Below are 57,671 nucleotides of genomic sequence, written 5' to 3'. Positions count from 1 at the left end.
GATAGAGACCATCGTGGACTGAGACCACCGGCATGTCAATGACTTCCGGAAAACTATCGGAAGATTTTCGACCCGAAACTCGTTACTGAACAAGCATCAGTAGTGCTGAAAGCCCATACCTGTTCGGAATCCTTCGAAACACACCATCATCGATCGCGCCAGGCACGCTCAAGCATCACTGAAACTTTCGGAAACTATCAGCCCCTCAAAGGCAACAAAAAACCGCCGCGCTTTCGCGCGACGGTTTCTGAACGTGCCCCCGGCAGGATTCGAACCTGCGACACCTGGTCCCGGAAACCAGTGCTCTATCCACTGAGCTACGGAGGCGTTGTCCGACGTGTCGGACCGGGACGATGCTACCAGTTGCCGGACTTGGGGTCGCAGCCGGTTTCGCCGGCGAGGATCACACCCGGGCGAGTGCGGCGGTTTAGCGGGAGGAATGTCGAACGGCGGGTCTAGGCTGACCCCGCGGAAACCCCCGAGCCTAGCTGACACGCTGGGGGTTCGGTGTCCGAAACACCGGAAAACCGCAACATCTTGGGGCGACCCCAAGTGCCGACCACTACATGTATGATTCTGCTCTGTCAGGTCGGTGCTGTCAGCTCCCGTTCCCACTGCGAGGGGAGGGCGGCGCCGCCGCGCCGCCGCAGCAGATCGCCACGTCTTCCAGACGCACAGCACCGAGGGGATGCAGAGATGACCGGGCTCGCCACCACGCCATCCGCCACCACCACCGCACCGCAGCAGCGGGAACCCGAACCGGGCCCCGCCGCCCTCATCGCCGAGCGCCTCCGCGTCCACGCCGCGGGCCTGCCCGATGTGGACGCCGAGAAGGTCATCGCCCAGATCGAAGCCGGCCTCTGGCCCGGCGCGACCGAGCAGGCCCTGCGCGAGCGGGCCATCGAGATCACCTCGGCCACCGTCGCCTCCGAGCCCACCTACTCGAAGCTCGCGGCGCGGCTCCTCGCCGAGCACATCGCGGACGAGACCGCGGGCGAGGGCGTCACCTCGTTCACGACCTCCATCGCGGCCTCCAACGCCAACGGCCTGCTCGCCGACGACCTCGTGGCCTTCGTGAACGCCAATGCCGCAGCGCTCGACGCCGTGATCGACGAGTCCGCCGACGACCGCTTCGAATACTTCGGCCTGCGCACGGTCTACGACCGCTACCTGCTGCGCCACCCCGAGCACCGCACCGTGCTCGAGCGCCCCCAGTACTTCATGCTCCGCGTCGCATGCGGGCTGAGCCAGTCGGTCGAGGAGGCCGCCGAACTCTACCGCCTGCTGTCGACGCTCTCGTACCTGCCGTCGTCGCCGACCCTCTTCAACTCGGGCACCCGCCGCGCGCAGCTCTCCTCGTGCTTCCTCCTGGACTCGCCGAAGGACGAGCTCGACTCGATCTACGAGCGGTACAGCCAGGTCGCGCGCCTCTCGAAGTACGCCGGCGGCATCGGCATCGCCTGGTCGCGGGTCCGCTCGCGCGGTTCCCTGATCCGGGGCACGAACGGCCACTCGAACGGCATCGTGCCGTGGCTGCGGACCCTCGACTCGTCCGTCGCCGCCGTGAACCAGGGCGGTCGCCGCAAGGGCGCCGCGTGCGTCTACCTCGCCTCCTGGCACGCCGACATCGAGGAGTTCCTCGAGCTGCGCGACAACACCGGCGACAACGAGCGCCGCACCCACAACCTGAACCTCGCCAACTGGATCCCCGACGAGTTCATGCGCCGCGTCGAGAACGACGCCCCGTGGTCCCTGTTCGACCCGAAGGAGACCCCCGAGCTGGTCGACCTGTGGGGCGACGACTTCGACCAGGCCTACCGGGCCGCCGAGGCCGCGGGCAAGGCCCGCAAGACCGTCCCGGCGCGCGAGCTCTACGGGCGCATGATGCGCACGCTCGCCCAGACCGGCAACGGCTGGATGACCTTCTCCGACACCGCGAACCGCACCTCGAACCAGACGGCGCGCAAAGAGAACGTCATCCACCTCTCGAACCTGTGCACCGAGATCCTCGAGGTCACGAACGACTCCGAGACGGCCGTGTGCAACCTCGGCTCGGTGAACCTGGCCGAGCACACCACGCCGGCGGGCTTCGACTTCGAGCGCCTCGAGGAGACCGTGCGCACCGCGGTCAAGTTCCTCGACCGCACCATCGACCTCGGCTTCTACCCGACCGCCGAAGCCGAGAAGGCCAACCGCAAGTGGCGCCCGATCGGCCTGGGCTGCATGGGCCTCGCCGACGTGTTCTTCAAGCTGAAGCTGGCCTTCGACTCCGAGGAGGCGCTGGCGCTCTCCACGGCGATCGCCGAGCGCATCGCGATCGTGGCGTACGAGACCTCCGCGAAGCTCGCCGCCGAGCTCGGGGCGCACCCGAACTTCGACGAGACCCGCGCCGCCGAAGGCGTGCTGCACACCGACCACTTCGCGGACGCCCGGATCACCTTGGGCGAGCGCTGGGACGCGGTGCGCGCGCAGATCGGCGAGCACGGCCTGCGCAACTCGCTGATGATCGCGATCGCGCCGACCGCGACCATCGCCTCGATCGCCGGCTGCGCCGAGTGCATCGAGCCGGTCGTCTCGAACGTCTTCAAGCGCGAGACCCTCTCGGGCGAGTTCCTGCAGGTCAACCGCCACCTGATCACCGAGCTCAAGGAGCGCGGGATCTGGAGCGAGCAGGTGCGCCAGGCGATCATCGTCGCCGAAGGCTCCGTGCAGGGCATCGACGCGATCCCCGCGGACCTCCAGGAGCGGTACCGCACCGCTTGGGAGCTGCCGCAGCGGGCGCTCATCGACCTGGCCGCGGCCCGCACGCCGTTCATCGACCAGGCCCAGTCGCTCAACCTGTTCCAGGCCGCGCCGACCATCGGCAAGCTCTCGTCGATGTACCGGTACGCCTGGAAGTCGGGCCTGAAGACCACGTACTACCTGCGCAGCCGCCCGGCCACGCGGATCAACCAGACGACCGTGAGCGCCGCGGGCGCCGCCGAGAAGCCGACCGAGGCCGCGGTCGTCCCGACCGAGCTCGAGGTCATCCCCGCCGACATCGCGTGCTCCCTGGAGAACCCGGAGACCTGCGAGGCCTGCCAGTAAGGATCCGCCGAGCCGATTGGCGGCTCGCACGATTCACCGTCGGTGCGGGGCCTTCCGAGGCCCCGCACGCACGCCACCCCGCCCACCGCAACGAGAGAGGACCCGAGAATGCTGCTCGACCCGGGCATGAACCTGACCCTGCGACCGATGAAGTACCCGGACTTCTACGACCAGTACCGGGCCGCCATCAAGAACACCTGGACCGTCGAAGAGGTCGACCTCGCGTCCGACCTGACCGACCTGGCCGGGTTCACGCCCCAGGAGCAGCACCTCATCCACCGCCTCGTGGCGTTCTTCGCCACCGGCGACACGATCGTCGCGAACAACCTGGTGCTCAACCTGTACCAGCACATCAACTCCCCCGAGGGCCGGCTGTACCTGTCGCGGCAGCTGTTCGAGGAGGCCGTGCACGTCCAGTTCTATCTGACGCTGCTCGACACCTACCTGCCCGACCCGGAGGAGCGCGCGAAGGCCTTCGACGCGGTCAACAACATCCCGTCGATCAAGCGCAAGGCCGACTTCTGCTTCAAGTGGATCGACTCGGCCTTCGACATGACCGAGCTGAAGACCGCCTCGGACCGCCGCACGTTCCTGCTCAACCTCATCTGCTTCGCCGCGTGCATCGAGGGCCTGTTCTTCTACGGCGCCTTCGCGTACGTGTACTGGCTGCGCAGCCGCGGCCTGCTCGACGGGCTCGCCACCGGCACGAACTGGGTGTTCCGCGACGAGTCCTGCCACATGAACTTCGCGTTCAGCGTGGTCGACCAGGTGCGCCAGGAAGAACCGGAGCTGTTCGACGAGCAGATGCACCAGGAGGTCGTCGCGATGATGGAGGAGGCCGTCGAGGCCGAGCTCCAGTTCGCCGAGGACCTCATCGGCGAGGGCATGCCCGGCATGACCGTCAAGGACATGAAGTCGTACCTGGAGTACGCCGCCGACCAGCGCCTCGTGCGCCTCGGCATGCCCAAGAAGTGGGGCTCGGAGAACCCGTTCCCGTTCATGGCGCTCCAGGACGTGCAAGAGCTGACGAACTTCTTCGAACGTCGCCCGACCGCCTACCAAGTGGCCGTGGAAGGCAAGGTCGACCTCGACGAGGAGTTCTGATCTGAAGCCGCGCAACTCTCCCTGCGCGGCGACCGCTTGCGGAGCCGTCAATCGGCTCAGAGCGGTGAAGGGCCCGACGCCATCGGCGTCGGGCCCTTTTTCGCGGCTTCGCTAACCCGCTTCGCGGGCGAAGGTGGCGCCCGTCGCCTGGGAGCCGTCCTGCAGCTGGGCGACGCACTGGAACGTGCCGTCGCCGGAGACGTAGACGTCAGTGGTCCAGTCGAACGAGTCGCCGCCGATGAGCTGCGAGAGCGGGCCGCCTTCGAGCTGGCCGTCGACGCACGCGGCCGCGACCGTGGGGTCGGCGAGGGCACCGTCGGCGTCGGAGACGCCCTCGGGGAGCGGGCCGGTCGCGTAGGCCTCCCACTGGTGGGCGGTGTCGCAGTTGATGGCGGCGAACTTGTCGTCGAAGCAGGCCGGCTTCGTGACGCAGCCGACGCCCTCGATCTCGAGGGTGCACGTGGCCACGTAGTCGCCGGCGTTGGACTGCTCCTCGAGGCCCGGGGCCTCCTCGCCGCCGAAGAGCCAGATGCCGCCGAAGATCAGGAGGCCGAGGACGACGAGGCCGCCCAAGCCCATGCCGATGAGGCGGCCGACGCTGGAGCCGGTGTCGCCCTCCTTGAGGCGGCGCTCCCGGCGGGTCAGGCCGGTCTCGTTGCGGGGCACGGGAACCGGGAGGCGCGAGTCGTTGTCGTCGCGGTTCCCGCCGGAGGCGAAGGACTTCCAGGCGGTGGTCTCGGCGGCCATGTCGCGTTCGGGGGCCGCGGGGCTGATGGGGGGGCTGACCGGCGGGCTCGGGATGCGCGCGTTCGGGTCGGGGACGACCGGTGAAATGAACGGCGCTTCGGGTCCGGCCGAGAATGCCTGCGGCGCTTGCGGTTCGCGGCGGCGCTTGCTCGGGGCGAGCCGGAGCGTGGAGGGCGCGTCGGGGAACGCGCTCGGGTCGAGCTGGGCGTAGCCGGGAGGCGAAGCGGAGCGGACGTCCTCCTGCGGCGGCGAGGAGTACGCACCGAAGACGCCGACGCCTTGGGGCGCAGGGGAACTCGGCGGCGGGTCGTCGGTGACGCGCGGGAGGAGGCCGGTCGAGGCCTCGGGGATGCTCGCCAGGAACTCCCGGAACTCGACCGCGGTCGGGCGACCGCCGGGGTTGTTGATGAGCGCCGTGCGCAGCATCTCCAGCAGGAGCGGCGATATACCGGGGATCGCCGGGATCGGCTGATCGAACAGGGCCGCCACGTCGTTGATGTCGAGCACCCCGTCCACGGGGAAGCGCGGGGGCGTGCCGGAGAGCATCGTGTAGAGCGTCGCCGCGAGCGAGTAGACGTCGGCGCTGGGGCCGACCTCGCGCATCTGGAAGACCTCCAGGGGCGCGTACGCGGGCGTGGCCATGGTCGACACGGGCTCGCCGGGACGCGGCGCGGCGATGAGGCTGGAGAGGCCGAAGTCGCCGAGCACGGCGTGGCCGTGGTGGTCGACGAGGAGGTTCGCGGGCTTGACGTCGCGGTGGACGATGCCGGCCTCGTGGGCGGCGGCGAGGGCGTCGGCGATGCGGATGCCGATCTCGATGGTCCGGTGCGGCGGGATCGTCGTGTGCCGGTCGAGGAGGTCGGCCACGGTGCCGCGGCAGCGCTCCATGACGACGTACGGGTTCGCCTGGTGGGTGAGGCCGGCGGAGAGCATTTTGACCACGCACGGGTGGTCGGAGAGGCGCCCGGCGGTCTGGACCTCGCGGCGGAAGCGCTCGCGGGCGGCGTCGTCGGTGAGCGGCCTGGCCTCGACCTTGACGGCGACTTCGGAGCCGTCGTCGTAGCGGGTGGCGCTGTAGACGATGGAGAAGGCGCCGCGGTCGATCTCGCGGAAGCCGGTGAGGCGCTCGATGCCCTGGAAGAGGGATTCAGGGTCGGCCTCGGCGCGGGGGCCCGGAGGGGTGAGAGGAGTGGATGGGGCGAGGTGGGGATCGGTTGGAGCACCGTAGGACGAGATGGTGTCCACTGTGATACAGCCTCCGTTCTCGGCGACGCGCGCGGCGGGAACCGCGCTGGCGTCTTGCCTGGTGCAGGTCGGTGCGCCGACCGAGTTGATCGGCGCGTGGGGTTGTTCCGGACCTTAGGTCGCGGCGCTCGGGCCTGGGGGAACCGAGTCATGGGACCTTTGACGCATAACGTTACGGCAACGCGCCCACGATTCTGTATACCCCTGGACGAAGAGCCAGCGATAACTGGCCGAACGGTTGATATGTCGCTTCCGCTGGGCGAACTGCCGGTAGCCCATAGTGAATGCATCCCCCGTGTGGCGCGCGGGAGGACGGGCGGTCCGACTGGAACGGGCCCCGTGCCGCAAGGCCTCGGCCCGCAGGGGCCGCCCGTCCACCCGCTGCGTCTCCCCCACCGCGGCAAGCATCGCAGCTTCCTGAGCAGGTTCGGCGTACACGGTGTGCGTCCCTCAGGAGACCTTGGCGGCTTCGAGATAGCCCTCGGCCCAGGCCGTCGCCGCCGGGTCTTCCCCGAAGGACTTCAGCGTCGTCTGCGCCCACTGGCGGGCCGCTTCGACCTGGCCGTCCTCGTCCAGGAGTCGCGCGTAGCGGGCCACGATCTCCCGGCGCGGACGGCCCAGTGCGGGCTCGTCATGGTGCGCCGCAAGGGGTTCGAGCATCCGGAGGGCTTCGGCGCGGTCGCCCTTGGCGGCGCGCACGTCGGCCAGGAGCGCGGTATTGGCCGCGCGGCCCGGCTCGAGCACGTCGTCGGTGACGAGCGCCAGCGCCTCTTCCGCGGCGGCCTCGGCGGTGGCCGTGTCGCCGAGTTCGAGGGCGCATTGGCCTCTCAGATGGTGCGCCAGGGAGATCAGGAGCGGGTGGCCGGTCTTGGTGCCGTACTCCTCCGCGCCTTGGGCGAGGTCGAGGGCGTGGTCGAGCGCGCCGATCGAGCGGGCGGCGAGGGCCCGCACGTATTTCGCGAAGCCGCGGCCCCAGTCGTCGTCGATGCGCTCGAAGTCGCGGAAGGACGCCCGCGCGGCGATGTCGGCGCCTTCCGGATGCCCAAGGGCCACTTGGGCGGCGGCGCCGATGGCGCGCAGGAGCCCGACGGCGAACACGTCGCCCGAGCGCTCGCCGATCGGCATGAACACGTCGGACAGTCGCTTCGCCTCGGTGAAGCGCCCGGCCATGAGCAGCGCGAACGCGGAGACGCCGCGCACCCAGGCCCGGCCGACCAGGTCCATTTGGCGCGCGAAGGCTTTCGCCGCTTCGCGGAGCACGTCGTCGGCGCCGTCGAAGTCGCCGCGGGCGACGAGGACCCACGCGCGGTGCTGGAGGGCCCAGGCGAGCCGCTTGTCGTCGCCGACGCCGAACGCGGTGTCGTAGGCGTCGAGGAAGCGGGCCTCCGCTTCGGACAGGTGCCCGGCGAGGAAGTCGAGCAGGCCGATGCGGCACTGCGCGTCGCAGCGCGGCCCGGCGAGCCCTTCGCGCCTCGAGAGCGCGAGGGCCGCGGTCCAGGCGGTGCGCGCGTCCTGGAGCTCGCCCTTGTACCGGTGGAGGCGCCCGCGCAGGAGCAGCAGCTGGGCGACGAGTTCGGCCTCGTCCTCGGCGAAGTCGTCGCCGAAGAGCCGGCCGGACGGGTGCTCCTCGTGGTCGTCGCTGGGGACGATGAGGCCGATGTCGATGGCGAGGCCCTCGATCTCGGACTCGGCTTCCATGGTGCGGCCCAGACGGGTCAGGGCCCGGCCTCGCAGGAGGCGGTCGTCGAACGACAGGGGCGCAAGGCGTTCCACGTCGTTGAGAAGCGCGACGGCGCGCTCGGGCTCGGAGGCGTCCATGGCGCGGGCGGCCTGCTTGCGGACGGCCTCGACCGCGAGCGGGAGGACGTTCCAGACCTCGTCGATCGCCTCGATCTCGACTTCCTTGGCGAGGGTGACGGCCTGCTCGGCGTGGAAGACCACGAGGTCGTCGGCGCTCTGGCCTTCGAGTTCGGTGTCGGCGGCCCAGCGGGCGATCTCGGCGTGCGCGTGCGCGGCGTCGGCTTTGCCGATGGGCGCGTAGGCGGCCTGCCGCAGCAGCGGGGTGACGAAGCGGTAGCCGCCGTAGGAGCGTCGGCGCAGCATGCGGCGGTCGAGGAGTTCCTGGAGGGCGGTGTCGAACTCGCCGGGGACCTCTTTTTCGAGCAGCTGCGCGGCCTCGGGGGGCACGGCGTCGCCGAAGATCGAGGCGGCGCGCAGGAGCGCGCGGGCCGCGGGGGTGAGCGCGTCGATGCGGGCGCCGAGGACCTGCGCGAGGTCGCGGGAGAGCACGCGCCCGGTCAGCGATCCGGCGGCGAGGCGCCAGTGCTCGCCGTCGCCGGAGAGCAGTCGCTGCTCGGTGAGCAGGGTGACCAGTTCGGCGAGGTAGTACGGGTTGCCTTGCGCGAAGCCGAGCAGGCGGTCCTCGTCGGGCTTGGGCATGCGCCCGCCGCCGAGGAACTCGCGGAGCAGACGCGCGGCGTCGGCGCCGGCGAGCGGCGGGAGCGGGTGGACTTCGGCCTCGGAGATGCGGGTGAGGACACCGGAGGACCGGGTCAGTTCGGGCCGCCCGTACAGCAGCACGAGCACGGGCCCGTGGATCTTGGAGAGAGCGACGCCGAGCGCATCGATACCGGCCGCTGAAGCAGTGTGCAGGTCGTCGATGTTCAGGACCAGCGGGCCCTGGGTGGCCATGTGCGTGATGAGCTCCGCGACCGCCTCGGGGATCGTGTAGGCGTCGGACTGCTGGCCGGTGAAACCGCCGACGCGGTCGGCGGCCCCGGGTCGTCCATGTCCGAGCAGCCCGAGGAGCAGCGTGATGTTGAGACGGCATTCGCCGTGATCGGCGTGCCCGTCGGCGATCCGCCGAAGCTTCGCTTCAGCGGTGGCGCGGTCGTCATCGAATCGAAGACCGGCGGCCTTGCGGACCAGATCAGCCAGCGGCCCGAACCGACGGCCCTCGCCGTAAGGAGCGACGCGAACGGTCAGGACACGCGCGCCGCGCTCGGTGGCGACGGTCCGCACTTCCCGTGCGAACCGGGTCTTCCCCATGCCCGCTTCAGCGGTGTGGATGAGTACCAGGGGTTCGCCGCGGTCGATGACGGCCTCGAGGCGCCCGTTGACACGGCCGATCTCGGCATCGCGTCCGATGAACGGGGCGGTGTCCCCGAGGCTGGCCCGCGTCCCGGGCTCGTCCTCGAGACCCAGGAGCTGGAACACCTCGACCGGCTCACGCTTTCCCTTGAGGCGCACGGGAGTGAGGCGGCGCCAGGCGGCGGCGTGCTTGGTGGAGCGCATGGTCTCCTCGCCGGCCCAGATGGTGCCGACGGAGGCGATCGCGCAGATGCGAGAAGCGGTGTTCACGGTGTCGCCGATGACCGTGTACTCGAGGTTCGCCTGCATGCCCGCGACGACGAGGCCGGAGCGCAGCCCAATGCGAAGTCCGATGGGAAGGCCACCACCGGACTCGGCTTTGAGGAGACGACGCACCCGTTTCTGCATGGCCTGAGCGGCGCGGACGGCGCGTTCGGCGTCGTCTTCGTGCGACAGCGGAGCGCCGAACACGGCCATGAGGCCGTCGCCCATGAGCTTGTCCACGTGCCCGCCGAACTCGTTGACGGCAGTAACGCATTCCGCCAGCAAACGGTCGGTAACGGATGAAACCCGCTCAGGGTCGAGACTTTCAGACCAGGTGGTGAAGTCGGAGAGGTCGGCGAAGAGCACCGTGACATAGCGGCGCTCCGTCTGCGGGGAGGTCGCCTCCGGGGAGAGGGGTGCTCCGCAGTTATGGCAGTAGCGCGCGCCGGGCACGGTGGGCACGGAGCAGAATGGGCAGGTCACAGCAGCACCAACGCCGGGGGCAGGGTGTGTTGTTCCCCACTCCTTGTGGGAATGGGGTGGTTCTTGCGCTTCACGCTCGCAAGGATACGTGGCCTAGCTGACAGATCCCTGTGTGCAGGGGCACAAATGCCCTAGAGACCGACCACCCGATCAGCCAAAAGGCCCACCCCGCCAAGCCCGAACCGGACGCCCCAGCAGAACCCACCAATGCGCCCACCCCGATAAAATCCGCTGGCACGAGCCGAACCCTCAAGGCTCCGAACCCGAAAGCCCCGCATATGGCGTCGCCCCTCGAACCCCAGAACCCTGAGCCGCCGCCCGAACCGTCCGGCATCGCATCACCCACTGCGGCGACGTTCACGATCCGGTACCACCGGGCGCGGCTGCTGGCCGTCGCCGTCGGCTGCTTCCTACTGTGGTGCGCGCTGACGTTTGCGGTGAAGGCGCTGCCGTTCCATTGGGCGAACCTGCTCACCATGTTCTCGGCAGTGTTCCTGCTCTTCTCGATGCTGTGCGCATTCGCGCCCTACCAGCAGCCCTACCTCACCTTCGACTCGACCAGACTGGCGCTTCGCGGCCCGGGCGGCTGGTGGTGGGCCCGGTCCTATCCGAGACTCGGACATTCGGACGTCACGTTCTCGATGAGGGACGGCCGGATTCACGCGAACGCTGATGGCCGCTCCCCCCGCCTGCCGTTCCCCAGCTGGTGGGCTCACCCCGGCGACTGGGCCGAACTGGCAGGCCTGTTCGCCGACGGCGAGCACCTGGCGTCCCCGGACTGGATCCGGATGAGCAGCACCGGACACACGAGCCTTCGGGTCGCTCCTGCCGCGATTCGCATCGGGTTCAAGCGGAAGCCGTTCTTCGGGATGTTCCTCGCCGGCCTTGCCTTGTACCTCGCGGAATGCGCGGGAGTGGCGCTGCTGCCCGTCGTGCGAGAGCACTCCAGCATGCTGACCCTGCTGCCGACCATGCTGATCGTTGGCGGTGGGCTTCCCCTGCTGTTCAACCCGGTGACGGTCTACTATCCGCAAACCGCGACGGTCATCGCCACCAGCCGCATGAGCAGAGGCCGGATGTACCCGCGCCGCGGATACGACCACCTCGAATACTCGGTGCGCCTCGACGCGATCCACGAAGTCCGCCCCGACGGCAAACGCCGACTCGTAGCCGCCGCGTGGCACAGGGACCGCAAATCCTGGAAGCTCCTCACCGACCTCCTGCAGGAGTCTCGGCTTTGACGGCCGAAGCCGCCGCGGTGCTGACCCACTCGGATATCCCGCGTTTCGATCACTTCAAGTTCCGCGTTTGATCACTTAGAGCACCTCACGTGGCTGCGGGACAAGCTCGGGGACCGCTCCAAGCTGGGCTTGGTCGTCCGCACCGGCGACAACACGCTGCCGCTCGACGAGCGCATCTGGGCGGTGCATGTGTCAGCGATTTGGCGGAGCGATTGACCGCTGAGACGAGCCGAGGCCCGGTCCCGCTGTTGCGGGACCGGGCCTCGATTGGTTTGTCGTCTACGCGGTTACCAGGCTGGCCTTCTGGAATTCCTTGACCGTGGTGTAGCCGGTCTTGGCCATGGCCCGGCGAAGGCCTCCGAAGAGGTTCTGGCTGCCGTCGGAGGAGTTGGAGGGCCCGTAGAGAATGGCCTCCAGGTCGGGAACCTCGACGTCGCCGGAGTCGCCCGGGCGGAAGCGGCCGCGCGGGAGCTTCGGGTGCGAGGCGGCGGAGTGCCACCAGGCGCCGGCGGCCGGGGACTCGGCCGCGTCCGCGAGGATCGAGCCGAGCATGACCGAGTCGGCGCCGCAGGCGATGGCCTTGGCGATGGCGCCGGAGTTGGTCATCTCGCCGTCGGCGATGAGGTGCACGTAGCGCCCGCCGGTCTCGTCGAGGTAGTCGCGGCGCGCGGCCGCGGCTTCGACAACAGCGGAGGCCATCGGGACGTCGATGCCGAGGACCGTGTCCGTGGTGGACCAGTCGTCGGAGCCGACGCCGACGATGACGCCGGCCGCGCCGGTGCGCATCAGGTGCATCGCGGTCTTGTAGTTGGTGGCCCCGCCCACGACGACCGGGACGTCCAGGTCGGCGATGAACTGCTTCAGGTTCAGGACGTCGCCGTTGGAGGAGACGTGCTCCGCCGAGACGATGGTGCCCTGGATGACCAGCAGGTCGACCCCGGCCTCGACCGCGAGCGGCGCGAGTTCGGCGGTGTGCTGCGGGCTGAAGCGGATGGCGGTGGTGATGCCGCCGGCGCGCAGTTCGGCGATCCGCTCCGCGATGAGCTCAGGCTTCACCGGTTCCGCGTAGATCTCCTGGAGCCGCTCGATGGCGTTCTCGGCGGGCGTGTCCGCGAGTTCCTTCAGCAGCGAGCTCGGGTCGACGTAGCGGCACCAGAGCCCTTCGCCGTTGAGGACGCCGAGGCCGCCGAGGCGGCCCATCTCGATCACGGAGGCCGGGCTCATCGTCGCGTCGGACGGGTGCGCCATGGCCGGGATCTCGAACCGGTAGGCGTCGAGCTGCCATTCGGTGGAGACGTCGTCGATGTCCCGGGTACGCCGGGTCGGCACGAGCGCCACTTCGGACAGCCGCCAGCCCCGCGCCACGATCTTGCCGGGGCCGATCTCGACCAATTCCCGCACAGTCACTCCTCCTACAGGGCCCGACTACCGTGTGTGGTAGTTGGGCGCTTCAACAGTCATCTGGATGTCGTGCGGGTGGCTCTCTTTGAGGCCCGCAGCGGTGATCCGGACCAAACGGCCGCGCTCATGCATCGCTTCGATGGTACCGGCCCCGGTGTAGCCCATCGCGATGCGCAGACCACCGACCAGCTGGTAGACCACCTGTGCGAGTGTGCCGCGATACGGAACCTGGCCTTCGACGCCCTCAGGGACGAGTTTGTCGTTGGTGTCGACGGTGTCCTGGAAGTAGCGGTCCTTGGAGTAGGACTTCGCCTGGCCACGGGTTTGCATGGCCCCGAGGGAACCCATGCCGCGGTAGGACTTGAACTGCTTGCCGTTCATGTAGATCAGGTCGCCGGGGCTCTCGGCGCAGCCCGCGAACAGCTGTCCCATCATGACGGTGGAGGCACCGGCGACGATGGCCTTTGCGATGTCGCCGGAGTACTGGATGCCGCCGTCGGCGATGACCGGGACGCCGCGGGTGCGGGCGACCTTGACGGTGTCCATGATCGCCGAGACCTGCGGGGCTCCGACGCCCGCGACGACGCGGGTGGTGCAGATGGCGCCGGGGCCGACGCCGACCTTGATGCCGTCGACACCGGCGTCGATCAGCGCGGCGGCCGCTTCGGCGGTGACGATGTTGCCGCCGATGATGTCGACGCGGTCGCCGAAGTCCTTGGAGATCGAGGAGATCATGTCGAGCACGCCGCGGGAGTGGCCGTGGGAGGAGTCGACCACGAGGAGGTCGACGCCCGCCTCGACGAGCTGCCCGGCGCGCGCGTACTGGTCTTCGCCGACGCCGATCGCGCCACCGACGCGGAGGCGACCGGAGTCGTCCTTCGACGCGTTCGGGAACTCCTCGCGCTTGGCGAAGTCCTTGACGGTGATGAGGCCGCGGAGGAAGCCGTCGCCGTCGACGATCGGAAGCTTCTCGATCTTGTGCTGCTTGAGCAGCTGGAGGGCCTCGTCCTGGGAGACGCCCTCAGCGGCGGTAACGAGGTTGCGCGAGGTCATGACGTTCGCGACCTTGACGGACTGGTCGTTCTCGAAGCGCATGTCGCGGTTGGTGATGATGCCGACGAGCTTGCCGTCCTCATCAGTGACGGGGAGGCCGGAGATGCGGTACTTGCCGCAGAGCTTGTCGACCTGCTCAAGGGTGTCCTCGGGCGAACACGTGACCGGATCGGCGACCATGCCGGACTCGGAGCGCTTGACGAGGTCGACCTGCTGGGCCTGCTCCTCCGCGGGGAGGTTGCGGTGGAGGATGCCGAGGCCGCCGAGGCGGGCCATGGCGATCGCCATGCGGGCCTCGGTGACGGTGTCCATCGGCGCGGTCAAGAGCGGCACCGAGATGCGAATGTTGCGGGTGAGCTGGGACGAGGTGTCGACCTCGGCCGGGACCACCTCGGATTCACCGGGCAGTAGCAGCACGTCGTCGTAGGTCAGGCCGAGCGGGATGGCACCGATCGCGCCCACCGGCACCGTGGTGCCCCCGACACGCTCACCGGTGGCACCCTCGTGCCCCTGAATTCCGAAATCCCCTGAGAACGCCATGCTCCAATCCTAGAGCCGTAACCTGCGTCGCTCCGAAGCGCACACGTCCTCTGAGGGTGTGATTCGCAGCGGAGACACCGCGCATTGAGGGGATGACCGGACGGGCCTGTCGGCTTCGCCTCCAGGCCCGTTACGGCTATGACCGGTATGTCCTAGAGAATGTCTTCGACTTCCTCGGAGACGGTCTCGAACGTGTCGGACTCCGACACGGACTCCCAGGCGTCGGAAGCGCCGTCGCTGACGTCCTCCCAGACCTCGGTGGCGTCGATGTCGGTCACCGCGTCCGCGATGCCGTCCACCACGTCGTCGAAGATCTCTTCTACGTTCTCGCCCAAGCCGTCCATGGCCGTCTCCTCAGTGTTAGCGGGTTGACTTGCGGCCCATGCTAACGAGCCCGCCGCGCGGTGTCAGCACGCGGAGCCGAGGCTGGCACGCATCCGGGAGTCACCGCCCGCGCACTGCGCTCACTCGGCAAGTCGTTGCCAAGGGTTAGGCTGGTAATTGTGTATGAGGAGCCACGCGACCCGTTCGCCGACGATCCCGACCACGCGGAGGCGCTCGCCCCGTTCGACCCAGAACTGGACGACGACGACCGCGCGGACCTCCTCGAAGACCTCCACGAACTGGAGCTGTTCGAGAAGGTCCTGCATCCGCAGGGCTACCGCGGCGTCGTCGTCGACTGCGAGGACTGCGACGAACCCCACTACTTCACCTGGGGCCTGCTCATGGCGAACCTGCGCGGCCTCCTGGAGGCCAACTGCGCGCAGGTCCACGAGCCCGCCTTCGACCCCGATCCGGCCCACTACGTGACCTGGGACTACGCCCGGGGCTTCTCGGACTGCTGGATCAAGACGAACGGCCAGGAACCGGACTAGGCGACCGGCTGCGCCTCCTTCACCGGCTCATCAGCGCGGGGCTTCGGGGCTTTTCCGGCCGCCTTCGCCTTCGCCTCCCGCTCCTCCAGGACGTCGAGCCGCTCGGCCGCGAGGATCGCCCGCGCGAGCCCGGCCCGCACGTACGGCGCGTCGGAGCCGGTGTTCTTGAACGTCTGGATGCCGATGTTGATCAGTGCGATCGCGATCGCGTACATGAGCTCGTCCTGCAGTCGGTCGTTGTAGAGGAAGATCCCGATGACGACCACCGTGAGGGCGTAGAGCCACGCGGTGGGCTGCCAGGACACCAGGCGCTGCAACGTCATGATCTCTCCCTTGGGGACGGTCGAGAGGCCCTTGCCGCCGTCCCAGGCGCGGGCGCGGGCGTTCGAGTCGAGCGCGAACCACAGGCACGCCGTGATCAGCGTCGCCACCGTGATGACTCCCAAGGGGGAGAACAGGAACCACCACTTCCGCTGCACCAGCGTAGGCAGCAGGATGTACACGCTCGGGTAGACCGCCGAGCCCCGCATCATGAACGAGGCCGCGGCCGTGCGAACACCCTTCCAGCCGCGCCTGCGGATCGCCGAACGCGGGGTCATGTCGGCGAAGATGTTCATGTACAGCCGCAGACCCGGAATCGCATAGGAGAGGGCCACGATCCGCACCGGCAGGTTGCCCCATGCGTCCGGGATCGGGTAGTCCGAGGCCCGGAAGTCGTCGAGGAACGGGACGCTCTGGTCCCCCGAGCGGTTGAGGAGGCCGTTGGCGTACTCCACCCACTTCGCCTGCCAGAAGAAGTCGAGGTCCCGTGACCACCAGGTCAGGATGAGCGCCAGAGTCGCCCACGATATCAACGCGCAGGCGACGGCCCAGCGTTTGAGTCCCCGAGCCTGCCGCAGGTGGTGCGCCCGCATCGGATGCTTCCGCTTGTCGATCCGCTTGGCCTGTCTGCGGCGGACCTTCCAGATCTCGCGCTGGCGATTGACCGCGTTCACTCCCGGCAGCAGGTTCTTCAACCGCTGGTAGGGGGTCTTCGGCTTGTTCTTCTCGGCCGCTTCCAGCACTTCGATCTCGCACTCGAAGAGGTCGCGGATCTCGGCGAAGCGGCCGCGGCCGGGGTCGATGCCGGAGACGGCCAGGCGCTGCTTCGGGTCGGCGTCGACCAGGTCCTCGAGGAGTCGCGCGAGACCGACTGAGGCGACGTAGAACTGGTCGGGAACCGTGCCCGGCGCACTATGGGGGATCCCGCCGATCGCGATGAGCACCATGCCGACCGAGTACAGGTCCGCCAGATCGCCGCCCTTGCCAGTGGCCTTGACTTCCGGTGCGATGTATACGGATTCGCGGGATTCGGCTCCGACGAGCGTCCTTGTGTGGAGGAAGTTCACGCCGAGGTCGATGAGTTTGATTCTGACCGGGGCGCCGTTCTCCTTCTGAACGATGATGTTCGACGGCGTGAGGTCGTTGTGGTGCCCGACCTCCTCCGCGAGCGCGGTCATCGCGTTGAGCAGCAGGGTGCCGAGGGCGCGCAGCTGCTCGATGTCGACGGGCCGCAGGAGCTCGGACCTCGGGTCCTTGCGGCCGTTCGCGATCTCCCGGAGCTTGTCGGCGAGCGTGTCCCCTTCGAGGAACTCCATCATGATCCAGCTGTCGTGGCTGGCCCAGACTGCGACGAGGGGCGAGTCGCCGCCGCGCTCGCCGCCGAATACTTTGTCGTAGTCGTTGGTGGCCTTGACGATCGCCGGATTGCGCAGATAGGGGTAGATGAGGCACTTGAGGGCGTACTTCGACGTGCGGACACCGGGCTGGGGGACGGTGTCCACGGTGAGGATGAACGAGGTCGTGCCGCCCCGGTGAAAGGCCACGGTGTTGAAGTCGACCCGACCCCAGACCGTCGCCGCCTTCCTGCCCTTCTGCGGTGAAGGCGCATAGAGCCGCTTGATGGCGCCCTGCACACGGGGATCGGCGACGAGCACCGTGCACAGCGCGTCCGTCGACTGGCCTGAGATCGCAACGGCCTCATAGGCCTCGCCGTGGTACCGCATCCGGTCCGAGCGGTGCATCGAGATCAGGGTAAGCAGGAACAGCCCAAGGAAGCCGGCGGTTTCGGGGGTGACGCGGTCGTCGGGCTCAGGAGCGGACCACCAGGTCCACAGCCGGTTGATCTCGACGACCCGATCGACCAGGAAGCGGTCGGCGTAGGCGCGCTCGTCGAGCGGCACGTCGAGGAGCGCGCTCCGCCAGTCCCTGATGCTCCAGCCGTTGAGTTTCCGTTCGGCGTCCCGCTCATCGGTGCGTCCGGTGAGGCGCGCGCATGCGGCGGCGAGGAGGTCAACCGATCCGTTCGCCATTGGCGGTCCTCACGGTGACGATGCGGGGCACGGACCGGAACGAACCGTCGCGGATCTCCGAGACCGGGATGCCCTGGATGGCAGCGGCCATGACGGCGTGCGCGTGGCGTGCCGCGTTAATGAGGACGTCGCGGTCCCTGGTCTGGTTCCCGACCTCCTTCATCCACGGCAGCGGCGCGAGGTCGAGCACCTTCGCGCCGGGGTCGGGCTCGGTCATCCAGCGCTGCAACTGCTTCCGCTGCGTGCAGTACTGGAGCTGCGAGGCCACATAGGCCTGGCCGAGTCCCTTCTGGATCCGTTCGAGGTAGGCGACGGAGAAGCGGCGGCCCTTCGAGAGCCGCGTGGGCGGGGGCTTGATCGGCTTGGTGCTGAGGGAGAGCACGTGGGTGCAGCCGTCTTCGATCGCCAGGAGGGAGGGGTGGGCGGTGAGCACGCCGCCGTCGAGGGCGCGCTGGCCGCGGAACATGCCGGTGCCGGGGACGGCGACGGGCATCCAGCAGCTCGCCTTCAACGCGGACTTCAAGTCCTCCCGGGACTCGAACTCATGCGGCCCAATGGGAGTCAGGCTGTCCACCAGGCTAATCGTGATATGGAACTCTGCCGGGTTCTTCAAGATCTTCTCGAAATCGAGGGGCTTGATCGTCTCCAGGACCTCGTCGAAGGCGTAGTCGAGGTTGAGCATGGGTCGCTTGTTGAACATGTTCCGCATGTCAACGAACTTGCGGGTGCAGAGGTCGTCGAAGTAGATGGTCAGCGGATACCAGCAATCACCGCCCGCCATGAAATAGGCGGCGTTGATCGAACCCGACGACGTGCTGTACACGGCGTCGAACACGCCGCGCAGGCCCAGGTCGTCGAGGGCGACGAGCATTGCGGCGGAAGTGACTCCGCGCATCCCGCCGCCCTCGACGGCCAGGCCGAGCTTGAACCCGTCGACCCGCGATCCGGGCTTGGAGTCAGCGGATTGACGGGATCGGATCAGTTCGAGGACAGGATGATCGTCGGCCCAGTACCGGTCGGCGTCGAAGGCATATGCATCGGACAATTCGGCCTCGCTCAGGGGTGCGGTGGAGCGGCGGAATCGGATTGTCCCCAGGATAACCCGAATGGCCACAATGCGCAGTCCCCATGAGCGCCTGCTGACCCGAGGCGATTCTGCCCACCGCGCACCGCTGAGGCGTTTCGCGCCGTCTCCGTCAAGCTTCAGTCGCGCAACGACAACGAGGCAGGCGGCTCCTCAGCCTGTCCTTCGGTTTCCCGCTCGATTCGTCTCGGCGTTCAACCTGGCAGCGACAAAGAGGGCTGAGCTACCTCGGTCGGATTGCAACCTTCGCCTCTATCTGCCCCGGGGCGCTGGCCGACACGCCCGACCGCGGGTGACGGTGCCACTGACCTGCGAAAAGATCGAATATTCACCCGTTTGGGCGATGACATCCACCCCCTGACTAACCTATGCTTGATATAGCACAAGCAAGCGAAATCAACCGGATTGTTCGAGGAGGTGTCAGATGGCTGCCACTACCCCCGCACAGGACCGCCACACCCAAGCCCAAGCCATCCGCTCCACCCTCGACCAAGCCGCCGATCTCATCAACACCCAGCACGCGGCCGTCCTGTCCGCGGTCATCGAGATGAAGGCCTCCGGATTGCACCGCTCGGAGTTCGGGTTCTCCGCTCTCCGGGACCTGCTGCTCTCCCAGTTCGACTTCACGTTCAACACGGCAGGCTCCATCGCGGCCATCGCCCGCCTCTCAGGCAAGTTCCGTCTCCTGGCAGAGGCGGCAACGACAGGGAAGGCCCGGATCGACCAGGTCGCCTACGCCGTCCGGCAGCTGGATCAGACCACTGCGATGCGCCTGTTCGCCCGCACCCCCTTCAGGACCCCCGTCCCCTCCCCCTTCGACGCCACGGTCGAATGCACGACGCCTGAAGCGATGGTGGCCGAGTACTGCGCGCATGCCTCCTTCAATGACCTCCGCCGCCACCTCGACGAGCTCTGGGCCTCGATCGCTGAAGAGGTCGAGTTGTTCGATGATCTTGGCGCGCAGTCGTTGCAGCGTCTGGAACTGGTCCCGCAGGACAACGGCATGTGGAGCCTCTCAGCCGAACTCAGCGATGCGACCGGGCGACTCCTGGACAAGTACCTTCAGACGGCGTGCCCGCCCCCGCGCCAAGAAGAGCAGGACGCAGACGGGCTCCTGCCACCGGCTGAGAACCGGCACGCAGAAGCCCTCCACCAGCTCCTCGCCGGGTACGGTTCCTCTCCCCAGGCAGCGACCCGGCACGGCCACACCGCCACCCTCGACCTCACCGTCGACATCGAGACCCTGCAGGGCAAAGACACCGGCCGCCTGCCCCTCCTGGAGGGCCAGCCGATCTCAGTAGCCCGAGCCCGGCTCCTCGCCTGCGAAGGCGTCATCATCCCCTCAGTCTTCAACTTCCAGAGCGGTGAAGCGGTCGAACTCGGTCGGGCCCTGCGCCTCCCCAACGCCGCGCTGCGCCGGAAGCTGGAGCTCGAGCAGCCAGGGGGTTGCACCTGGCAGGGCTGTGACCGGCCGGTCGCCTGGACTGAGGCGCACCACATCGAGCATTGGGCCGATGGCGGGGCGACGGTCGCGGAGAACCTGATCCTGCTGTGCCGGTTCCACCACGGCCGCATCCACACTGCGGGCTGGTCGGTGGAGAAGACCGGTCCGGGCCACGCGATCATCACCCACCACGACGGCCACGACATCGAGAGCGCCACCACCGACACGTCGGCTGGGTGTGGCTGCTCCGACTGGCGCACCGATGCGGACATGGACACCGAACACCACGGCACCGACTGGGATGTGTTCCCCACCGGCCTCTACCGCTCTGAGTGGTCCGAAGCATTGAAGCCCGACCTCGATGCGCTTGCTGAGGCCATCGACCGCGACCGGGCGCTGAAAGGCATCAAGGCCGCAAGAGCGAAGTGCCGAGAGAGGTTCGGTGAACCGAGCCAGGCGACACCACCGAGCCCGGCGCGGATCATCCAGGCCCCCATGCCTTCCGAACCAATCGAAGCGCCTAGGGCCTCGAAGGTGATGGCTGGTGCGACCAGTGAGGCCGACTACGGGGAACCACCATTCTTACCCTGCCCTCAGCGGGCGACTGCTGAGGGGAAGCGTCGCCGCAACACCAGCAGCGCAGCCCGAACCCACACGGGCTCGGGCCCCTCACCATGCCCAGAGAAGAGCCCGCCCCGAGAGAGCCCGCTTTCGTACCCCGGAATGCCGAAGAGGAAGCCCAGCCCCCACCCACCCCTAGGTCGCTGCCCGCCCTAATCGCAAGCACCCGTGCCATCGAAGCCGAGAACCAGGCCCGGGAGGAAGCGACCAATTTGTCGCTGATTGCTTGAACCGCAACACATCGAGGGCTCGAAGCCAGAGACCGAGCCCGACCATCCACTGCCGCATCGTCGTTGCTCTCCGCCCTGCCTGCCCTGTCCGCCGTGAGCAACCGAAACGGGCGAGCCCTTCGCGGACCCGCCCGTTTTCACGTCCTACGCGATCAAGGTGCCAGGCGGTCGGCGAGTTGCTTGCGGTACAGCGACGCCGGTTCCACGTTCTTGTTGGTGTGCTCCACGAACCCGATCGGCTCCGTCACAATCCAGCTTTCCCCGGAGACGACCCTGACCACGCCATCGGTGTCTTTGACACCGGTGCCTTTGGTGCCGATGGCGAAGTTCTGCGAGGTCGGCGGCTGCTGGACGCACGCCTGCCTGCCAAATCCATCCTTGCCGTCGCCGACCGTGCAGTTCCACAGGACGCTGTAGACCGACGACCAACCATGGGCGTCGGCCGACTCGTCGGCACCCCCATCCTCGCGGTTGTGCAGGTTCAACACCTCGTCGCGATCGCTTTCACTCGTCTCCTCCCGGACGTTGTCGAACAGGAGGCCCTGGCTCCAATGCGCGTGCCCGCCCGACTCCTTGAGTCCGTTGTTGGAGCGGCTGTCGAGCCACACGACGCCTGAGGTCGAAGCGCCGCCGCCCGCGACGAAGGCATGCCTGGCCTGCGAGGCCCATACGTTCGTGAACAGGACCTGCTGGGCCATGTACCCGGCGCAGAAGTTGTAGCGCATCCCGCCCACCGGTCGCGACCGCGGATCCCGGGCCCAGACGTCGTCCACGGTGACCCGGTGGCTGCGGCGGACCATGACGCCGGACCGCTTGAAGTGAAGAGTGGACACGTTGCGCACCCAGGTGTCCCGGCTGCGCGACACGACGATGCAGCTGTCCGCGTGCTTCTCGTTCTCCTGTTCCTCCTTGGTCTCCTCAGCGAGAAGACCCATGTCCACACGCAGGTTCTCGACGCCCGCGTTGACTACCTCGTTCGGATTGGACCACTTGTAGACGTAGCTCTTCGAGAGATCGAAGTTGAGGTCGTTGAAGACGGGGGCGTCGATGAGGATCTCGTTCTCAGTCGGAATCGCCTTGATGAACCGGTTGTACATGATGGGGTGCTTGTCGGGCTCCCACGGCGGCCTCGCTGTCACGCCGCCGCCGTCGATCGCGTCGATCCAGTCCGACGTGCACGGGTGCCAGATGATGATGTTGTCGCCGACCGCCAGACCAGCAGTGGATTCGATCGCGAACCTTCGTGAACCGGCGGTCACCAGCTCGGACGTGATGGGGATGGGGACGGGGGCGGTGCCGTCGGGCATGGTCTCCCACTTGACGCCCATGTCATCGGATCCGATCTTGATCGGGCACTCGACCCCGGTCAGCTCGTTCTCGGTGCCCGCCTTCGCGGTCGACCTGATGATCGTGCTCACGGCGGGATCGCCGGTGCGGCCCGAACCGCGCAGGATCACGCCGCTGTACTTGAGCTCGATGGTCTCGGCGACCGGGTACAGGCCGGGATGGAGCAGCAGCGCGCCCTTGAAGCCGTTCGCGTCCTTGGGCTTCGCGGCGACCTCTGCCAGCGCGGCGTTGATGCGGACGGTGGCGTCGGTCTCGCCCGGGATCGGTTCGAGCTCCACGGCGGCCGGCACGGTCTCCGCCGTTGGAATGGGAGCTTCGCCGTTGCGGTACCCGGCCCAGCTGAAGTTGGGGATCTTCCTGTCGCTCTGTTCTTCGAGAGCGTAGTTGAGTTTGCCGTCCGCGCCGGGGTAGACGAGGCTGGAATGCAAGGCCTGGGCGGGTTCGACGTCCTGCGCGTGCGCGGTAAAGGCGACGGAGGCACCGACTCCCGCGACGGCTACGCCGCCGCCGATCTTGAACAGGTTGCGGCGTGAGACCGATCGGGTCATGGGGGTGTGTTCCCTTCTCATGTCAGAACGACATGAGCGTACCGACGACCGACCACTCATTCAGGTTGAGGATGGCTCAGCGCCCTAACCTCATCAGACCAAAGCGGATTCTCGACTACCGGCACAGACTTTCCGGCGGCATCGATGAGTCCGGCTATCTTGGATGCCTTTGTCGATCCGATATTCACCGACCATTTCCCGACGAGGCCGGCGACATATCGCGGATATGGGCCCGTCGAGCGCCGATCGTTCGGTCTGACAAGTGGATACCTGTCGTAGTTGTCGGGCTCACGCTTCACTCGAGGCAGGATACCGACCATTGTGGACTTGTCGCCATTGGTGCGCTGATACCAGATCACCACCTCCTGGATATCCTCCCATTTGTAAAAAAGATATCCGCCCTGGGAAGCGGGCCGCAGGATGAGGCCGGCCTCAGTGGTCTCCACTACCGGAATGAGCAGGATTCTGCGATGGAACCCCACTGCCAGACCCGCCAACATCAGCGCCCCAACCACCAGGCCGATTGGATTGTCCGGGTTCACTCGGAAGAGTCCCGCGATGAAAATCGCCGATGCGATGCCGGCCAGTAGCCATACATACCAACTCACGCCGGCAAGCATCTTACCGAAATGCGCCTGCTTGACGCTCATTCCGCAGGACCTCTCCTCGATCTATCGCCGCACCCCACCCCGATGTCAGGTGAAGTAGAGGTTCTTCGAAACATAGTATCTTCCATCTGAAGACTGTGAGGTACCCCCACCGGATGACCCAGAGCCGGAGGAGCTGGAGGAGCTGGAGTTTCCGCCTCCACTGCTACCGGATCCGGAATCGTCATCACCCCAACCGAAGTACGTCTCATCGCGCGAGGTGCACTCCTTCGCTGCCTCGCACGCGCCGTACCCTACATTCTCAGTGAACATCGCAGCGTCAAATAGATTCCAGCCCAGTTCCCTCGGATTGAGCGTGAACGCACCCTACGACTTCACTGTCAGATCCCTGGGCCGACGGGTGCGGTAGTCGATTTCGGTGACCCTGACCCCTTTTCGGGCCGCATTCACAAGCGCCGCAACAGGTCGCGCCTTCGTGGGACCCGCGGAGACCGACCACTTGTGAAGCGTCTCGTCGACCCCCCGCGGAGCCTTGATATATCCCCACTCGCCGACCACATTCGGGGTGATGGCGGGATACTCCCCGTAATTGTCATAGGCGAACTCAGGATCGCAGCCTGCCCGCCGGTGTCCCGTACCTGAAGTTCTCCTACTCAGTATCCGATTCCGCACCTGTCACCGTCAGCCCGCGGCAGCGCCGTTGACATAGAGGGTCATGTCGCCGGTGGCCTCGCTCCAGACGCCGGCCAGGTGGACCCACTCGTCCTGGTTACCGGTCGTGACCTGGCCGCCGAGGACCTCCCAGGAAGTGAACGCGCCCATGGCCATGTCCGGCATCGAGAGCACCCATCGGCCGCTCGTGGCCGATGTGGAGCGGTAGCCCAGGATCATGCCGGCTTCGCCGAGACCGCCGTCGATCGACGCGACCGTCCCGTTCTTGGCGAGGTTGTCGACCCTGACCCAGGCGGCGATCGACACGCTCTTGCCGGTCGGCGCCACTGCGTACTTCTTCGTGTCGATGTAGGCGTTCGCGGTGCCGTTGAAGACCGCGGCGGTCGCGGTGCCCGGACCGGCGGACCCGAAGGTCACACCCGTCCCGGGTGTCCCAGGGTTCGTGCCGCTGATATCAACGGCTTTGGTGCTGCCCGCGGCGTCGCCCAGGGTCCATACACCGGCTGGGTCGGCGGTCGAGACCATGAAGGCGTACGTGTACTCCGATGAACTCCCGGCCGCGTTGATCGCGCTGACGGTGAGCGTTTCCGCTCCCGGCAGCATCGGGAGGTAGTTGACCGTGGCGGGCCCGCTGACCTCATCCGGTGTCACGGTCTGCGGGCCGGCGCCGTCCTTGGAGAAGTCGTAGGTGTACTTGACTACGTTGGCGCTGTCGGTGTCGAAGGTCAGCGTCCCGTTCTTGCCGACCATGGGGACGACCGTCTCGGAGGTGTCGGTGAGCTCGGGGAAGCTCGTGCTGGTCACCTGTGGCGGGTTCGGTGCGGTGGTGTCGTAGATGAACCGGCACCGCGAGGGCGAACCCGCGGACGACCACGGCGAATACGAGACGCCGTCGTAGGCGCGGGCTTCCCAGCGGACCTCCGTCCCGGAGGCGATTGCAGGCAGGCCTGCAGCAGTCGCGAGGTTGAGTTGGAACACGCTTCCCGCCTCATTCCAGCCGGACGTGGCCGTGTAGATGACCACATCGCTGGTGTTGGGCAGCTGCCACTGGACCTTGATCTCCTCGGAGAGCGGGTCGGACGGACCCCATTCGTTGCCGACGTTGTTGTCGTCGTCGTAGGCCCGCGTGTAGAGGATCGGCAGTTTGTTCGTGTACGAGACGTTCACGTCGAGCGTCCACTGGCAGGTGCCGCCGGGCTTGGTCCACATGTTTCCCATCAGCGGCTGGTCCGGCGGCGTGTTGCACTTGACGCGCAGCTGCGCGTTGTTGCACACCCGGATCCACCGCTGCTCTTCGGTCTCGGAGTAGTTGCGGACCTGGAAAGACAAGGACGAGGTGCCCGCGTTCGCGGCCGATTGGACGGTGGAGGTGATCCCCCACTCCATCGCCGAGACCTCAGTGGAACACGATTGCGCTTGGGCGGTGCCGGGAACCACCAGGAGCAGTCCCGCGAGCAGGGCAGGGACGGCGAGTCGGCGCAGCCAGCGGCCGCCCGAGAGGGTTTCGGGTATGGAGGGATCTCCAGGGGTCAAGGCTCAGGGGTGAGCAGGGCGTTTGCAACCAGCGGAACCAGGATGGGGAAGACTCCACTGTGCACGGTCCGGAATGGGGCTACGGACCGTGTTGGACCAGAACCTATCCGACCCCAGCACACCCCGTCAATACCTTGCTCACGTTCTGAAACTGGTCATATTGGTCAGTCACGCATCGTGATACAGAAATTGACAAACCGCTATGACCCCAAGCACGGGCGGATCCAGCCCGCTTCCCGAACTCGGATTCCCAGTTCAGCGGTCAGGCGAGGCACACCTGACAGAGAGAGATCCTAAAGAATGAATGTTGCGCACATCCAGGTGCTCCAGTTTGGGCAATGGCGCTGCGAGGCAACGCAGTTCGGCCTTCGCGCCGAGTTAGCGGGCTCGGAGGCGTTTGGAGGCCGCACATGAGCATCAGTCTCGGCCGTCGGTCGTTCAGGATCGGAGGTCCTCATGCCAGCAGAGGCAGAACGGGTGTCCCGCGGGGTCCGCGTAGACCTGGAAGCCCTCTGCCGCATGGAGGTCGTCGGCGGCTTTCAGGAGTTTGGCGCCGTACGAGAGCACTTCCTCGTGGGCAGCGGCGAAGTCGCGCACCCACAAGTCGAGATGGATCTGCTGCGGCGTCCCGTCGGGCCACTCGGGCGGGCGGTGGTCGGGGGCGAGCTGGACTCCGACGCGGGGCGTGCCGTCGACCGACACCATGTGCCAGTCGTCTTCCGGGTCGACGGTCCCGCCGAGAACCGCGGCCCAGAAGGTGCTTTCTTCGGCGAGGTCTGCGGCGTCGAAGACGACGACGTTGAATGCGATCTCCATATCGACATCATCCACCGCGGGTATGACGATCGCGGTGTCAGCGTGGCTGTCAGGTCGGTGTCAGGCGGGTGCAAGGCGGGCGGCCGATAGTTGCTTCATCAACGAGGGACACCTCACCGAAACGAAGCTGGAGCACGACATGAACGTCAACCTCACCGCCCAGGACCAGACCACCATCCGCACCGCCGCCTTCGGGGCCGTCACGCTCCTGTCCTACGCCGGCCTCGCCGGGTCGGCGCACAAGGTCGCGACCGACGGGAGCCTGGCTTACGCTGCCGCGACCGGCGCCGTCGGCCACGTGCTGGCGTCGAAGAAGAACGACTTCAAGCTCGAAGCGAAGTCCGCTGCGGCCCTGGCCGACCAGGTGCTGCCCGCGCTGACCGACTCGGTGCGGCTGCTCGAGGCGCAGGACGCGGGCGAGGCGGAGAACTTCCGGACTACGGTCATGGTCGCCGTCGAGGCGGCGAACCGCGCGCACAAGGGCGAGCCGAGCCCGAGCATGGCCGAGATGACCCGCAAGATCACCGAGGCGCTCAACGCTTAAGAGCCGCAAGTACTCACGCCGCCGTGCCTCCGGGCACGGCGGCGTAACCGTTGGGGCCGTGGACGGCTCAGTACCACTCCCAGCAGACCGTGTAGCCGTGCTCGGGGAAATCGGGGTTCTGCCAAGTCGACCAGCCGTAGCCCTCGCAGAAGCCCGAGGCTTCGTAGTCGCTGGTGCGGCCCACGACACGGACGTTCGCGGTCTCGCAGCTGTCCGCGTACTCGAACGAATCGTCCTCGTAGAGGACCATGCAGGTGTACTGCTCGGCGTAGCCCAGGTCGTCGGGGTAGATGATCCGGAGGCACAGCGTCACATCGAAGTAGGAGTCCGTGGCCGCATAGGTCCGTGCGCGGTCCCCGTACGAGTCATTGGCGCACGCGTCCGCATCCGATTCGCCCTCATAGCGTTCGATCACCTCGAACGCGCCGGTGTCGCAGTCGGAGATGGTCCATGCCGAGCTGTAGTCGTTCGGCCCGTAGACGCATTCGCCGAGTTGGGCGCGGTAGGCGGTGTCGCCGTCGATGGGGATATAGGCCAGGCACAGCACCCGGGCGGTGACCGTGGAGGTGACCGACTGGTCGTTGTCCTCTTCCGCATCGCAGGCGCTGAGGTCGTTCGTGCCCTCGACGATGTCGATCACTTCGAACGCTCCGGCGCCGCAGTACGTCGATTCGATGCCCACCTCGACGTCGGCGATGTCGCCGGAGACGTCGAAGCAGTCGCCGATGGCGGCTTCGGCCACCGGGTCGGATTCGACGTACTCGGCCGTCTCCTCACCGCCCCAGACGTCGGTCGTATCGCCGCCGAAGCCGGTCGTTTCGCTTGTGGGATCGGGGGACGGGCCCGGTCCGGTGTCGTCTTCGGCGTTCGCGACGCTGATCCCGACGGCTCCCGCGATGAGGATGCCGCCGATCGCGGCCCAGCCTTTCAGCGTCAGGCCGAGCACGGCCTTCACCGGGACGACCTGGTCGCCCACCGGGATCTGGAACTGCGCGTCGGCGATCGGGATGTTGCTCGAGACGCCGTGGTCGGGGTCGAGGCCGATACTGGCGGCCTCGCCGGAGGGGACGTTCACGTCGGGACCGGCCCCGGCCGGGTCGGCCGGTTGCGGTGCGCCGACCCCGAAGCTCAGTCCGAGTCCCGCCGCGCCGTTCTCGTCCTCGGCATCGGCGGGCCGCCCGGACGGACGGGGCTTCTTGTCGTCCTTTTCGGGCTTGCGGGAGGTGTCGTCGTCGCGGTTCGGGCCGTTCGCGTCCATGGGTGCTCCTGATCGAAGGGGGGTTCTCGATCAAGAGCTTGCGGCGACCGGTCATGTGTCCGTCCCGGTCCCGTCACGGTCTCGCCCCGACGGGCACCGGCCGACGAGGACTCTTCGCGGATCGCGGCCGCGACCTGGACCGGCTGCGGGTGCCGCCGCAACTCACCGCGCACTCCGACACGCCGACTCGCGGCGGCCCTCGACGGGCCTTTCGCCGAGACTGCGGAACACTGGATCACGACCGGGCTCGACCTCGTGAAGGGCGTCCGCCGCACACTGCCGAAGGAGCTGGACCTTGACCGATCCGTTCATCAGGACCATCGAGGACGCCGGACGCGAAGGGCCCCTTGCGGGTCTGCGGCTGGCGGTGAAGGACCTGTTCGACCTCGCGGGCGTGCCGACGGGCGCGGGGAACCCGCGCTGGCTCGAGACGCACGAGGTGCCGACCGAGGACGCGGCGGCGGTGGCGCTGCTGCGCGAAGCGGGCGCGAAGGTCGTTGGGAAGACGATCACGGACGAGTTGGCGTGGAGCCTCAACGGCACCAACGCGCACTACGGGACCCCCGAGAATCCGGCCGCGCCGGGGCGGGTGCCGGGCGGGTCGTCGTCGGGTTCGGCTTCGGCGGTCGCGTTGGGGCGGGCGGATATCGGGCTCGGGACGGACACGGGCGGTTCGATCCGCGTCCCGGCGTCCTACTGCGGCCTGTACGGGCTGCGGCCGACGCACGGGCGGGTGAGCCTGCAGGGCGCGGTGCCGCTGGCACCGTCGTTCGACACGGCCGGGGTGCTCACCCGGGAGGCGGCGACGCTGCGGCTGGCGATGGGCGTCCTCCTTGAGGGCGCGGCGGAGGCCGGGCCGATCACGAGGCTGCTGGCGCCGCAGGACATCTGGGACGAGATCCCGGAGGCCACGCGGGCGGCCGTGATGCCGAAGGTCGAGGAGCTGGGGCTGGCGATCGACCGCGAGCCGCTGTTCGCGGCGAACGGGGACGCGGCGCCGCTGGAGACCGCCCGGGTCGCGTACGCGACCCTGCAGGCGTGGGAGGCGTGGCGGACGCACGGCGCGTGGATCGAAGCGAACGACCCGGAGTTCGGACCGGGCGTGGCGATGCGGTTCGCGAACGCGGCGAAGCTGGACCAGGCGGAGATCGCCGCGGCGCAACGGGTCCGCAGCGGTGTGGTGGCGCTCGTGCGGGACCGCCTGCCGGAGGGCACCGCACTGGCGACCCCGGCCGCGCCGGGACCGGCGTTCATGATCGGCGGTTCGCCCGACCGCGAGGCGATCGTCCGCTTGACGTGCATCGCTGGGCTCTCGGGCGCACCAGGTCTGGCCGTGCCGGCCGGCACGGTTGAAGGTCTGCCGGTAGGCCTCCAACTCGTGGCCGCGCCGGGCGGCGACGAACGGCTGCTCGAACTGGCCTGAGCCCGGTCCGGCAGCCGGTCCGCGACGATGGGTGCCGCGGACTGCCAGCGGCCCGAGCGGATCGGGCCGCCGACGACGCCGTCGCCGATGCACTCGCGTCCGGCCGGGACGATGGGTGTCCCGACCGCTGCGTCAGTCCGACCGGGCCGTGCCGCGGGGCCCCCTCCCCCCGCGGAACCCTCGGTCCTGACCAGTCACCGCTTGCTGCTTCTCGCTGCTGCTGCAGGCAAAGCGAGCGCTGCACTCGCCCGCTTCGCTGCGCGTATCGGCGAACCGCCGTGCGTAACCCTGCCGGTCACCGCCGTCGCCTAGCGCGCGTGTAGTTCCGGGGGACGGGCGCGCCCGTTCCTGCCAGTCGGGACGCGTACGTCAGTGGATGATCAGCAGACGAGGCCCGAACGGAAGGCCTCGGCCACCGCGTGGGCCCGGTCGCGGGCGCCGAGCTTGCGGAACATGCGCCGCGCGTGGGTCTTGACGGTGTCCTCGGAGACGAACAGGTCGCGCCCGATCTCCGCGTTGGATTTCCCTTCGCTCATGCCCCGCAGGACCTGGAGTTCGCGTTCCGTGAGCTTCATGCCCTGCAGCGTCGAGCGCTGCCGCGGCACGGTCTCGGTGACGCGCTGGAGCGTCGGCGAGGCGAACATGATCGCCTGCGCCAGCGCGACCAGGAGGTCGTCGGAGTTGTTGGACGGGGTGCGGATGACACCCCGGGCGCCGGCCGCGACCACCATGGCCGCCGTGCGAGGATCGGCCGCGCCGGACAGGAGGACTCCTGTCCGGGGCGAGCGGGCGCGGACGGTCTTCACGAACTTGACCGGGTCGGGCGCGGCCAAGGCCACGTCGACCAGCACCACGTCCACCTGGCGGCGTCCGAGTTCGAGGAAGAGCTCGGGCGAGCCCTCAACCGACTTGACCGCCTGCGCCAACCCCATGCGGGTCGCGCAGGCCGAGATCTTCTGTCCGGCTTGAGGAGTCTTAACACAGACCAGTACGGTTCTCACTTTGTTCTACCTTTCGCTGCGGTAGGCCGTGCGTGTCGCTGTTACCAGCACGCAGGCGTTCCGCCGCCGTGACGCGAGTTCGCGCGAATTGTTCGAGTGACTTATCGAGGTTTCCGGGGCGGGGCGCAGACGCATGGTGTTCGGGTTCGCTTGACGCGAGTTCCTCGTCCCGGATGGGAAACTGGGGGCATGACACAGCGAAGAGGCGGACGACCGTATCGAGCCGAGTCCCGCGATATTGGTGATCATCGTTCACATCCACCTCGCCATGACTTGTCTAACGAACTAACGGCCCTGGAAGGTACGAGTTACGGCCGATATAAATCCTTGCGTGGCAAATGGTGGGCAGGCCCGGCGATTCTGGACATATCGCGGGTCCAGTCGGACCCGTACGCGCCGCCGAGCCGCGTGGCGCTCGAATTCGACGCCGAGGCCGCCGACCTGATCGCGGACTGGTACGCGACCGAGGAGCGGCGGCGGGCGCTGGCGGTGCTGCTCGCCAAGCGCTTCAAGCGGGCGTGCCCCACAAGGGACCTGCGGATCGACGCTGGCGGGCAGGAGATCCTGCGGCGGGCCTCGTGCACCGTGGGTTCGGACGGGTCGGTGGTGTTCCGGCTCGGCGCGCAGTTCCCCGGGCACGGGCGGCGGATCGCGGGGCGGCAGGCCGCGCGGCTGCTGTGCGAGGTCCTGCCCGACGCGGCCGACGAGGCGCTCTCGGTGAGCGAGGAGGACGTGCTGGTGTGGACGCGCCACGCCGACGACGTGCGGGCGCTCAGGGAGGCCGTGGGGGCGGCAGGACTGGTCGCGTTCGTGGCGGACGGGGCGATGCTCGCGCGGCGCTCGGGTGTCGACGATCGGCCGATGGAGTCGGGCGTGCCGTTCGCGAGCCCCGAGTCGATGGCGGTCGAGTTCGACCTGCCGCACGCGGGGACGGTGCGGGGCATGGGGATCGGGCCGGGCGTGACCCTGATCGTCGGCGGCGGGTTCCACGGGAAGTCGACCCTGTTGCGGGCCTTGGAGTCCGGGGTGTGGGATCACGTGCCCGGGGACGGACGGGACCTCGTGGTCGCGGACCGGTCGGCGGTGAAGATCCGGGCCGAGGACGGGCGCGCGGTGACGGGCGTCGACGTGCACGCGTTCGTCGACCACCTGCCGAGCGGCGACGACACGAGGCATTTCACGACCGAGAACGCGTCGGGTTCGACCTCGCAGGCGGCAGGCATAGTCGAGGCCCTTGAGGCGGGCGCGAAGGCGCTGCTCATCGACGAGGACACGGCCGCGACGAACTTGATGATCCGCGACGCGCGTATGCAGGAGCTGGTGGCGAAGGAGCGGGAGCCGCTGACGCCGCTGGTGGACCTCGTGCGGTCGATGGCCGACGAGCACGGGGTGGCGACGATCCTCGTGATGGGCGGCTCGGGCGACTACATGGACGTCGCCGATCGGGTGATCCTGATGGACGCGTATCGGCCCGAGGACGTGACGGAGCGAGCGAAGGCCCTGGCGGCCAAGCCGACCGGGCGGCGGGTCGAGGCCGAGGGCTTCCGGCTGCCGCGGGCGCGCGTGATCGACCCGCGGTCGGTGTCGTCGGAGTCGCGCGGGAAGCAGAAGATCAAGGCCGGGGGCACGGACGGGCTGCGCTTCGGCGAGTCCGATGTCGACGTCCGCTCGGTGGAGCAGATCACCGACCCGGCGATGACCACCGGGATCGGCCTGGCGATCGAGGCGGCCGTGCGGCACGGATGGATCGACGGCGAGGCCACTGTCGAGGCGGTCTTGGATCGCCTGGACGAAGCGTTGGACACCGGGGGCGAGGCGGAGCTGCTGCGGATCAGGGATATCGATCTGGCGGTGCCGAGGCGGCACGAGGTGGCGGCGACGCTCAACCGGATGCGGGAGCTGCGAGTGCGCCAGAGCGGCGGATGAGGTTGGGGCCCTGGCGGATCGGTTCGTGGGTGTGAGAGCCGGTGGGCCCTGCGCGCCCGGTGGTCGAACCATCGGTTTCTAGGCAAAAAAGCGCCTTCGCGGCTCCGATCCCCAAAGGCCGCGAAGGCACTTGAACTCTATCGGTTTCCCGACAGTAGTGCGACTAACTGTCGGGATGTTGACACTTGCGGTTCCGACCCCCTGTTCGACCTGGGGTTAAACCAGAGCCCGAGAACGGAGCAAGGCCGCCGACGAGGTCGGCGGCCTTGCTGATCGTTCCCGTCGCCGGTCAGACCGGCCCGGCGCTAGTGCGAGTGGCTGTGCCCGCCGTGGGAGTGCGAGTGGCCGTGACCGGCCTGCTCTTCCTCTTCCTCGGGCTTGTCCACGATCGTCACCTCGGTCGTCAGCAGCATGCCGACGATCGAACCGGCGTTGAGCAGCGCGTTGCGGGTGACCTTCACCGGGTCGAGGATGCCGGCCGAGACCAGGTCCTCGTACTCGCCGGTGGCGGCGTTCCAGCCCTCGCGCCAGCCCTTGCCCTCGACCGTGTTCACGATCACGTCGCCGGACTCGCCGGCGTTGATCGCGATGCGGCGCAGGGGCTCGGAGAGCGACTCAGCGACGATCTTGAGACCCACGCGGGCCTCCGGGTCGTCCAGCTCGACCTTCTCGAGAATCGCGATCGCGTGCACCAGAGCCGCGCCGCCGCCGGCGACGATGCCCTCCTCGACCGCGGCCTTGGTCGCGTTGACCGCGTCCTCGATACGGTGCTTGCGCTCCTTCAGCTCGACCTCGGTGGCCGCGCCGACCTGGATGACGGCCACGCCGCCCGAGAGCTTCGCGAGGCGCTCCTCGAGCTTCTCGCGGTCCCAGGACGACTCGGTCGTGGAGGCCTGCTGCTTGATCTGCGCGATGCGGGCGTCGACGGTCTCCCGCTCCCCGCCGCCGTCCACGATCGTGGTGGCGTCCTTGGAGACGGTGACGCGGCGGGCCCGGCCCAGGTGCGACAGGTCGGCCTGCTTGAGCTCGAGGCCCACCTCCGAAGAGATGACCTCGGCGCCCGTGAGGGCAGCGATGTCGCCCAGGATCGCCTTGCGGCGGTCGCCGAAGGCCGGGGCCTTGACGGCGCACACGCGCAGCGTGCCGCGCAGGGCGTTCACCGTCAGGGTCGCGAGGGCCTGGCCCTCGACGTCCTCGGCGATGATCAGCAGCGGCTTCGAGGTCTCGACGACCCTCTCCAGCACCGGCAGCAGCTCCTCGATGGAGCCGACCTTGGAGTTGGTGATGAGGATGTAGGGGTCCTCGAAGACCGTCTGGCGCGAATCCTGGTCGGTGATGAAGTTCGGCGAGATGAAGCCCTTGTCGAACTGCATACCCTCGGTGACCTCGAGCACGGTCTCCAGGCTGGAGCCGTCCTCGACCGAGATGACGCCCTCGGCGCCGACCGCGTCCATCGCCTTCGCGATGAGCTCGCCGATCTCCGGGTCCTGCGCCGAGACCGCCGCGACCTGCGAGATGTGCTCGTGGTCGGAGATCTGGATGGCCTGGCGCAGCAGCTCCTCGGACACGGCGTTCGCCGCGGCCTCGATGCCCTTGCGGATCGCGATCGGGTTCGCCCCGGCCGTGACCGCCTTGATGCCCGCGCGGGACATCTTCTGCGCCAGCACGGTCGCGGTGGTGGTGCCGTCGCCCGCGACGTCGTTCGTCTTGGTCGCGACCTCCTTCACCAGCTGCGCGCCGAGGTTGGCGTACGGGTCGGCGAGCTCGATCTCCTTGGCGATGGTCACGCCGTCGTTGGTGATCAGCGGCGCGCCGAACGAGCGCTGGAGGACCACGTTGCGGCCCTTCGGGCCGAGCGTGACCTTGACGGTGTCGGCGAGCTGGTCGATGCCGTGCAGCAGGTTGTGCCGCGCGTCCTCGGCGAAGTTGAGAATCTTCGGCATGGTTTCCCTTCCTAAGACACGAAAGGGCCCTTCAGCTGAAGGGCCCGAAGCGTGCTAGTTCTCGACGACCGCGAGGACGTCGCGCGAGGACAGGACGAGGTATTCCTCGCCGTTGTACTTGACCTCGGTGCCGCCGTACTTGGAGTAGATGACCACGTCGCCGACCTTCACGTCGATCGGGAGGCGGTTGCCCTTGTCGTCGAAGGCGCCCGGGCCCACGGCCAGAACGGTGCCCTCCTGGGGCTTCTCCTTGGCGGTGTCGGGGATGACGATGCCCGAGGCGGTGGTGGTCTCGGCCTCGTTCGCCTGAACAACGATGCGGTCGCCCAGCGGCTTGATGGCAGCCTTGCTCACTTGGTTTCTCCAAACCTGCGTGTTCAAAAACGGATATCGCCACGACGGCTCGGGTCTCGTCGTCGCGGGTGCCGAGGCACCGGCCCGTGGCTGTTGGCACTCTCGAGGCGAGAGTGCCAAGCCGATCATAGCGCTTAGCAATCTCGGTCTGCGAGTGCTAAGACGTAAGATAATTCGCCCAGGTGGGGAGCGTCAACGCGGGGTCTCGAACGTCATACGATGAGGCACGTGGACACCAGCCTGCTCGCCGCCCTGAGGGCCCGCCTCGAGCTCCAGACACAAGCCGCCGACGCCCTACGGCGCGATGGCGAGAGGGCGCCGCTGACGCTCCGGAAGGCAGGGGTCAAACCCGACCTCGCGGCGGCCGCGCTGACCCTGGCCGAGCTGCGGGAGAAGGCCCGGGGAAAGTTCGGCGATCGTGCGGCCAAGCTCTACTTCACGCGGGCGGGCCTGGAGCAGGCCACGCGATGGGTCGTCGCTGAGCGCAGAGCGGCGCGGTTCGCGCGACACGCGGCAGCGGTGACGGACTTGTGCTGCGGGCTGGGCACGGAGGCACTGGCGTTCGCGGAAGCGGGCCTGCGGGTCGAGGCCGTGGACATGAGCGAGGAGACGGCCGCGTACGCGAAGGCGAATGCCGAGGCGATGGGTCTGCCGATCGGAATCGAAGTGGGCGACGCCTTGACGACCCCGCTGCTGGAATCGGCCTTCGCGGACCCGGCGCGCCGGTCGGGAGCGGGCAGGAACTTCAACCCGGCCGAGTACTCACCGCCGCTGAACGACCTCCTGACCCACATGTCGAAGACCAGGTACGCCGCGCTGAAGCTCGGCCCGGGCATCAGCCACGAGTGGATTCCGGAAGGGGCCGAAGCGGAATGGGTCTCGGTTGACCGGGACGTCGTAGAGGCTTGCCTGTGGCTGGGCGAGGCGGCGGAGGTGCCGCGCCGAGCGAGCTTGTGCAAGGCGGGCGAGTGGCACGAGCTGACGGGCAGCGGAGATGCACTCGCTGCGGTGGGCGAGGTAGCCGAGTACCTGTACGAGCCGGACGGAGCGGTCATCCGAGCGGGTCTGGTGGCCGAGCTGGCGGAGCGGTTGGAAGCCCATACGGCGCATGAGGCCATCGCGTATCTCTACAGCGATCGGTTGGTCGAAACCCCGTTCGCGAGGGCCTGGAAGGTGGAGGAGGTCTGGCCCCTCCACCCCAAGAAACTCAAGGCGCTGCTGGCGGAGCGTGGCATCGGCCGCCTGACGATCAAGCAGAGGGGAACGGGTATCGACCCGGCAGCCCTGCGAAGACAATTGAAGCTGAAGGGGAACAACGAGGCGACCCTAGTGCTGACGAGACTAGGAGAAGCCCACGCGGCGATCCTCTGCCAGGAGGCCTGAGCTCCGTGCCGTATGCGGTCGAAGATTCCGGGCGGACGGATTGTCAGCCGCAGGGCGGCGTCCGCGCTGATGCGCCGCTTGCCGAGCACGATCTCGTTGATCCGCCGAGACGGTACCCCGATCGACTTAGCGAGCCGGTACTGCGTGACGCCCAGTGGCTTCAGGAATTCCTCGTCCAGGATCTCTCCCGGGCGAATTGAGTTCAAAGCCTTCCGGCTTCTGCCCGACGACCTTTAGCGAGTCGTGGTGACCGATGGAAGCTTTGATGCCTGCGCGAGCGGCTTCGCGGCTTCCTTGATGATCGCGAGGTCTTCCTTGTCCGCGCAGACCATGGTGCGCTTCTTTGCCATGTTCAAATGCTGCCACCGGCATACGTTCCCGAAGTGGAACCGAGGACAGCGTCGGGCACCGCCGCGAGCGGGCGCCACACGCGAGGAAGGCCGGGAACCGCTGCGAACGGTGCCCGGACTTCGCCGCGTCTTGGGAAGGTGCGGTCAGGGAAGTCGTGCGGTGAGGTCGACTTCGACGAGTTGGCCCGCGTAGCCGAGGGCCGTGACGCCGACGACGGTGCTCGCTGCCTTGAACGCGGGCCCGAGGTCGGTCTGCTCGGAGAACCGGTGCCAGGCGGCGCCGACGATCGCGCTGTCGGCGCTCACGACGTAGACGACGGAGCGGACCACGTCGTCGGGCGCCGCGCCGACCGAGGCCAGTGCGGCGAGGCAGTTCGCGGCGGTCTTGTCGATCTGGGCGTCGAGGTCGCCGATGCCGACGACCTGCTGGTCGGCGTCGACGGGACATTGCCCGGCGAGCATCGCCAGCCGCCCGGCCTCGACCACGGTCACATGCTCGTATCCCCCGGTGGGGTGCAGCTCAGTGTCAGACACACCGCGAGTCTATGGCCGTTGCCGTTGCGCCGGAACCGGTTTTCGCAGGGTCACTCGGGGTGGGCGATCCGGTAGCGGAGGTTCGCGTCCTTCTCCGTGACCATGCGTTCGAGGTCGACCTGGTAGTTGGCGAGCTTGTCGCGCAGGGGGTCGTCGCTCGCGCCGAGGATGCGGAGGGCGAGGAGGCCCGCGTTCTTGGCTCCGGCGATCGAGACGGTGGCGACGGGGATGCCCGCGGGCATCTGGACGATCGACATGAGCGAGTCCATGCCGTCGAGGTACTTGAGCGGGACGGGCACGCCGATCACCGGCAGCGGGGTCGCGGAGGCGACCATGCCGGGGAGGTGGGCGGCGCCGCCGGCTCCGGCGATGATGACCCGGAGGCCGCGGGAGGCGGCGGAGTCGGCGTAGCTGAGCATGCCGTGGGGGGTGCGGTGGGCGGAGACGACTCGGACCTCATAGGGGACGCCGAACTCCTTGAGGACCTCGGTGGCCGGTTCCATTGTGGGCCAATCCGAGTCGGAGCCCATGATGACGCCGACGCGGGGTTTCTGCTCAGCCATTACTCGCCTTCCTGGAGCCGTTTGGCGGCCCGCAGGGCGCGGCGCCGCAGCACGTCGGGATCGTCGCCGCAGACGGTGACGTGGCCGATCTTGCGGCCGGGGCGCACGGCCTTGCCGTAGAGGTGGACGTGGGCGCCGGGGTCGTCGGCGAGAAGGTGCTGGAGGCGCTCGTCGAGGCGCGGGCCGCCTGGTGCGCCGCCGAGGACGTTGGCCATCACCGTGTAGGGTGCGGCGGTCTCGGTGGAGCCGAGGGGGTAGTCGAGGACGGCGCGGAGGTGCTGCTCGAACTGGCTGGTGCGGGCGCCTTCGATGGTCCAGTGGCCGGAGTTGTGGGCGCGCATGGCGAGCTCGTTGACGAAGAGGCCTTTGCTGGTCTGGAAGAGTTCGACGGCGAGCATGCCGCAGACGCCGAGCTCGGCCGCGATGATCTCGATGATGCGGCGGGCTTCGGCGGCGGTGTCGTCGTTCAGGTGCGGCGCGGGGGCGATGACCTCGGTGCAGATGCCGCCGGTCTGGACGGTCTCGACGACGGGGTAGACGGCGGTCTCGCCGCGCGGGGAGCGGGCGATCTGGATCGCGAGTTCGCGCTGGAGCGCCATGCGCTCTTCGGCGATGAGGCGGATGCCGGAGGCGAGCACGGCCTGCGCGTCGGCGGGCGTGTCGATCATCCACACGCCCTTGCCGTCGTAGCCGCCCGTGGCGGCTTTGAGGACGCAGGGGAGGCCGAACGCTTCGACGTCGGAGATCGAGTCGACGGGCGCCCAGCGGGGCTGGGGCAGGCCGAGTTCGGTGAGTCGGGTGCGCATGGCCTGCTTGTCCTGGGCGTACAGCAGCGCCTCGGGGCGGGGCTGGATTTCGACGCCTTCGTCGACGAGGGCGCGGAGCGCTTCCTGGGGGACGTGCTCGTGGTCGAAGGTGAGCACGGTGCAGCCCTTGGCGAAGGCGCGGAGGTCGTCGACGTTCCGGTAGTCGCCGAGCGTGGTCGCCGGGGTGACGACGGCGGCGCTCTCGGCCGGGTCGCCCGCGAGCACTCGGAGGCTCTGGCCGAGGGCGATGGCGGCCTGGTGGGTCATGCGGGCGAGCTGACCGGCGCCGATCATGCCCACCGTCGGAAGTTGCGTCGCGGCGTCCACGGCCAGAGCCTAACCCGGGCCCCGACCTCGGGCTCGGCGTTCGGGACGTGGCGTGACCTGGGCCCTTACAGGATGATGGGATGTCTCGGCGGTCGCAGTTTGCGGGGGCTCGCGGCGGCGGTGCGCGGGAGCGGTGATGATGGAGGGGACACCGCTTAGCCGAGTTCCGAAGGGCCGCCATGATCGAGTACTACTCCCCCGCCGAGATCGAGGCGATGCGCCCGGCCGGACGCTTCGTGGCCGGCATCCTCTCCGAGCTGGAGCGGACCGCCGAGGTCGGCATGAACCTGCTCGAGCTCGACGACCTGGTCGCGCGGCGCATCAAGGAGGCCGGGGCGGTCTCCTGCTATGTGGACTACCACCCGTCGTTCGGCGGGAGCCCGTTCGGGAAGGTGCTGTGCACCTCGGTGAACGACGCGGTGCTGCACGGGCTGCCGTTCGACTACAAGCTCAAGGACGGCGACCTGGTGAGCTTCGACTTCGCGGCCGAAGTGGACGGCTGGGTCGCCGACTCGGCCCTGTCGATCGTGGTCGGGAACGCGAGCGAGCACGACCTGCACCTCATCGACACGACGGCACGCGCGCTCGAGGCGGGCATCGGGGCGGCGCGGGTCGGGAACAAGCTGGGCGACATCGGGCACGCGATCGCCACGGTGGCGCGCGGCGACGGCCTCAGCGTGAACACGCAGTTCGGCGGGCACGGGGTGGGCCGGACCATGCACGGCGACCCGCACGTGCCGAACGACGGACGGCCGGGCCGGGGCATGAAGTTGAAGCCGGGCCTGGTGATCGCGATCGAGCCGTGGTTCCTGCAGACCACCGACGAGATCGTCTACGACCCGGACGGATGGACCCTGCGCAGCGCCGACGGTTCGCGCGGCGCGCACATGGAGCACACGATCGCGATCACGGAGGACGGGCCGATCATCCTGACCGAAAGAGGCTCGGCATCCTGACGGCGCGGGGCTGGACGAGTGGTTCGGTTCCGGCGCCGAGCGGTATCGGCGGGCACCCCGGACACGCGATCCGCGGCTAGGGAAGGGACCCCGGTTTCAAAGCTGGGCCGGGGAACCTGAAGCGCAGCTGAAGTGTGGAGTTCCGCACCGAGCAGTGGCGTTTCACGCCGCCGGCGCTCCGCTTCAATGCTCGGCTTCGGTCCGGGCGAGGCGGGCCATGCGGTCGATCATGCGCTCGGTGGCGATCTCCTCGGCGGTGACGGCGTAACCGTAGTGGTCGCGCCAGTCGCCGTCGATGTAGAGGTAGCGCTTGTGCAGGCCCTCGCGGCGGAGGCCGAGCTTCTCGGCGACCCGGTTCGACGGGCCGTTCTCGGGCCGGATGTTGACCTCGATGCGGTGGAGGCGGCCGACGGTGAGCGCGTGGTCGATGACGAGCGCCAGCGCGGTCGCGGTGATGCCCTTCCCTGCGTGTCCGCGGTCGATCCAGTAGCCCGCGTACGCGGAGCCGAAGGCGCGCCGCACGATGTTGCCGACGGTGAGGCCGCCCGCGAGCTGGCCTTGCCAGCAGACGGCGAGGGGCCAGCTCGTGCCGTCCTTGATGGAGCGTTTGAGGCCGCGGAGCATGGCGCGGAACGCGGCGGGCGAGTGGGCTTCGTACCAGGTGGTGCCGGTGCCGGGTTCCCAAGGGGCGAGCCAGGCCTCGTTGGCGCGGCGCAGTTCGGACCAGCGCGCGGCGTCGGAGCGGCGGAAAGGGCGGACGCTGACGTCGCCGTGGTTCAGGTGCACGGGCCAACCGGGGTTGGAGAGGGTCATTCGTTGTCCAGCTGCGGATTGTGGGTCATCGGTTCCGGTCCAGGAGCAGCACGTCTACGGTCGATCCGGCGGGCACCCGGGTCGCGTTCTCGCCGATCGTCATGAGGCCTGTCGCCTCGGCGAGTCCGGAGAGCGTGTAGGACGTGGCTCCCAGCGGGGCGACGGTGTAGCCGCCGCCGCGCCTCTCGGCGACGCGGACGGGCCGGAATTCGCGCAGCCCGCTCGGTGAGGATACGGGCTCGGTCAGGTTGGCGCGCACGCTGGGCCGGAAAACGGGTTCGGCTCCGGCGAGGCGCTGGATGAGCGGTCGGGCGATGACCTCGAAGGCGATGGTGGCCGCGACGGGGTCGCCGGGGAGGCAGACGACGGGGACTTCCTCGGGGCCGATGGTGCCGAAGCCCATGGTCTCGCAGAGGTAGACGGCGACGGGGTTGAAGTCGACGGCGCCGTCGCGGGAGAAGGTGCGGCGGACCATGTCGCCGGGGCCGAGGCCGGTGCCGCCGGTGGTGATGACGAGGTCGGCGCGGAGGATCTGGTCGTCGAGGACGGAGCGGAGCGCGTCGGGCTCGTCGTCGCAGATGCCGACGCGGTACGCGTGCGCTCCGGCTTCGGAGGCGGCGGCGGTGACGAGGTGGGAGTTGACGTCGATGAGCTGGCCGGGCTGCGAGGGGCGGCCGGTGTCGACGAGTTCGTCGCCGGTGGCGATCACGACGACGCGGGGCGTGGGGCGGACGACGACGTCGGCGATGCCGGCGGCGGCGAGGAGCCCGATGAGGTTGGGGGTGACGCGGCGGCCCTCGTGGGCGAGGATCTCGCCTGAGGGCCGCTCGGATCCCATGCGGCGCACGCCGTGTCCGCGGCGCGGCACCTGGCGGACGTCGACGGTGGCCATGCCCTCGTCGGTCCAGGCGAGGGGCACGACCATGTCGGCGCCGACCGGGAGGGCCGCGCCGGCGGCCACGGAGAAGCAGGTGCCGGAGACGAGGCGCACCGGGCGCCAGGAGGAGGCGGCGAGGTCGCCGAGGACCTTGAGGCCGACACCGCGTTCGGGGCTGGCTCCGGCGATGTCGTCGCCGTTGCACGCGTAGCCGTCGATCGCGGCGTAGTCGAAGGCGGGGAGCGGGCCGGGGTTGACCGCGTTCTCGGCCAGGACCGACCCGGTCGACTGGGTCATGTCGATGTCGACCGGGGGCAGGGGTCGCACCAAGGCCAGCGCCTTCGCCAGGAAGTCGGCCAATGGTGTCGCCTCGCCGGTCCCCTTCACTCCTCATCCCCCCGTCGGTCAAGTTCCTCTCAGCGCCGCCTCGCGGTCGCCGGGTCAGTCAAGTGTCGCACTGAATTCGCGCAGCCAGGCGTTGAAGCCGGGCAAGTCGTCCCGCTGGCTTGCGAGCTCGACCAGGGTCTGGAGGTACGCGACGGGTTCGCCGGTGTCGTAGCGGCGGCCGCGGAAGACGACGGCGTGGACGGGGGTTCCATTGGCGCGCATGGCCTCCATGGCGTCGGTGAGTTGGATCTCGCCGCCGCTGCCGGGCTCGGTCTGCTCGAGCACGGGGAAGATCGATCCGGGGAGGACGTAGCGTCCGATGAGGATCAGGTTCGATGGCGCGTCTTCGATGGCGGGTTTCTCGACGAGGCCGGTGACTTCGACGATGTCGTCGGCGTCGGTGCCCCGGACGGCGGCGACGCCGTAGCGGCTCACCTGGTCGTCGGGGACCTCGATGAGGGCGAGGACGATGCCGCCGGTTTCGGACTGGAGGTCGATCATGCGCGGGAGGAGCTTGTCGTCGAGGTGGCACCACTCGTCGCCGAGGAGGACCGCGAAGGGCTCGTCGCCGACGTGGGAGGCGGCTCGGCCGACGGCGTGGCCGAGGCCCTTGGCGCCGCCTTGGCGGATGGCGGTCATCTCGGCGATGGTCTCGGGGGCCTTGACCTTGGCGAGCATCTCGTTCTTGCCCTTGGCTTTGAGGGCGTTGTCGAGGTCGGCGCGCGCGTCGAAGTAGTCGATCATGGCGTCTTTGCCGGGGGCGGTCACGAGGGTGACGTCGTCGGCGCCTGCGGCTGCGGCCTCCTCCACGATGTACTGGAGGACGGGCTTGTCGACGATCGGCAGGAGCTCCTTGGGAATGGCCTTGGTGACCGGCAGGAAGCGGGTGGCGAAACCTGCCGCGGGGATGACGGCTTTGGTGGCGCGGGGCGCGGTTGCTGACATATTGCGAGGGTAGCGTGCACACGCTGCGTCGGCGGTCAGCCACCCGGTCGAACAGCGGGTGAACGTTCGTGTCGGGTGGTCCGCGCTCGGGTCGTTCGGCGCAGGGTGCCGCTTGGCTTGGCGCCGACGGCGAGCCGAAGCGTTCGCCGCGGTGGCGGGTCGCCTTCGGATCGCTTGGGCCGCTCGCGGTCAGACCACCGCGACCCTCCAGGTGTCGCGGCCGGCGGCCTTGGCGGCGTAGAGGGCCTCGTCGGCGGCGGCGAGGACGCCGGTGGCCGTCTCGGCGTGCTCGCCGAGGACGGCGATGCCGATGGAGACGGTGATGTTGAGTTCGCGGCCGCCGGAGGCGTCGTTGACCTTGAATTTGCGGGCGTTGACGGCTTTGCCGAGGCGGTCGGCGACGACGGACGCGCCGGCCGCGTCGGTCTCGGGCAGCAGGACCATGAACTCCTCGCCGCCGTGGCGGAACGCGAGGTCGACTTCGCGGATCTGGCCGGTGATGCGGCGGGCGAGCTCGGAGAGGACCTGGTCGCCGACGGGGTGGCCGTAGGTGTCGTTGACGTCCTTGAAGCGGTCGAGGTCGATCGCGAGGAGCGCGGAGGGGCGCTGGTAGCGGCGGGAGCGCTCTGCCTCTCGGCGCAGGGAGGTCTGCATGAACCGGTAGTTCCAGAGTCCGGTGAGCGGGTCGGTGACGCTGAGGCGCTCGGCGTGGCGGTGCAGGAGCACGTTCTCGACCGCGACGGAGGCCTGCCCGGCGAAGGTCTTCAGGGTGTCGACGTCGCCCGGTTCGAAGTCGTCCCCGGCGATCCGGTTGTAGAGGACGAGCACGCCGAGGACCCCCGCGTCGGTGCGGGGCGCGCCGCCGTACTCGCCGTCGGCGGGGCGGGCGCGGTCGTGTTCGGCGGGATGGCTTCCGGTGCTGGGGTCTTGGTCTGCGGGATTGAGGCCGGTGCTGCGGTCTTGGTCTGCGGGCTGACGCCCGCTACTGCGCTCATGGTCAACGGGCTGACGCCCGCTACTGCGCTCATGGTCAACGGGCTGACGCCCGCTACTGCGCTCATGATCAACGGGCTGACGCCCGCTGAAAGGCACCGCGACGATCGTGTGCGCGTCGGGCTCGGTGTCGGCGCGGCGGCGGTCCCCGAAGTGGCCGTCGATGATCCGGCCGTGGGCGGGGACGCCCGCGGCGGCGATCGCGCCGATGATCCCTTCGCCGATGCGGATGGTCGCGGGCTCGGTGATGCCGAGGTCGCCTTCGCCGGCGCGTTCGCGGAGCTGGTCGGCGTCGTCCACGTCGACGAGCATGATGACCCCGGCTTCGGCTCCGGCCGTGACCATCGCCGTGTCGAGGATGACCTCCAGGATGCGGTCGAGGTCGAGGGTCGCGGTGAGGGTCTGGCCCAGGCGGCCGAGCTGGCCGCGCATCTGGTCGCGGGAGGCGGTGAGGGCGTTGACGTACGACTGGGTCTGGGCGGTCATGCGGTTGAACGCGAACGCGAGGTGCGCCACTTCGTCGCGGCCGTGCACCGGAACCCGCACGGTGAGGTCGCCCCGGGCGACGCGTTCGGCGGCGGCCGACAGCTCGGCCAGGGGTCTCGTCGTCGAGCGGGCGAGCCAGGAGGCGAGGCCGACCGCGCACAGGGCCGACGCGAAGACCATCGCGGCGAGCGTCCAGTACATGGGGGTGACGTCGGTGGCGACCGTGCCGATGCTCAAGGGCAGGAACGAATCCGTGAAGTCCCAGCGACCGGCGTCGGCGCTGCCGACCTCGATCGGGGTGGGGCGGGTGTCCTGGAGGATGAGGTCCGCGTCGGCGACGCGGGAGAGTCGCGCCAGGAACTCCTGGTCGACCTCGCGGAAGGCGCTGAACACGGCCGTAGAGCCGTCGGCGTTCTGGACCTCGGCCTGCGCGCCGAGCGCCACGATCGGCTCGGTGCCCGCGTAGGCGACGGTCTCCCCGCAGTCGACCCAGGAGCCGTCGGGGGCCTCGGCGCCGATGTCAATGCCGGGATCGGTGCTGACGGAGGCCAGGCTCGAGAAGACCACGCCGTCGACCACCTCCCGGTCGACCAGGAGTTGCGCCATTTCGACCGCGTTCTCCTGATCGCCGTTACGGTAGTTCAATGCCACCGCAGCGGCCGAAGCCTGAATGCGCTCGCAGATGGTGCCGAGCGTCGAGTCGACCATCGTCACCGCCGAGTCGGCCAGCGCTTCCCCGCGGGAGTCCGCCAGATGGGACATGACGGCAGCGACGAAGACGGCCCCCACCAGGACCGGCCCGAGCACGACGACGAGGAACGCCGTGGTGAGCCGTGAGCGCAGCGACACCGAATCCCCCTCAAGTTCACTACTTAGAAGACTACCTAGAGCTACCGACTCGACACGACATGGCAGGCATGTGTAAACGGGACTAACCGAATGGGTGAGTAGAGGTGTCCGTTCAGTGGAATCCTCCCAGGCACCGGTCATCGAAGGAAGGAAACGGCATGCAAGAGGCGAAGACTGCGGCCCGTCGCCAGCTGCTCGCGGCGCGGAACGCGATGCCCGGGGAGCAGCGCGGATACGCCGATCTGGCTACATGGAAGGCCTTGCGGGACTTCCTTATCGAAGTCGTGGACGAAGGGGCCGTCGTGGCGGCGTACCGGCCGTTCGGATCGGAACCGGGCGCGGCACTCGAACCCGAACTGCCCGAACGGCTTGCGGTGGTCTACAAGGTCCTCGAACCGGTCCTCCTGCCGGACAAGGACCTCGCCTGGCGGGAGGTCGGAGGCCCTGGGGGGCAAGAGGAACCGGACGCGAACTCGCGGGGCGGCGACGGCCCGAACCCGGGCGGGGAGGTGCTCGGACCGGAGGGGATCGAGCAGGCGGCGGCGGTCATCGTCCCCGGCCTCGCCGTCTCGGATGATGGGATCAGACTCGGCAGGGGCGGCGGTTCGTACGACCGGGCGCTGGCCCGGGTGGGCCCGGACGTGCCGGTGGTGGCGCTGCTGCGCGACGGCGAGTTGGGCTACATGGTCCCGGCCGAGCCGCACGATCAGCCGGTGACGGGTGCGATCACCCCGGCCAGGGGGTTCGTCTCGTTGAGATAGGCCACACCCCTCGTCTCGGCGGGCTTGTGAGCTGTCGATCGTCTCGGGATGGGATTAGCACTCTTCAGCGTTGACTGCTAATGTCGATCGGGATCTGTGTTGACTGCTGGAGGTCTGGGACGTGCCTGTCTACGAATACCGCTGCAAGGAGTGCGGTTACGAGTTCGACAAACACCAGTCGTTCTCTGAAGCGCGCCTGTCCGACTGCCCGAGCTGCGAGGCCAAGGGCGCGCTGCGGAAGGTCTTCGGAAACGTCGGGGTCACCTTCAAGGGAAGCGGCTTCTACCGCACCGACTCCAGGTCCACCGACTCCAGCTCCCTCAGCTCGAACGGCTCCAAGAACGGGTCGAAGAAGAGCGAGGGCAAGAGCGAGGCGAAGCCCGCCGCCACCGCCGCGAAGTCCGATTCCGGCAGCGCCGCGAAGGCCGCCTGAGCCTCGGACGCCTGAAGCCCCGCGAGGCTCGCTCGCGGACCATGAACATGCAGTGCCCGGCCGCTCGGCGGCCGGGCACTCGTTCGTTCAGTCGCCGCCGCCCCCGAGCCACCCGAGGTCCGTCTCCTCCTCGCTCGGGGACGCGGACTCCTCGGTGACCGGTGACTCGGTCGCCTGGCCGGGTTCCTCCTCCGACTCGGTGCCGTCCTGACTCTCCTCGGGGGCGACCGGTTCGTCCTCGGGCGGCCACTGCTCCGCTTCTGCTTCCTCTTCCTTGGCCTGCTGCTCCTCCAGGAGGGCCGCTTCCTGTTCGGGGTCCCAGCGGTACTTGTCGGGGCGGCCCTGCATAACCTGCCACCAGATGCGCTCGGCGACGGTGCCCTCGTGGGAGGAGCCGTCGCCCTCCTTCTTCTCGTCCCCGGCCCAGACCGCGAGCGAGAGGCCCGTGGAGAAGCCGGTGTGCCAGGTCGAGGAGGCGTTCACGGCGACGTCGAAGTCGCCGCGGTCGTTGGGATCCGCGAAGATGCCCGCTTCGGCGGTGTTCGAGTACATGGGGGCGGTGGCTTCGGCGGCGGCACCAGGGTCGAACGCGCCCTCCTCGACCTGGGGATCGGCTTTGTAGAGCCTGCCGTCGGCGCCATTGACGTGGTCGACGAAATAGGGCTCGGCCACGGTCCCGACCGCGGCGAGGGTCCCGTGCATGACAGCGGCGTCGAGGGTGGTGATCGGGTAGGCGCCGATGCCGATGTCGGGGTGGAACTCGGCGTTCCCGCCCGGGTCGATCTCGGCGGCCACGCCGTGCTCGTCGACGTCGTGCGGGTCCCACATGCGGTCGATGCCGAGACCGGCGGCGGTCTGCGCGATGGCGTTGCCGCCTAGAGCCTCCGAGATGTCGTAGACGGGCGTGTCGAGTTTCTGGGCCACCGCGTCGGCCAGGCTGACCTCGTGGTCCTGGGCGCCGCCGATGTTGACGAGGTCGATCGGTTCGCCGTGCTCGTCGAGGTAGGTCTCGAACTGCCGGGGCGAGGAGCCGTCGAGGTCGGGCGACCAGGGGTCGATGCCGGATTCCACCGCGGCGGCGAGGACCACGGTGTTGAACGAGGTGCCGGGCCGGTGGCCGACGTCGGCGGCGAGGTCGAGGCCGGCGCCGTTCTCGCCGCCGTAGTAGGCGAGGACGCGGCCGGTGCCGGGTTCGAGGGCGGTGAGCGCGGCGGCCATGTTCTCGTCCTCGGCGGCGACCTCGCGGATGCCGGTCTGCTCGACGGCGAGTTCCTGCAGGTCGGCGTCGAGGGTGGTCACGATCTCGAATCCGCCGCGCAGCACCTCCTCGGTGCCGATCCCGGCGGCGGCGAGCTCCTGGAGCACGAAGCCGTTGGTGATGAAGCCTTCCGGGCCGAGGCCCTCGGGGTCGTTCGTCGGGTCGAGGGTCTCGGGGAGCTCGGTGATCGCGTCGCGCTTGACCTGCTCGAGCCTGCCGGTGGCGACCATCTGGTCGAGCACGTACTCCCAGCGCTCGGTCGCCTCCTCGACGTTGCCGCCCTTGCCGTAGGGGTCGCGCGGGTCGTAGGGGCCGTCCGGGGACTTGATCTGGGCGACGAGCAGCGCGGACTGGGAGGTGGAGAGCTCGGCGGCCGAGCGGCCGAAGAAGGCCTGGGCGGCGGCCTCGGCTCCGTACGCGCCGCGTCCGAAGTAGACGATGTTGAGGTAGTGGTTGAGGATCTCGTCCTTCGTGAACTCCTCCTCCATCTTCATCGCCATGGCCGCCTCGCGGGCCTTGCGGAAGTAGGAGCCGTCGCCGCGGATGTCGGCCACGAGGCCCACGTACTGCTGGGTGAGCGTGGAGGCGCCCTGCTGGTCGCCGCCTTTGACGTTGTTGACGATGGCGCGGAGCACGCCTTTGGCGTCGACCCCGGGATGCTCGTAGAAGTTGGCGTCCTCGGCCGCGACCACCGCGTTCTCGAGGTCGTCGGCGATCTCGTCGAGGTCGACGGAGGTGCGCTGCTCGGCGGCGAGCTCGCCCATGACGGTGGTGCCGTCGCTGTAGTAGACGGTGGAGCCCTGGCTGAGGTCGTCGTCGAGGGACTCGGGGAGGTCGACGGTGGCGTAGAAGACCGACCCGACCACGGAGACCGAGGTGGCGAGGACCAGGACCGCGAGTCCGAGCGCGGCGATCTTGCGCTTCTTGCGGCGGTGCTTCGGCTTCGACCGAGGGGGCCGCTCGCCGGGGGGTTCACCGGGAGCGGCCTTGGGCCGTCTCCTGAAGGGCCGCAAGTTGATCGTGCGGCCGGGATCTTCGGTCTCGGTAACGTCTCGACCTGATTCCATAATGAGGAATACGCCCGAAACTCGCCAATCGGTTGCGCCGCTACTAAGGACGCCTAATGGGACAGATGTGACTCAGATGGCCAATGCGACGGATGTGGTCAGCACGAGTTGCGCGAGCGCGATCGGCACCAGCGCCTTCCAGCAGAGGGCCTGGATCTGGTCGACCCGCAGGCGCGGCCAGGCCACGCGGAGCCAGATGACGACCGCCGCGAGCGCCCCGGTCTTGAGGAGCGTCCACAGCCAGCCGAGCGATTCGGGGCCGGGGCCCTTCCAGCCGCCGAGGAAGAGCACGGTGGTGAGGGCCGAGATGACGACGATGCCCACGTACTCGGCGAGGAGCAGCAGTGCGAAGCGAAGCCCGGCGTACTCGGTGAGGTAGCCGAAGACGAGCTCGGAGTCCGCGACGGGCGCGTCGAACGGCGGGCGGCGGATCTCGGCGAGCCCGGCCGTGAAGAACACGAGCGCGGCCGGGGCCTGCCACAGCAGCCACCAGGGGTTCCAGGCCTCGATGATCTCGGGGAGGCTGAGCGTTCCGGCCGCCACGGCGACGGACGCGGCGGAGAGCACCAGCGGCAGTTCGTAGGCCATGAGCTGCGCGGCCCCGCGCAGAGCGCCCACCAGCGTGTACTTGTTCGCCGAGGACCACCCGGCCATGAGGACCGCGAGCACGCCGACGCCGACGAGCGCGACGACGATGAACAGGCCCATGTCGAGGTTCGATCCGACGAGGTCGCCGGGGCCGAGCGGGATGAAGAGGATGACCAGCAGGTACGGCAGAAGCGCGACGGCGGGCGCGAGCTTGAAGACCGGCTTGTCCGCGGCGTCGGGGACGAGGTCCTCCTTCTGCGCGAACTTGACGCCGTCGGCGATGAGCTGGGCCCAGCCGTGGAAGCGCCCGGCGTGCATCGGGCCGAGGCGGCCCTGCATGTGGGCCATGAGCTTGTGCTCGGTCTGGCCGACCAGCAAGGGCAGCACCAGGAACGCGGCGAGCACGGCGGCGAGCTTGACCGCGGCCTCAAGAAGCATCGGGCCGCCCCTCCGGTGGCGCTTGCGAGCCGTCACTCGGCGCGGTGCGGGGGTCGGGTTCGATCCAGTCCTCGGGGACCCCCGGCGGGCGTTTGGGGGCTCGTTTGCGGACGGTGCCGTGCCCTTCGCCGGGTTCCTTCGCGCCCGGCCAGGGCTTGACGACGCGGGAGGCGAGGATGAAGTCCTTGCGGAGCGGGTGGCCCTCGAACTCGGGGGCGAGGAGGAGCGGTTGCAGGTCGGGGTGGCCGGGGAAGTCGACGCCGAACATCTCGTGGGTCTCGCGCTCGTGCCAGTCCGCGCCGGGATAGAGGTCGACCACCGAGGCGACGGCCCCTTCGGTGAGGAGGGCGCGCAGGAGCACGCCGCGGCGTTCGCTCACCGACCAGAGGTGGGCGATGACGCGGAAGCGGATCGGGCCGGGCGGTCCGTCCTCGGTCTCGGGTTCGGCCGGGCCCTCGTCCACGGCCGAGAGCCAGTCGAAGAAGTCGCAGCCGACCTCGTCGCGGCAGGCGCGCACGGCCTCGTGCCAGTCCTTGGGGTCGACGTCGACGACGGAGCGGGGACCGTCGGCGCCGATTGCGTCGACGTGGAGGGCGGCGCGGACGCGCTCCTCCCAGAAATCAGGCATCGGGCCTCCTCACGGGCGCGCGCAGGCTCGGTCTACGGAGCGGCTCGGCGGCGATCTTCTTCTGGAGTTCGCCGATGCCGTAGAGGAGGGCCTCCGGGCGGGGCGGGCAGCCGGGGATGTAGACGTCGACGGGGATGATCTGGTCGACCCCTTTGGTGACGCAGTACGAGTCCCAATAGGGCCCACCGGAATTGGAGCAGGCGCCGAAGGAGATCACGTACTTCGGCTCGGGCATCTGCTCGTAGAGGCGCTTGATCGCGGGTGCCATCTTGTCCGTCACGGTGCCCGAGACGACCATGAGGTCCGCTTGGCGCGGCGAATGCGCGAAGGGGATGACGCCGAGGCGCATGAAGTCGTGGCGGCTCATCGAGGCGGCGATGAATTCGATGGCGCAGCAGGCGAGTCCGAAGTTGAAGACCCACAGGGAATAGCGGCGGCCCCAGTTCAGGACGAACCGGATCGGGTCGCCGACATTGCTGGCTTCCTTTGGGCGGGAAGGGAACGGGAGATTCACCGCCATCGCAGTACCCCTTTCCTCCAGGCGTAGGCGAGGCCGAGCGCGAGCACGCCCACGAAGACGCCCATCTCGACCGCGGCGGCGGGGCCGAAGGCCCGGAACACCGCCGCCCACGGGAACAGGAACACCGCTTCGACCGCGAAGAGCACGAACAGGAACGCGTAGACGTAGTACCGGATCTGGACCTGCGCCCAGTCCTTCCCGACGGGGTCCACGCCGCATTCGTAGGTCTGGCCCTTCTCCTTTGAAGGCGCGCTCGGGCGCAGGAGGCGGTTGGCGGTCATCGCGGCGGCGACGAACGCGAATCCGGCGAGCAGGAGCACCCCGAATACGGCGTAATCACTCAACCGGGTCGTGTGCATAAGGACACCTTAATGCCGCACAGCGCCCCGCGATACCCGTGCGCGCGGCCGAATCGACGCGTTTCCGGGCCGATTCCGGGGAACTTCGGCGCACCGGGCGCAACCGCCCGGCACGCAGGGGCGTGTTGTTGTACGAAGAGGATTCACTCCGAACGCGGCGAAGTCCCCCAATGCGGGACCGAGCGCGCGTACGCACAGGTAACAGGAAAAGGGATCACCGCACATGACCGCCGCCGGCGCACCGACGCTGACCCGGGGCCGTGCCGAGTCGGGCACGATGCTGCTCGACCGGCCCGTGGACTTCGGCGACGTCTTCGACGTCCCGGCCGGTCCGGTCGTTGAGAGGATTGTCGACATAACGACCCCGCCTCGCATCTCCGCCTTCGCGAACGCGACAATAGTTGCCGCCGGGCACGAAGGCGATGACCCGGAAGATTCCCTTGTCCCACCTACCTGCGCTGGAGCGGATGTGCGAACGGAGGCGGAGTTCACCGACCTCTACGAGAAGCATTTCTCGGAGCTCGCGGCCCAGGTCTGCGCCTACCTCGGCGACGCCACCGAAGCCCAGGACCTCGTGCAGGAGGCGTTCCTGCGGGCGTGGCAGCGATGGGACAAGGTCGGCGCCTACGAGGAGCCGGTCGCGTGGGTGCGCCGCGTCGCGTGGAACCTCGCCACGAGTCGGCACCGCCGCAACCAGGTGGCGCGCAAGTTCCTCCAGAAGTCCTCCGCGCCGGAGCTGTCTCCGGCCGCGAGCCCCGACCACGTCGCGCTCGTCGCCGCACTGAAGCTGGTGCCCGCCAAACGGCGCCAGGCGCTCGTCATGCACTACATGGCCGACATGACGGTGAACGCGATCGCGGCGGCGACCGGCGCGAAAGAGGGCACCGTCAAGTCCTGGCTGCACCGCGGGCGCAAGGAGCTCGCCGCGCTGCTCACCGATGAAGCCGCCGACGCGAAACCGGCCAAGGCCGTGAAGACCGCCGAGGCCGACCCCGACACCATGCCGATCCGCATCAAGCGCGCCATCCCCGGTGCCCGATCCGCGAACCGCCGAGCTTCCGTGAAGGAGGACCGCTCATGACCGTCGACCCTGAGAACGACAAGGTCGCAGCGGCGTTCGCGAGCTTGAAGGCGGACGCCTCCGCGCAGTTCCCGCCGCCGCCGGTCAACGAGCTGCTCGGGCGCGCCCCGGCCGCGCAGCGCCGCCGCCGGCTCGTGTCGCTGGCCGCGATCGCGGGCGCGTGCACCGCTGTGACCGCGGGCGGTTTCGCCGTGGCCCAGACCATCGGCCCGATCGCGTTCGGCCCGGAGCCCTCCGGCACCGAGAACACCTCGGCCGAGGTCTCGACCTCGGACGACTCGCCGAGCTACAGCCTCGGCGACCCGGTGAGCCCGCACTCCTCCGGCGGCGAGGACCCGACCGAAGAGGTCACGATCCCCGCCGAGACGACGCTGGTCATCACCGACCCCGGCGCCATGGGCGAGGCCTGCGGGGCCGGGGCCTTCGGCCTGCAGGAGGACTGGACGTTCGCCGACGAGACGGCCTGGACGATCGCGTTCGACGCCGAAGCGGGCGTCGGGCCGGTGCGCGGCGACGTGAACGGCGACGGCGACGGCGACGTGACGGCCGTGCTCGAATGCCGGCAGGACCCCTCCGACGCCGTGTACTTCGCGGGCGTCGCCTCGTTCGCCTGGAACGAGGACGGCACCGCGCTCGAGCAGCTCGGCTGGGTGTGGGAGCCGTACTCGATCGAGGGCACCGTCTCGCTGGTGTCGGTCGCGGAAGGCGTCGTCACCGTCGACGCGAGCGACGCGAACTCCCCCGAGTACACCGGCGAGTTCAAGTACGTGTGGGACCCCGAGACCGAGGCGTTCGCCCGTGTCGTGGAGGACGAGACCACCGAGCCGACGCCCACCGAGAGCACCAGCAGCCCGGCCCCGGCCGAGACGCCGACGGCGGACCCGTCCGCCGAGACGACGGCCTCCAGCGGGTCCTGATAGGAGACACGAACCGGGGTCGGATTGCCGACTCCGGCGTGTCGTCCGACGCGTTCGGCGTCCACGATCCGGGACGGCGGTCGGCCGTGAAAGCGGTCTGAGGAAAGCCGAAACAAGAGGTCCAGGTCACTGCGGACCCCGGCTCGTCTCAGCATGTGAGTCAGATCGCGCAAAGTGGTGTCGCCTACATCGCGCCCGCGTCGCAGGGTTGGCACCGCGACGTGACGCCCGCGTAGCATCGCAAGTAGCAGACACGGCGGAGCCCCCGCTCCCCGATCCGAAACGCCGCAGTCCTTGCGTGCCCCAGAACTCGCATGAGGAGATCTAGGTGAATACCGTCCGGCAGCTCGACCGGGTCGTCATCCGCTTCGCAGGGGACTCCGGCGACGGGATGCAGCTCACGGGTGACCGCTTCACTGCGGAGACCGCCAAACTCGGCAACGACCTGTCGACCCTCCCCAACTACCCCGCCGAGATCCGGGCCCCCGCCGGCACCCTCCCCGGCGTGTCGAGCTTCCAGATCCACTTCGCGGACACCGACATCCTCACGCCGGGCGACCAGCCCGAGGTGCTCATCGCGATGAACCCCGCGGCGCTCAAGGCGAACCTGCGCGACCTCAAGCCGGGCGGCACCATCGTCGTCAACACCGACGAGTTCACCAAGCGCAACCTCACCAAGGTCGGCTACGACGCGAACCCGCTCGAAGACGACACGCTCGAGGACTACCAGGTGCACGCCGTGGCCCTCGCGTCCCTCACCATCGAGGCGCTCAAGGACTTCGACGTCTCGAAGAAGGACGCCGAGCGCTCGAAGAACATGTTCGCGCTCGGGCTCGTCTCATGGATGTACTCGCGCCCGACCGAGGCCACCGAAGAGTTCCTGCGCGGCAAGTTCAAGGCCAAGCCCACGATCGCGGAGGCGAACATCGCCGCGCTCAAGGCCGGGTGGAACTACGGCGACACCACCGAGGCGTTCGCCGTGCGCTTCGAGATCCCGCCGGCCAAGCTCAACGCCGGCACCTACCGCAACATCACCGGCAACCAGGCCCTGGCCTGGGGCATCACCGCCGCCGGTGTCGCGAGCGGCCTCCCGGTGTTCCTCGGCGCGTACCCGATCACCCCGGCCAGCGACATCCTGCACGAGCTCTCGAAGCACAAGCGCTTCGGCGTGACCACCGTGCAGGCCGAAGACGAGATCGCGGCCGTCGGCGCGGCCCTCGGCGCCTCGTGGGGCGGGGCGCTCGGCGTCACCACCTCCTCGGGCCCGGGCATCGCGCTCAAGTCGGAGACCATCTCGCTCGCCGTCTCCCTGGAGCTGCCGCTCCTGGTCGTCGACGTGCAGCGCGCCGGGCCCTCGACGGGCCTGCCGACCAAGACCGAGCAGGCCGACCTCGTGATGGCCATGTTCGGCCGCCACGGCGAGGCCCCGATCGCGGTCCTCGCACCGCAGTCCCCTTCGGACTGCTACGACATCATGCTCGAAGCCGCGCGCATCGCGCTCCACTACCGGACCCCGGTCATGGTCCTCTCGGACGGCTACATCGCCAACGGCGCCGAGCCGTGGCGCCTCCCCGAGACCGCCGAGCTGCCCGACATCTCCGTCGAGTTCGCGACCGAGCCGAACGGCGTCGACAAGGCCGGCGAGCCGGTCTTCCTGCCGTACCAGCGCGACCCCGAGACGCTCGCGCGCCCGTGGGCCGTCCCCGGCACGCCCGGCCTCCAGCACCGCATCGGCGGCATCGAGAAGGCCGACAAGACCGGTGACATCTCGTACGACCCGGAGAACCACGACTTCATGGTGCGCACCCGCGCGGCGAAGATCGCCGGCGTCGACGTGCCGGACCTGGAACTGGACGACCCGCATTCAGGCGAGGCGACCACGCTCGTGCTCGGCTGGGGCTCCACTTGGGGCCCGATCGGCGCGGCCGTGCGCGGCCTGCGGGACAAGGGCGTCCCGATCGCCCGCGCGCACCTGCGCTACCTCAACCCGATGCCGAAGAACACGGCCGAGGTCCTCGCGCGCTACGACCGCGTCGTCGTGCCCGAGATGAACCTGGGGCAGCTCACGATGCTGCTGCGCCACAACTTCCCCGGCACGGACGTGGTCGGCTACAACAAGGTGCGCGGGCTGCCGTTCACCTCCAACGAACTGCAGGACGCCCTGGAGGAGGTCATCAAGAATGGCTGACGTCAAGCTCGACGCCCCCAAGCTGAAGGCCAAGGACTTCAAGTCGAGCCAGGAGGTGCGCTGGTGCCCCGGCTGCGGCGACTACGCCATCCTGGCCGCCGTCCAGTCCTTCCTGCCCGAGCTGGGCCTCGAACGCGAGAAGATCGCGTTCATCTCCGGCATCGGCTGCTCCTCGCGGTTCCCGTACTACCTCAACACGTACGGGCTGCACTCGATCCACGGCCGCGCCCCGGCCATCGCCACGGGCCTGGCGGTCTCCCGCCCGGACCTGTCGGTGTGGGTCGTCACCGGCGACGGCGACGCCCTGTCGATCGGCGGCAACCACCTCATCCACGCGCTGCGCCGCAACGTGAACCTGAAGATCCTGCTGTTCAACAACCGGATCTACGGCCTCACCAAGGGCCAGTACTCCCCCACCTCCGGGCCGGGCACGCTCACCAAGTCGAGCCCGATGGGCTCGGTCGACTCGCCGTTCAACCCGCTGTCGCTGGCGCTGGGCTCCGAGGCCACGTTCGTGGCCCGCACCCTCGACTCCGACCGGGCGCACCTGCAGGAAGTCCTGCGGGCCGCGGCCGAGCACGAGGGCAGCGCGTTCGTCGAGATCTACCAGAACTGCCCGATCTTCAACGACGGCGCGTTCGAGGTCCTGAAGAACCCGGAGACCCGCGACGAGTCGATCATCCGGCTCCAGGACGGCGAGCCGATCGCCTTCGGCGACAAGGTCGTCGTGCAGTCCGGTTACGGACTCCAGGTCAAGGACGCCTCCGAAGTGGACGAGGCCGACGTGGTCGTGCACAAGGCCGACGTCGACGACCCGGCCTACGCGTTCGCGCTGTCGCGGCTCTCGGGCATCGCGCTCGACCACACCCCGATCGGCGTGTTCCGCAACGTCAAGCGGCCCACGTACGACGCGGGCGTGCGCACCCAGGTCGACGAGGCCGCGACGGGCGTCGACCGCAAGGAGGCCCTCGAGCGGCTCCTGCACTCGGGCGACACCTGGACCGTGCTCTAGAACCGCAACGACGAGCGGGCCGGGCCTTTCGAGGTCCGGCCCGCTGTCGTTGGGGTCGCTTCGGGTTGCGCCGCTTAGCTTTGGAGCGCTTCCTGGGCCTTGGTCAGGATCGCGCGGACCCCCTCCTGCCAGGCGTACGTCGCGGTCTCGATCGACACGTAGAACGCCTCCTGGGAGTCGGCCCACGCCTGCTCGGCGGTCTCCCGGAAGCCGGTCTCGTCCCCGCATTCGGCGAGCTCGACGGCGAACGCGATCTCGAAGGCCTTCTTGCCTTCGAAATCGGTCGGGGCGTCATCGGGCAGGTTCGGGTGGTCGTGGACGTCGGCCGTGCCCTCGTAGAGCTCGTAGAAGTAGTCGCTGATCGGCAGCGAGCCCTCCTCGTCGAACTCCCAGCCGTGGAGTCCGTGCTCGGCGAGGCAGTCGACCAGTTCGACCTGGACCGGGGCGATCGCCTCGTCGTACATGATCTGGGAGTCCTCCGCGTTCGCGAAGTCGTCGACGGGGTTCACGGGGCGGTAGTGCCAGTACGCGCCGCGGACCTTGCTGCCTTCGGGGTCCTCGACCAGTCGCAGGTCGTCGTAGAGCGCGTCGATCATCTCGCGCAGGCATCCGCCCGGTTCGGGCTGCACGTAGGCGAATTCGTCGCCGGTGTAGATCTCGTCGTCGTCGCTCGCCACTTCGCCCTCCTCGCCGATCAGGTAGCCGTGCTCGTCCAGCGCGGCCGCCTCGCCCTGGTAGGCCACGTACCAGTCGTACTGCTCCTGGGGGTCGAGGGCCTCGAATGCGCTGTTGTCGGGCATGCCGGCGCCCTCCGGGCCTTCCCCCGTCAGGCCGGACTCGAGCTCGTAGCCCTTGTAGTCCGCGTATTCGTCGACCTCATCGGGGTCGGCGCCTTCGGCGTGCATCCACGCGCCGAGACCGTACTTGGAGGCCTCCTCGACAGACGGAAGCCAGCTCCCCCAGTCGTCGGCGCCGTACAGTTCGTCCTGCTCTTCGGGTTCGGAGATCCAGAACTGCCACTGGTCGTGGACGGTGAACCCGCCGTCCTCCAAGCAGGCCTGGACGATCCGGCCTTCCGCGGACTCCAGTTCGTACAGCAGCCGGTTGCTCTCGTTGACCATGTCGACCAGCCGCGGCGCTTCGAACTCCGCGCTCTCGCCATCGGAGGCGGCGTCCCCGCCGCCGCCTTTCGCGTCGTCCGAGCAGGCGGCAGCGGCCGCCAGGGCCAGTGCGGCGACGAGGGCGCCTGCGGCCCGGGTCTTGCGTAGCATCGATCCGCGTTCCTCTCAGGTGAAGTCGAAGCGTCTTCGACTCCCTGA

At 68.7% G+C, this 57,671-nt stretch carries 44 protein-coding genes, 1 tRNA gene and 1 pseudogene; 16 read left to right on the top strand and 30 right to left on the bottom strand.

Translation table 11 applies throughout. From position 1 onward, the window contains the following. Positions 1–254: 254 nt before the first annotated feature. A tRNA-Arg gene (locus tag O1R50_RS13300) sits at positions 255–327 on the bottom strand. Positions 328–696: 369 nt separating this feature from the next. Between O1R50_RS13300 and O1R50_RS13295 the strand changes: the two genes are divergently transcribed. Together O1R50_RS13295 and O1R50_RS13290 are read left to right on the top strand one after the other, a co-directional pair. Beyond that, on the top strand, positions 697–3,087 hold the full coding sequence (locus O1R50_RS13295; protein ID WP_270110546.1) for a ribonucleoside-diphosphate reductase subunit alpha: 2,391 nt from the start codon (positions 697–699) through the stop codon (positions 3,085–3,087). 108 nt (positions 3,088–3,195) lie between these two features. Beyond that, positions 3,196–4,191 carry a ribonucleotide-diphosphate reductase subunit beta gene (locus tag O1R50_RS13290; protein WP_270110545.1) on the top strand — a complete coding sequence of 332 codons (996 nt, stop codon included), beginning with the start codon at positions 3,196–3,198 and terminating at the stop codon, positions 4,189–4,191. A 111-nt stretch (positions 4,192–4,302) separates the two neighbouring features. On the opposite strand, the gene O1R50_RS13285 is transcribed toward O1R50_RS13290, so the two are convergent. Together O1R50_RS13285 and O1R50_RS13280 are read right to left on the bottom strand one after the other, a co-directional pair. Then, positions 4,303–6,183: a serine/threonine-protein kinase gene (locus O1R50_RS13285; RefSeq protein WP_270110544.1), complete on the bottom strand. Its 1,881-nt coding sequence runs from the start codon at positions 6,181–6,183 to the stop codon at positions 4,303–4,305. Between the two features lie 450 nt (positions 6,184–6,633). Next, entirely contained in the window at positions 6,634–10,020 is a 3,387-nt protein-coding gene (locus tag O1R50_RS13280) for an adenylate/guanylate cyclase domain-containing protein (protein ID WP_456298965.1), read from the bottom strand. A 278-nt stretch (positions 10,021–10,298) separates the two neighbouring features. On the opposite strand from O1R50_RS13280, the gene O1R50_RS13275 reads away from it, so the two are divergent. After that, positions 10,299–11,261, top strand: a complete 963-nt coding sequence (locus O1R50_RS13275) for a hypothetical protein (protein ID WP_270110542.1) — start codon at positions 10,299–10,301, stop codon at positions 11,259–11,261. Positions 11,262–11,540: 279 nt separating this feature from the next. Here the strand turns inward: O1R50_RS13275 and O1R50_RS13270 are convergent, their stop codons facing one another. From O1R50_RS13270 to O1R50_RS13260, 3 genes are all read right to left on the bottom strand, one after another. Beyond that, positions 11,541–12,662: a GuaB3 family IMP dehydrogenase-related protein gene (locus O1R50_RS13270; RefSeq protein WP_270110541.1), complete on the bottom strand. Its 1,122-nt coding sequence runs from the start codon at positions 12,660–12,662 to the stop codon at positions 11,541–11,543. Positions 12,663–12,686: 24 nt separating this feature from the next. Further along, positions 12,687–14,255: an IMP dehydrogenase gene (guaB, locus tag O1R50_RS13265; protein WP_270110540.1), complete on the bottom strand. Its 1,569-nt coding sequence runs from the start codon at positions 14,253–14,255 to the stop codon at positions 12,687–12,689. Positions 14,256–14,407: 152 nt separating this feature from the next. Next, entirely contained in the window at positions 14,408–14,599 is a 192-nt protein-coding gene (locus tag O1R50_RS13260) for a hypothetical protein (protein WP_270110539.1), read from the bottom strand. Between the two features lie 159 nt (positions 14,600–14,758). Here O1R50_RS13260 and O1R50_RS13255 point away from each other — a divergent pair, with 159 nt between their 5' ends. Then, on the top strand, positions 14,759–15,130 hold the full coding sequence (locus O1R50_RS13255) for a DUF5319 family protein (RefSeq protein WP_270110538.1): 372 nt from the start codon (positions 14,759–14,761) through the stop codon (positions 15,128–15,130). On the opposite strand, the gene O1R50_RS13250 is transcribed toward O1R50_RS13255, so the two are convergent. Continuing rightward, the gene (locus tag O1R50_RS13250) at positions 15,127–17,481 is read right to left on the bottom strand and encodes a protein kinase domain-containing protein (RefSeq protein WP_270110537.1); all 2,355 of its coding nucleotides are present in this window, start codon (positions 17,479–17,481) and stop codon (positions 15,127–15,129) included. The genes O1R50_RS13255 and O1R50_RS13250 overlap by 4 nt on opposite strands. Beyond that, positions 17,462–18,526, bottom strand: coding sequence for a patatin-like phospholipase family protein (locus tag O1R50_RS13245; RefSeq protein WP_270110536.1), 1,065 nt, complete (start codon positions 18,524–18,526; stop codon positions 17,462–17,464). The genes O1R50_RS13250 and O1R50_RS13245 overlap by 20 nt, the downstream gene beginning before the upstream one ends. Before the next feature lie 463 nt (positions 18,527–18,989). Here O1R50_RS13245 and O1R50_RS13240 point away from each other — a divergent pair, with 463 nt between their 5' ends. Further along, positions 18,990–20,786 (top strand): DUF222 domain-containing protein, encoded by a 1,797-nt coding sequence (locus O1R50_RS13240; protein WP_270110535.1) that lies wholly within the window; start codon positions 18,990–18,992, stop codon positions 20,784–20,786. A 226-nt stretch (positions 20,787–21,012) separates the two neighbouring features. Here the strand turns inward: O1R50_RS13240 and O1R50_RS13235 are convergent, their stop codons facing one another. The 4 genes from O1R50_RS13235 to O1R50_RS13220 form a co-directional block, all read right to left on the bottom strand. Then, positions 21,013–22,755, bottom strand: a complete 1,743-nt coding sequence (locus tag O1R50_RS13235) for a hypothetical protein (protein ID WP_270110534.1) — start codon at positions 22,753–22,755, stop codon at positions 21,013–21,015. A 56-nt stretch (positions 22,756–22,811) separates the two neighbouring features. Continuing rightward, the gene (locus O1R50_RS13230) at positions 22,812–23,405 is read right to left on the bottom strand and encodes a hypothetical protein (RefSeq protein WP_270110533.1); all 594 of its coding nucleotides are present in this window, start codon (positions 23,403–23,405) and stop codon (positions 22,812–22,814) included. A 639-nt stretch (positions 23,406–24,044) separates the two neighbouring features. Continuing rightward, on the bottom strand, positions 24,045–25,568 hold the full coding sequence (locus O1R50_RS13225) for a LamG-like jellyroll fold domain-containing protein (protein ID WP_270110532.1): 1,524 nt from the start codon (positions 25,566–25,568) through the stop codon (positions 24,045–24,047). A gap of 438 nt (positions 25,569–26,006) precedes the next feature. Continuing rightward, positions 26,007–26,384, bottom strand: a complete 378-nt coding sequence (locus O1R50_RS13220; protein WP_270110531.1) for a VOC family protein — start codon at positions 26,382–26,384, stop codon at positions 26,007–26,009. 139 nt (positions 26,385–26,523) lie between these two features. On the opposite strand from O1R50_RS13220, the gene O1R50_RS13215 reads away from it, so the two are divergent. Then, a complete protein-coding gene (locus tag O1R50_RS13215; RefSeq protein WP_270110530.1) occupies positions 26,524–26,928 on the top strand; it encodes a hypothetical protein in 405 nt (134 codons plus the stop codon). 67 nt (positions 26,929–26,995) lie between these two features. Here the strand turns inward: O1R50_RS13215 and O1R50_RS13210 are convergent, their stop codons facing one another. Beyond that, complete coding sequence (locus O1R50_RS13210; RefSeq protein ID WP_270110529.1) at positions 26,996–28,186, bottom strand: LppU/SCO3897 family protein; 1,191 nt, start codon at positions 28,184–28,186, stop codon at positions 26,996–26,998. A 295-nt stretch (positions 28,187–28,481) separates the two neighbouring features. On the opposite strand from O1R50_RS13210, the gene O1R50_RS13205 reads away from it, so the two are divergent. Further along, a complete protein-coding gene (locus O1R50_RS13205) occupies positions 28,482–29,609 on the top strand; it encodes an amidase (protein WP_270110528.1) in 1,128 nt (375 codons plus the stop codon). Positions 29,610–29,989: 380 nt separating this feature from the next. On the opposite strand, the gene O1R50_RS13200 is transcribed toward O1R50_RS13205, so the two are convergent. Then, the gene (locus tag O1R50_RS13200) at positions 29,990–30,610 is read right to left on the bottom strand and encodes a helix-turn-helix transcriptional regulator (RefSeq protein ID WP_081912923.1); all 621 of its coding nucleotides are present in this window, start codon (positions 30,608–30,610) and stop codon (positions 29,990–29,992) included. Between the two features lie 189 nt (positions 30,611–30,799). Between O1R50_RS13200 and O1R50_RS13195 the strand changes: the two genes are divergently transcribed. After that, positions 30,800–32,536 carry an ABC-ATPase domain-containing protein gene (locus O1R50_RS13195; RefSeq protein WP_270110527.1) on the top strand — a complete coding sequence of 579 codons (1,737 nt, stop codon included), beginning with the start codon at positions 30,800–30,802 and terminating at the stop codon, positions 32,534–32,536. A 305-nt stretch (positions 32,537–32,841) separates the two neighbouring features. Here the strand turns inward: O1R50_RS13195 and groL are convergent, their stop codons facing one another. Both groL and groES read right to left on the bottom strand, forming a co-directional pair. Further along, the gene (gene groL / locus O1R50_RS13190; RefSeq protein WP_270110526.1) at positions 32,842–34,479 is read right to left on the bottom strand and encodes a chaperonin GroEL; all 1,638 of its coding nucleotides are present in this window, start codon (positions 34,477–34,479) and stop codon (positions 32,842–32,844) included. Positions 34,480–34,533: 54 nt separating this feature from the next. Beyond that, the gene (groES, locus tag O1R50_RS13185) at positions 34,534–34,833 is read right to left on the bottom strand and encodes a co-chaperone GroES (RefSeq protein ID WP_091037834.1); all 300 of its coding nucleotides are present in this window, start codon (positions 34,831–34,833) and stop codon (positions 34,534–34,536) included. Between the two features lie 228 nt (positions 34,834–35,061). Here groES and O1R50_RS13180 point away from each other — a divergent pair, with 228 nt between their 5' ends. Next, complete coding sequence (locus tag O1R50_RS13180) at positions 35,062–36,216, top strand: class I SAM-dependent methyltransferase (RefSeq protein WP_270110525.1); 1,155 nt, start codon at positions 35,062–35,064, stop codon at positions 36,214–36,216. Between the two features lie 44 nt (positions 36,217–36,260). On the opposite strand, the pseudogene O1R50_RS26340 reads toward O1R50_RS13180, so the two are convergent. From O1R50_RS26340 to O1R50_RS13165, 4 genes and pseudogenes are all read right to left on the bottom strand, one after another. Further along, positions 36,261–36,422: pseudogene (locus tag O1R50_RS26340) on the bottom strand (HigA family addiction module antitoxin); the annotation flags it as partial. 288 nt (positions 36,423–36,710) lie between these two features. Further along, positions 36,711–37,100 carry a RidA family protein gene (locus tag O1R50_RS13175; RefSeq protein ID WP_270110524.1) on the bottom strand — a complete coding sequence of 130 codons (390 nt, stop codon included), beginning with the start codon at positions 37,098–37,100 and terminating at the stop codon, positions 36,711–36,713. Positions 37,101–37,150: 50 nt separating this feature from the next. After that, entirely contained in the window at positions 37,151–37,663 is a 513-nt protein-coding gene (gene purE, locus O1R50_RS13170) for a 5-(carboxyamino)imidazole ribonucleotide mutase (protein WP_270110523.1), read from the bottom strand. Further along, complete coding sequence (locus O1R50_RS13165; RefSeq protein WP_270110522.1) at positions 37,663–38,796, bottom strand: 5-(carboxyamino)imidazole ribonucleotide synthase; 1,134 nt, start codon at positions 38,794–38,796, stop codon at positions 37,663–37,665. Before O1R50_RS13165 ends, purE begins: the two co-directional genes overlap by 1 nt. A 179-nt stretch (positions 38,797–38,975) precedes the next feature. On the opposite strand from O1R50_RS13165, the gene map reads away from it, so the two are divergent. Continuing rightward, the gene (map, locus tag O1R50_RS13160) at positions 38,976–39,752 is read left to right on the top strand and encodes a type I methionyl aminopeptidase (RefSeq protein ID WP_270110521.1); all 777 of its coding nucleotides are present in this window, start codon (positions 38,976–38,978) and stop codon (positions 39,750–39,752) included. A gap of 183 nt (positions 39,753–39,935) precedes the next feature. On the opposite strand, the gene O1R50_RS13155 is transcribed toward map, so the two are convergent. The 4 genes from O1R50_RS13155 to O1R50_RS13140 all read right to left on the bottom strand — a co-directional run bounded on the left by O1R50_RS13155 (position 39,936) and on the right by O1R50_RS13140 (position 45,102). Continuing rightward, positions 39,936–40,565, bottom strand: a complete 630-nt coding sequence (locus tag O1R50_RS13155; protein WP_270110520.1) for a GNAT family N-acetyltransferase — start codon at positions 40,563–40,565, stop codon at positions 39,936–39,938. Between the two features lie 25 nt (positions 40,566–40,590). Continuing rightward, the gene (locus O1R50_RS13150; protein WP_344469270.1) at positions 40,591–41,829 is read right to left on the bottom strand and encodes a molybdopterin molybdotransferase MoeA; all 1,239 of its coding nucleotides are present in this window, start codon (positions 41,827–41,829) and stop codon (positions 40,591–40,593) included. Between the two features lie 54 nt (positions 41,830–41,883). After that, the gene (locus O1R50_RS13145) at positions 41,884–42,774 is read right to left on the bottom strand and encodes a UTP--glucose-1-phosphate uridylyltransferase (RefSeq protein WP_270110519.1); all 891 of its coding nucleotides are present in this window, start codon (positions 42,772–42,774) and stop codon (positions 41,884–41,886) included. Between the two features lie 189 nt (positions 42,775–42,963). Then, complete coding sequence (locus O1R50_RS13140) at positions 42,964–45,102, bottom strand: diguanylate cyclase (RefSeq protein ID WP_270110518.1); 2,139 nt, start codon at positions 45,100–45,102, stop codon at positions 42,964–42,966. A 158-nt stretch (positions 45,103–45,260) separates the two neighbouring features. On the opposite strand from O1R50_RS13140, the gene O1R50_RS13135 reads away from it, so the two are divergent. Both O1R50_RS13135 and O1R50_RS13130 read left to right on the top strand, forming a co-directional pair. Continuing rightward, positions 45,261–45,863 (top strand): 5-formyltetrahydrofolate cyclo-ligase, encoded by a 603-nt coding sequence (locus O1R50_RS13135; protein ID WP_270110517.1) that lies wholly within the window; start codon positions 45,261–45,263, stop codon positions 45,861–45,863. Between the two features lie 121 nt (positions 45,864–45,984). Then, entirely contained in the window at positions 45,985–46,296 is a 312-nt protein-coding gene (locus tag O1R50_RS13130; RefSeq protein WP_270110516.1) for an FmdB family zinc ribbon protein, read from the top strand. An 87-nt stretch (positions 46,297–46,383) separates the two neighbouring features. Here the strand turns inward: O1R50_RS13130 and O1R50_RS13125 are convergent, their stop codons facing one another. The 5 genes from O1R50_RS13125 to O1R50_RS13105 all read right to left on the bottom strand — a co-directional run bounded on the left by O1R50_RS13125 (position 46,384) and on the right by O1R50_RS13105 (position 51,154). Further along, a complete protein-coding gene (locus tag O1R50_RS13125) occupies positions 46,384–48,621 on the bottom strand; it encodes a transglycosylase domain-containing protein (RefSeq protein WP_270110515.1) in 2,238 nt (745 codons plus the stop codon). A gap of 72 nt (positions 48,622–48,693) precedes the next feature. Then, the gene (locus O1R50_RS13120; RefSeq protein WP_270110513.1) at positions 48,694–49,647 is read right to left on the bottom strand and encodes a complex I subunit 1/NuoH family protein; all 954 of its coding nucleotides are present in this window, start codon (positions 49,645–49,647) and stop codon (positions 48,694–48,696) included. Beyond that, positions 49,637–50,275: an NADH-quinone oxidoreductase subunit C gene (locus O1R50_RS13115; RefSeq protein WP_270110512.1), complete on the bottom strand. Its 639-nt coding sequence runs from the start codon at positions 50,273–50,275 to the stop codon at positions 49,637–49,639. Before O1R50_RS13115 ends, O1R50_RS13120 begins: the two co-directional genes overlap by 11 nt. Further along, positions 50,268–50,795: an NADH-quinone oxidoreductase subunit B gene (locus O1R50_RS13110; protein ID WP_270110511.1), complete on the bottom strand. Its 528-nt coding sequence runs from the start codon at positions 50,793–50,795 to the stop codon at positions 50,268–50,270. Before O1R50_RS13110 ends, O1R50_RS13115 begins: the two co-directional genes overlap by 8 nt. After that, positions 50,786–51,154, bottom strand: coding sequence for an NADH-quinone oxidoreductase subunit A (locus tag O1R50_RS13105; protein ID WP_270110510.1), 369 nt, complete (start codon positions 51,152–51,154; stop codon positions 50,786–50,788). The genes O1R50_RS13110 and O1R50_RS13105 overlap by 10 nt, the downstream gene beginning before the upstream one ends. A 223-nt stretch (positions 51,155–51,377) precedes the next feature. Between O1R50_RS13105 and O1R50_RS13100 the strand changes: the two genes are divergently transcribed. From O1R50_RS13100 to O1R50_RS13085, 4 genes are all read left to right on the top strand, one after another. After that, complete coding sequence (locus O1R50_RS13100; RefSeq protein WP_270110509.1) at positions 51,378–52,235, top strand: RNA polymerase sigma factor; 858 nt, start codon at positions 51,378–51,380, stop codon at positions 52,233–52,235. Beyond that, positions 52,232–53,152, top strand: coding sequence for a hypothetical protein (locus O1R50_RS13095; protein WP_270110508.1), 921 nt, complete (start codon positions 52,232–52,234; stop codon positions 53,150–53,152). The genes O1R50_RS13100 and O1R50_RS13095 overlap by 4 nt, the downstream gene beginning before the upstream one ends. Positions 53,153–53,480: 328 nt before the next feature. After that, positions 53,481–55,340, top strand: a complete 1,860-nt coding sequence (locus tag O1R50_RS13090; protein WP_270110507.1) for a 2-oxoacid:acceptor oxidoreductase subunit alpha — start codon at positions 53,481–53,483, stop codon at positions 55,338–55,340. Continuing rightward, positions 55,333–56,352 (top strand): 2-oxoacid:ferredoxin oxidoreductase subunit beta, encoded by a 1,020-nt coding sequence (locus O1R50_RS13085; RefSeq protein ID WP_270110506.1) that lies wholly within the window; start codon positions 55,333–55,335, stop codon positions 56,350–56,352. The genes O1R50_RS13090 and O1R50_RS13085 overlap by 8 nt, the downstream gene beginning before the upstream one ends. Before the next feature lie 74 nt (positions 56,353–56,426). Here O1R50_RS13085 and O1R50_RS13080 read toward each other — a convergent pair whose 3' ends face one another. Further along, the gene (locus tag O1R50_RS13080) at positions 56,427–57,623 is read right to left on the bottom strand and encodes a hypothetical protein (RefSeq protein WP_270110505.1); all 1,197 of its coding nucleotides are present in this window, start codon (positions 57,621–57,623) and stop codon (positions 56,427–56,429) included. Positions 57,624–57,671: the final 48 nt, after the last annotated feature.

It is taken from the genome of Glycomyces luteolus (assembly GCF_027622875.1).
Taxonomy (GTDB): Bacteria; Actinomycetota; Actinomycetes; order Mycobacteriales; family Micromonosporaceae; genus Glycomyces; species Glycomyces luteolus.
The sequence above is the reverse complement of the archived record's forward strand: the minus strand, read 5'-3'. Positions and strand labels throughout refer to the sequence as shown.

Coding starts and splice junctions, on each gene's coding strand:
- O1R50_RS13295 (WP_270110546.1), top strand. CDS start 697: ATGACCGGGCTCGCCACCACGCCATCCGCCACCACCACCGCACCGCAG.
- O1R50_RS13290 (WP_270110545.1), top strand. CDS start 3,196: ATGCTGCTCGACCCGGGCATGAACCTGACCCTGCGACCGATGAAGTAC.
- O1R50_RS13275 (WP_270110542.1), top strand. CDS start 10,299: ATGGCGTCGCCCCTCGAACCCCAGAACCCTGAGCCGCCGCCCGAACCG.
- guaB (WP_270110540.1), bottom strand. CDS start 14,255: ATGGCGTTCTCAGGGGATTTCGGAATTCAGGGGCACGAGGGTGCCACC.
- O1R50_RS13260 (WP_270110539.1), bottom strand. CDS start 14,599: ATGGACGGCTTGGGCGAGAACGTAGAAGAGATCTTCGACGACGTGGTG.
- O1R50_RS13250 (WP_270110537.1), bottom strand. CDS start 17,481: ATGGCGAACGGATCGGTTGACCTCCTCGCCGCCGCATGCGCGCGCCTC.
- O1R50_RS13240 (WP_270110535.1), top strand. CDS start 18,990: ATGGCTGCCACTACCCCCGCACAGGACCGCCACACCCAAGCCCAAGCC.
- O1R50_RS13235 (WP_270110534.1), bottom strand. CDS start 22,755: ATGACCCGATCGGTCTCACGCCGCAACCTGTTCAAGATCGGCGGCGGC.
- O1R50_RS13230 (WP_270110533.1), bottom strand. CDS start 23,405: ATGAGCGTCAAGCAGGCGCATTTCGGTAAGATGCTTGCCGGCGTGAGT.
- O1R50_RS13220 (WP_270110531.1), bottom strand. CDS start 26,384: ATGGAGATCGCATTCAACGTCGTCGTCTTCGACGCCGCAGACCTCGCC.
- O1R50_RS13215 (WP_270110530.1), top strand. CDS start 26,524: ATGAACGTCAACCTCACCGCCCAGGACCAGACCACCATCCGCACCGCC.
- O1R50_RS13210 (WP_270110529.1), bottom strand. CDS start 28,186: ATGGACGCGAACGGCCCGAACCGCGACGACGACACCTCCCGCAAGCCC.
- O1R50_RS13195 (WP_270110527.1), top strand. CDS start 30,800: ATGACACAGCGAAGAGGCGGACGACCGTATCGAGCCGAGTCCCGCGAT.
- groL (WP_270110526.1), bottom strand. CDS start 34,479: ATGCCGAAGATTCTCAACTTCGCCGAGGACGCGCGGCACAACCTGCTG.
- purE (WP_270110523.1), bottom strand. CDS start 37,663: ATGGCTGAGCAGAAACCCCGCGTCGGCGTCATCATGGGCTCCGACTCG.
- map (WP_270110521.1), top strand. CDS start 38,976: ATGATCGAGTACTACTCCCCCGCCGAGATCGAGGCGATGCGCCCGGCC.
- O1R50_RS13155 (WP_270110520.1), bottom strand. CDS start 40,565: ATGACCCTCTCCAACCCCGGTTGGCCCGTGCACCTGAACCACGGCGAC.
- O1R50_RS13145 (WP_270110519.1), bottom strand. CDS start 42,774: ATGTCAGCAACCGCGCCCCGCGCCACCAAAGCCGTCATCCCCGCGGCA.
- O1R50_RS13135 (WP_270110517.1), top strand. CDS start 45,261: ATGCAAGAGGCGAAGACTGCGGCCCGTCGCCAGCTGCTCGCGGCGCGG.
- O1R50_RS13125 (WP_270110515.1), bottom strand. CDS start 48,621: ATGGAATCAGGTCGAGACGTTACCGAGACCGAAGATCCCGGCCGCACG.
- O1R50_RS13120 (WP_270110513.1), bottom strand. CDS start 49,647: ATGCTTCTTGAGGCCGCGGTCAAGCTCGCCGCCGTGCTCGCCGCGTTC.
- O1R50_RS13115 (WP_270110512.1), bottom strand. CDS start 50,275: ATGCCTGATTTCTGGGAGGAGCGCGTCCGCGCCGCCCTCCACGTCGAC.
- O1R50_RS13110 (WP_270110511.1), bottom strand. CDS start 50,795: ATGGCGGTGAATCTCCCGTTCCCTTCCCGCCCAAAGGAAGCCAGCAAT.
- O1R50_RS13105 (WP_270110510.1), bottom strand. CDS start 51,154: ATGCACACGACCCGGTTGAGTGATTACGCCGTATTCGGGGTGCTCCTG.
- O1R50_RS13100 (WP_270110509.1), top strand. CDS start 51,378: ATGACCGCCGCCGGCGCACCGACGCTGACCCGGGGCCGTGCCGAGTCG.
- O1R50_RS13095 (WP_270110508.1), top strand. CDS start 52,232: ATGACCGTCGACCCTGAGAACGACAAGGTCGCAGCGGCGTTCGCGAGC.
- O1R50_RS13085 (WP_270110506.1), top strand. CDS start 55,333: ATGGCTGACGTCAAGCTCGACGCCCCCAAGCTGAAGGCCAAGGACTTC.
- O1R50_RS13080 (WP_270110505.1), bottom strand. CDS start 57,623: ATGCTACGCAAGACCCGGGCCGCAGGCGCCCTCGTCGCCGCACTGGCC.